This is a genomic window from Candidatus Brocadiia bacterium, assembly GCA_041658285.1.
GTDB lineage: Bacteria > Planctomycetota > MHYJ01 > JACQXL01 > JACQXL01 > JBBAAP01.
In genome coordinates, this window is sequence record JBBAAP010000001.1 from 288,357 (window position 1) to 346,027 (window position 57,671).

Genomic DNA, 57,671 nt, shown 5'->3' on the forward strand with positions numbered 1-57,671 from the left:
TTATTACCCGTCTTCGCCATATTAAACCACTAAGTGCACTAAGAACACTGATTGTTTCATTAATATACCACGAAAACTCGAAATAACCAAAACACAAAATTTAGTGTTTTCTTACTTTCGTGCCTTCGTGGTAAGATTGAAAATCAGTGATTTCAGTGTTCTCAGTGGTTGTATTTTAAGTATTAGGTTTTAACCGGCTGTTGAGCTGTTTTGCCTTGTCTTTGATAGCCTCTAAATCATCAAAACCAACGCCGGGCATACGGCAGGAGTAAACCGATTTGTTGTGCAGGAGCGGTTCGGCAGTTATCTGAGGAAGTTCTTTGGCCGCCTTGAGGAAATCTGGCGTGCCGGGAACCGGGGCGTATTGGGCCATCTTGATTATCCCGCCGCTTTTATGGACGAACTCGATGCTTTGGTCCACTTCCTCGAGCGCCTGGCCGGGCAGTCCCATCAGGACATAAACGCCGACATCAACCGGCTTGAATCCGGATTGGTAAAGATAGCCCAGCGTCCGGGGCAGGTCGGCCGAAGCGGTCTTGCGCGACGAATCTTCCTGCCGACTGACGCTCTCGAACCCGAGCCTGATGGTCTTGAATCCGGCCCGGCATAACTTGCCGGCCAGCTGTTTGTCTATCAAACTTATATGCAACCCGTTGGGCGTATGGAAACGCGCTTTTTGGTTAAGCCCCCGGCTGATGATGCCGTCAATAATCGGTTCGATATGCTTATGGCTGTCGAACAACAGGGCGTCATCGTAAAAGGCGATATCCTCAACGCCCAAATCCGAAATATAATAATTTATTTCATCGATTACCTGACTGGGTTCCCGGCAAGTATAGCCGTCGTTAAGCTCTGCGCTGGCGCAGTATGAACAGCGGAACGGGCATCCGCGCGAGGTAATCATCGCCGCGGATTTCAATCCCGGATAAAGATGATAGGCCGGATAGGATTCTGTATTTGGAGTATTGGATACGGGATTTATTCCGATTGTCTTAACTAATTCCAGGACCTGCTCCTCGCCCGGCCCGGTGATGACATAATCAGCCCCGGAGTTCCGGCGGGCGTGTTCGGCGCAGAGCGTGGCATATACCCCGCCCAAAGCTATGGGCGATTTCGGATAGGCTTTCCGGATAACAGCGATGATCTCAGCCACGCCGGTGTACCAGTAGGTCATCATCGAGGTGACCAGAACCAGGTCCGGTTCGGACGGCAATGCCTTGAGCCGGCCGGCTAATTCCGCGGGCGTGATGCCGTAACGTTTGTACTTGCGCGGTATCCCGGAAAAACAGTCCGGCTTGGCGATTACCTGGCTCCGGAAATGGCCGCAGTTATACGGGCCGGAAGACTCTACGCCCTCGGCCAGGCAATCAATCAGGCTGATTGGGTAACCGCGCTGCTCCAGGAATCCGCCCAGATACAAAAGGCCAAGCGGCTTCATCCACAGGTCATAGGCGGCGAAGTCGTGTATCCAGGGATTGACCAGAAGAATCATAGATTAATCCAAATACAACCACTAAGAACACTGAAATCACTGATTTCAATCTTACCACGAAGGCACGAAAGTAAGAAAGCACTAAATTTCGAGTTTTCGTGGTATATTAATAAAACTTTACCGTGAAATCAGATGAATCAGCGGTTTCTTTTTATGACAAACACCCATAAGGGAGGAACGAACATTATCAGCAGTAATACTGCAGCCAGCCCGATATTTATTGGCTGGCTGAGGATGGCGTATGATTTGTCGATATTAGGCCGGGTCAACTGCCAGACCTGGGGCAGGCTGTTCATTGTTACCAATCTAAGATAGAAGAATATTATCAGGCTCATCACCCTGAGAAACCGCCACTGTTCCAGGTGCTTGGTTATCTGGACCCAGCTGAACTGCCCGTTGGCCGGGATATTGCTCGGCCACAGGCGCGGGATGATGCGCGGCACTTTTTGGCAGTAGGCGTCATAATCCGCTCCGAAACGCTGGCGCAGGAATGTTTCCTCCTTGCGGATGCGCCAGTTGATGACGCCCAAATAGAAAATAACCATATAGGCAACGGTGATATAAATATTGAGCGAGATGATGCAAAGCCCGGCATCGAGCAGGATATTGGCGAAGTAAAACGGGTTGCGGACAAACCGGTACGGCCCGGCGGTGATGAGCTGTTCCTGCTTGACCAGGTAACCGGACGAGATGAAGTGTATGACCTGTCCGACGAATATGAGCGCCCCGCCGATTACCAGCGAGGTAACGCTGGGATAAGACCAGACCAGCAGGGACAGGATGAATAACTTGCGGACATTGGTCCGGAGCTTGAATTTCATATCTATTTAATATCGTCCGACGGCCGGTAGTTCTTGCGGCTGAATATCCAGAGCCGCCTGACCCGCCAGAACCATTTCATGAATTTCTTGTCTTCATTAGTCATCTTGGCCGGGAAATAGCGGTTCTTGAATTTGAGCAGGCTGGCCCGGTCAATCAGGCAAAGATAATTAAAAATCTGCTTGAAACCGAAGGCGCGCCGGCGGAAATACAGGGCGTTGGCAAAATCTATCAGGTAAGGCTTCATATCCGGCCCGACCAGGATATTGCGTTTCTGGGCCAAGTCAAGATGGACCACGCCTTTGGCGTGGATGGCCGAGATAAGCGCCTCGATTCTAGGTATTATTTCGTAAGGCAGTTTTTCTTTGAACCGGCCCAGCGGTTCGCCTTGGATATATTCTGTTATCAGGCCGGAGTCGGTGCGGTCAATCAGGACCGGGATGCCGCTGATGCCGCGGAGATGCTTCATGACCGCGACTTCGTTGCCGATAAGGGTATTGCCCCAGACGGTCCGGGTCAGGCCGGGGCATTCGGAATAATCCTTGAGCACGGCTTTCCGGCCCCGGTAGTCGATTATCTTCACCACCGGGGTAAATGGGGTTGATTTCTTTATGACTTCAATGACCTTGTATTCCATTATTTTATAATATCCAGGGCTTGCCGACAATCAAGGCCGTTCCGATAAGCACCGCGATACCCACCTGTATCTCCTGGTTCCCCCGGAACACGGACCACTGCCAGGACTTGAGGGTTCTTTTTTCATACGGCGTCAGGCGGCGGGGTATATAATCCGGCACGTTTTTATCATAGTCGGCGTAGTCCTGGCCGAACTTTTCCAGAAGGCGTGTCTTTTCTATACGGTTCTTGGCCGGCACATACTGGAACAGGAACGCGGCTAACTCAATAGCCAGTATGTAATAAATATAAGGATTGATGGCCAGGATATTACAGCCGAGCATAATGATGAAAGTGCCGGCATACATCGGGTTCTTGATGTAGGCATAAGGGCCGCTGGTGGTAAGCGACTTGTTCTTTTCCAGGTGGCCAGTGGCCCAGATGCGGATAATCTCGCCGATGGCCACCAAAGCCAGGCCGCTGGCCAAGAACGGCAGGTAATCTATGCCGCTTTTTGTCTTAGGCAATCCGGGCTCGGCGAACCAGACCAGCACACCGAAGATGGCCAGAACAGATAAGAACCTGAGATTAATCTTCTGAATCCGCTTCTTCAAACTTGACATAATATCCTTTCCATCTGACTGACGGAATTATCCCATCGGAACTTTTGGGACATCTGGTAACCGTTTTCCGAGATACTCTTGAGCAAATCCCGGTCTTTTAGAAGCCTTATTATACTTTCGGCTAATTCGGCCGGATTCTTTGGCGCAGAAACAAGAGCCGTCCGGTTATGGATTGCATAATCACGGCAACCTCCGTTGTCGGTAGTCGCCAGCGCCGTGCCGCAGGCCATGGCTTCGAGTCCGGGCAGACCGAACCCTTCATACCAGCTCGGGCAGATGAATACATCGCACGAAGAATAAATATTGCGCAATACCGCACCATCAGCGTTTTGGAAATAATCGTATTTGAATCCGGCCTGATTGAATGCCGGCCTTCGGTTCCGGGCGCCGAATAATACCACCTTAACATCAGGGAATGATTCAAACGCCTTGTTTATCGCTTCCACGCCATCAGCCAGCCCTTTCCAATCAGCCGTATGGTAAAGCATGCCCAACCGCAGGGTCCCATAAGTTTTACCGGACGGAAAGAATTCCTGCTCATCGATGGCATTAGGCACGTAATCTGACGGCTGGCCGTATTTATTCTTAAGCTCATCCCTAAGCCATCCGGAAACGGCTATTTTCCGGAAAGGCATGGCATAGGTGGCCTCGACCTGTTTCAGGTCTGCCGGCTCAACCAGGCCTTCCATATGCTGGATCAGGTAAAATTTGCGCCCTTTGGAGTCCGGGATGTTATTAAGCTCGGCCGCAGTTTTCCAGGAGCTGGCCATAATGATATCGGCATCAGGGATATAATCGGACTCGAAAGACGGCACGAATATAATCCGGACAGGTTTGAGGTCAATCCATCCAATCGTATCAATTAAAGAATGAGTCGCGTTGCGCAACCAGCTCAAGCGCGGCTGCTTGACAACCAGAGTCACTTTATGATTAAGTCTGGCCAACCGCCGGGCATATTCGCAGATAATCTTAACCCCACCGCTTATTTTAATATGTGGCGCCAGAAATGTTATGCGCATATCATTCTTTGACCAGGACGGTATAAACCTCCCAGTATTTATAAGGCAGGATTTTCAGGAACTTTTCGCCGCGCCGCTGTTTGATATTAAGCAGCCATTCCAGGAAGCTGTCAAACAGGCTGGGCTTATGCCAGTTGCGGTCTACCTGTATGCGGGATGACTTAAAATTGAAATGAAAATCACGGTAATAAGATTTAGTATGAGCCCGGTCGTAATTACGGAATGTCTCGAAGTTAAAATACCGGCAATGGGTCGGGTCGCCGAAGGCGCTCGGGCTGAAACAATGCGGTACTCGAATTATCAGCTGCCCGCCCGGGCTGAGCACCCGATGGAATTCTTTCATGACTGCTTCCAGGTCAGTAATGTGTTCCAGGACGTGAGCGCAGTAAATCTCTTCAACGCTGTTATCCTTAATTGATGGCAATCCCTGGCGGATATCGCAAACGATATCCACCCCGGGCAGTTTAGCCACGTCAACCCCGGTATAACCATCGCGCTTTTTATTACCGCATCCTATATCTAATTTCATTTCAAAACCTCTTTGATGATATCCAACAGTTTCGGCGCATTGGCATTTATGGAATATCCCTGCTCCACTGTGGCCCGGCCGGCCAGCCCTAGGTTCCGGCGCAATTCAATACTCTCTACTAAACGGCTGATTTGATCAAACCATTCCTGGTCTGTTTTGGCAAGAAAGCCGTTGATATTTTCCTTGATTATCTGGTTATGGACGCCAACCGGCGAAGCTACGGCCGGCAGACCGGCGGCCATACATTGAAGCAGCTTAGTGGCGCATTTGCCGCGCGACCATAAGTCGTCAGGCAACGGCGCCAGGCCGATATCAAAACTCAAGATGTCGTTAACCTCTTCCAACTCGCTCCACTGTTTTTTCATTACCGGCATTCCGGCGCAGTCGAAGAAATCATTACAGACTATTTTAAGCCTGGTCGTTTTATGTTTATCGTGTATCCGGTCAAGCACATCGCTGAGTTTCTTCAGGAATACCAGAGACTTCCTGCCGCCAATCCAGCCCAAAGTAACCGTATCATTCGGGTGATGCTCTTTAACAGAATACTTCTTCGTTTCTATGGAGGTAGGAATAACCCAAACTCTGGAATTATGAGGCAACGCCAGTGATTGGAGATAATCGTTTCCGGCAATGACTCCGTCCACATTGCTGACGGTATTGATAAAATGTTTCATCCGGGCAGGTGAATCGGGCGAATCGTGCCGGGAGCTGTTGAACATAACCGCATCGTCAAAATCATATATCAGGCGGCTATTTTTACGAAGGTGCTTGAGCCAGAACGGCGTGACCCGTTTTTTCTGGATAAAAACAACATCCCAGTTCCCGGCTTTACGCGTCAACTGCCACCATTTCCAGATTGATTTCGGCGCAGTCATTACATCTGTCTGAATGCCGTGCTCGTTCAAATAATCCAGGTACTGGGCAACCCGATAACGCGGCGCCGGGTGGTTCTTGTCTCTGACCAGAAAGAGTATCTTCATAATCTGCCAATTATTTAGGCGCGGGAGACCTACCCGGATGTCCCCGGCCGGTACGTGGCGGCGAGACTTCTATATCCTTGGGCTCGGGGAATTTGATGTCGGAACCGGCTATGGCCAAGGCTGCCTGATAGACCAGCGTGGCTATTTGCGACATCTTATCAGGCATCAATTTATCAGCCGTATCGCCGATGGTATGTTCTTCCTCAAACGGACCGGAGGTGAAATTCAGGGCCGGCACCTTGGCCTGGTGGAACGAGGCGTGATCCGAACCGTATTTAAACAGGAAATCAATATTAGTCTTGAGATTCAAGCTCAGTGATGCATTAGCTTTATTGACCACTTCAAACAATTCCGGGTTAAATGCCTTACCCATAATAAACAACTCACCCAGATTCCCGCGGCCAATCATATCCAAATTGAGCATGGCCGTTTTTTTATAATCCATCATAGCGCGCGAGGAATCTATTTTAGAAAAAGGATTCGCTGAAGAAATACCGGCCGCGAATTTAGAACCCCATAACCCTGATTCTTCGCCGCCGAATGCAATGAAAATAATCGTGCGTTTAGACGGTTTCTTTGCCAAGGCTTCGGCGATGGCCAACAGTCCGCCGACGCCGGAGGCATTATCATTTCCTCCTGCAAATGCTTTACCCTCATAATTCAAACCCAGATGGTCATAATGAGCGCCGATAATCAACGCTTCCCCTTTTAGCAAGGGGTCATTCCCTTCCAGTATGCCTATTACATTAGCAGTATTGACGACCTCTTCCCAAGCAGTGTGTATTTTAATAGTCACCCGACGGTTTTCTTTAGAATCATCGGGATTCAAATTAACCAACAGCGCAGGTATTGGAAAAGGCTGAAGCCGTGACTGGCTGGAAAGAGTCATCGAACGCAGGGAGACATTTCTTTGCTTCGGCTCATCGGAAGCGACTCTTTGCTGGATTGCCTGTGACGGGAATTCTTCCCAGGCAATGTCCGGGGAATCCAGCCCCTTAATACTGTAAATTAATACCGCTTTGGCCCCGTGCTTTCCCGCATTAGTCACTTTAGAGAGCACCGAAGCATATTTGGTGGTAGTAACCGGAAAAGCATCTGGTAATCCATCCTTTATCAGCACTACCTTATCTTTAACATCTTTATTGGCATAATCATCACGTTGATGTTCGGGGGCAGATATGCCGTACTCAACGAATACGGCCGGACAATTTTGGATATCAATATCCGCATTACCCGAGAAGTTATAAGGGAGAAAATCCTTGCCTAAAACCAATTGTTTGCCGTCAATCTCAAGCAGGGTATTTTTCCCTAATTTCCTGAAAGGTATGGGAAACGATTCAAGGTATGAATTACTTTTTAGGGGCGGCTTTAATCCATATTTCCGGAACTCGCCGGCAATATACTCGGCAGATAGTTTATCGCCTTTGCTGCCAGGCGCCCGGCCTCCCATATCAACGGATGCCAGATATTCCGCGTGTTTCTTTATGATATTACCGTCAATAGCTGATGAAGATTGTCCAGCGTCCTGGAACCGGTGTTCCAGCGCGTTATATGGCGGATTGAAATCGCCTTTCTGGGCCATCCGACCGGCGCTGAATAGCACATACTGATCCCAGCGGTAGAAAAATATTGTCCGCCCCGGCCGTTCAACCGCATCTTTGGACAACCCCATAAATACGGTTACGTATTTATCCTTATTGAACGGGTTACGCTCGGAAACCATCAGTGCATATTTCGATTCATTGTATGAAGCACCCATAATACTAAAACTATTCTCCTTAACTTGCAAAGCACCGGAAGACGATAATTTTAACGCAACACTATTAATCGCCGGACCGCCTAAAATCAATAGGGAATTCCCATCCAACTCATTTTCGGTTACGTCTTTATCCATCTTAACCGCTGCCGTCCTGGTTGAGGCTACCCGCTCGGCTATTTTCTGATAAATACTATTCTCATCAGCTACACCTTTGGTCGGACAAATTATTATTAAATTCTGGTCGGAAAGAGTCATCCCCAGGCAAGGCGAAAGCTCCTGCCGGCTGAATTTACGGAAGATATTGTATTCAGGGTCAAACACCAAAGATATGACTTTAGTTGATCCTTTCGGCGCCGGTAAAGTCGCCCTTTGGGTTGAGCCTATAATATCCAAAGTATTGGTAAGCTGCCCCTGGTCAGTGGTTAAAACGAACGGAATAGAAAACCTGTATGACTCTTTGGCTGATTGCTTTATGGCAAAAGATACTTGTTGCGAACCATCCGCCCCGTTGCTTAAAGCGACATCTTCGATAGAAATAACCGGGGCTCCGGTTCGTTCCAACCATTGGGCAAAAAACCATTTCAGGTCACCGGCTTTTTTACCGGATGACTTTTCGAATGCGGCCTGAAAATCACTCCAGGAAGCCTTGCCTGCACCATGTTCTTTTATAACCAGGCGTAACGCATCGAAGAATGCCTGGTCGCCTATGGTCTGGCGCATCATATGGAACACCATCGATGCCTTGCCATAACCGATTTCACTGTCCTGCTCGCCCATTTTTGATATGAATCTACGGGCCGGGTAATCGTTAGAATCATTCACATAAGCCGAAAACTTAACATACGTATTGCGGCGGTAATTTATGGCGTCCTGCTTGGTCTTTTTTAACTCAAGATAGTAATAATTGGAGCAATAAGAAGTCAACCCTTCGCACCAATTACCGTCTTTTTCATCCACATTTACGTAATTTCCCCACCAGCAGTGCATAATCTCGTGGCCAAGACCGCCCTCATTTGCATGCCGGCCGCTCATGATAACATCCTTGCCAAGCAAAGTATATGAAGGCATGCCATAACCGGTGGTGAAAAAGTTTTCCACAATGGAAAAAGACTTGAACGGATACGGTGTCAACGCCTGCGAATAAAGAGTGATAAATTCCTTGGCAGCGTCAATATGCATCTGGGCAAATTGTTGAGACTCCTTGGAAAAATAAGTGGCTATTCTTACGCCCTGATGATTCTCCTCGGTCACAATATACGGCCCGGCCACCAAGCTATAAGAATCAAAAGCAACCTGGCTGGTCCAAGTGGTTTTAATCCGATCTTTCTTCTCGCCGATTTCGATACGTTCTTTAAGTTCATTCTGCCCGACCACTTCCCATCCTTTTGGCGTTATGGCTGTTACTTCAAAAAGCATCATCGGCGATAATCCTGTCCGGGGATACCAGCCGGTACCGTGATGCAGATAGATGCCTTTTTCGCTGATGATACCCGATGTTAATCCCCCGCGGATAAATCCAAGAGATTGCTCGCCTTGGACTTCATCATATATCTTCCCCTCGTAAACACACTCGAGAAACTCAACCCCGGCTGTGATATTAAATGTATAAATCGTCAGCTGGTCCGGAGACGCAAAAGCATTGTATTTAATCTTCTCTGATTTACCCTGATTAATTACTGAAAGAGATTTCAAGGTTACCTGTGGATGCAAGGCAAAATAAATCGGCGTAACCGAATTTATATCTTTGGGTATTTCTATGCTCATTACATCCCGGCCCTTTATGGTATGCCCCGCCGGATCGAGCTCCACATTAAGAGTATGCTTTTTTATATCCAGAGCCAAAGCCATCGGCGGCGTTCCCGAAGATGAACTTGGACCAACATCTACTTTTCCGCCTTTGGCCGCACAGCTTGCCACCAGTATAAGAATCGTCAAAACCGCTATTACATTAAATCTGCTAAACATATCTTATCCTTTCATTCTTTGGTTTATTTATTACCGGCAGGATATAAATCATCTTTCTAAAGACGGCATCCACAAATACATAAATCTGCCGGTGCCGCCCTGAAGAAAAGCCTCACGTAACGGTAAAATAACGCTGGCCAGAGCAAACATCTCATTAGACGGTGATTCAATCCTGAAGGCCGTTTCCAAAACACCTTTTTTCTTCTTATAGCGAATTACTTTAGCTTCGGTTATTTTAGACATTTCTTTAGCTTTGACAAATGCATCAGTCAGGTAACCGGTAGCGTCAATCAATTTAGCCTGAACCGCCTGTTCTCCGGTCAGCACGCGTCCGTCAGCTATTTGCAGCAATTCAGCGCGGCTAAGAACCGATTTCCGGTTGGCATAGACAGTATCAATGAATCTATTATACATCTGGTCGATAATATTCTGCATGAACTCCTTCTCTGAAGAAGTCATTTTACGGAAAGGAGAACCGATGTCTTTAGCCTGGCCTGATTTGACAACTACTGTTTCCACGCCTATTTTACCCAATAAATCTTCGATGGTAACAAATACCGAAATAACGCCAATGCTGCCCGTTATCGATGTCGGGTGCGCAATCAGGTAATCCGCGGTCATGGCGATATAATAACCACCGGAAGCAGCCGTATCCTTCATCAAAGCGATTACCGGCCTGCCGGGAAAACGTATTTTATATTCACTGAGTGTTTTATGAATAATATCGCTGGCTGTCACCCCACCGCCGGGGCTGTCAATTTCCAGTATAATCGCTTTAATTGTATCATCCTTCTCTGATCTCATCAGGAGCTCTTTGATTTTCTCCGGAGTCACCGCATCCTGCCGCGCAAGCACTGAATAATCATCCGAGCTCATTATCAAACCGGATACGGGAATTATAAGGATTTTATTGGGGCTTTCTTCTTCGCCGCACACAAAGACTTCTTCAACCTCTTCTTTAGGCTTGAGGTCCATTGAAAAAACCGTGCATCCGGAAATTAACAGCCCCGCAAAGACGGCCAGAATAAATATTCTAGTATTCATGCTAATTAATCATTAAGCTTCTTTGATAATATTTTATATATTAAAAAAACACGGCGATAATGTCAATAAAATCTGTTGACAGGGAAATTCAATATGGTAAGCTGATGTTTTATTTAATTGTTCCCCGGGCATGTAATTTTACTTATCTATGTGCGGTGTTATAGGCATATGCGGACGCCCCAATGTCGTCAATTACCTCTACCAGGGGCTGGGAGCTCTCCAGCATAGAGGCCAGGATGCGGCCGGAATCATCACCTATGACAACCAATTTCACCTGAAAAAAGGTGATGGTTTAGTCCAGACTGTTTTTAACCCCAAAAATATATCCAGGCTGACCGGCGCCACGGGACTAGCTCATGTCCGCTATCCCACAGTCGGAGCCGGTTCGGCCGAAGATGCCCAGCCGATTTATGTCAACACCCCTTTTGGCATTGCCATGGCCCATAACGGCAATGTCACGAATTATTTCGAGCTCAAGGATGACTTATACACAAAAAACCTCAGGCATCTTAACTCCGGCTGCGACATTGAAGTCATCCTTAATGTATTCGCCGATGAATTGACAAAGCAAAATCTTCATAAATTCACCCCTGAAACAGTTTTCAAGGCTGTCCACGGAGTTTTCCGCCGGGTTCAGGGCAGCTATTCGGTCGTCGGCATTATTGCCGGAAAAGGCATGTTTGCTTTCCGTGACCCGCACGGTATAAAGCCCCTGATCTTCGGTCGCAAGGACGAAAGCTATATTTTCGCTTCCGAAAGCGTGCCTTTGGACATATTAGGATATAAAATAGAACGAGACGTCCAACCAGGTGAGGCTATTTTTATAAGCGAGCAGAATGCCTTTTTCAAGGCCAGCCGCCAGTTTCACAGCAAACGATTAGTAAAAGCCAAGCATACACCCTGCATCTTTGAATGGGTTTATTTTGCCCGTCCTGATTCTGTCATGGATGGCATCAGCATATACGAAGCCAGATTAAGATTGGGACAGGAGCTTTCCAAGGAAGTAAGAAAAGCCGGGTTAAAAGCGGATGTGGTCGTTCCCGTTCCGGATAGCTCCAAGCCGGCCGCTTCGTGCATGGCGACAGAGCTGGACCTGCCTTACCGGGAAGGATTAGTCAAAAACCGCTATATCGGCCGAACATTCATTATGCCTCTCCAGGAAGCGCGTGAAGTATCGGTTCGGCAAAAACTCAATCCGGTAAAAAGCGAAATCAGAGGCAAGAAGATATTACTGGTTGATGACAGCATCGTGCGCGGAACCACCTCGCGCGAAATAATAAACCTGGTCCGCGATGCCGGCGCCAAAGCGATTTACTTTGCGGTTACCTGCCCGCCCCTGAAATTCCCCTGTGTTTACGGGATTGACATGCAGACTAAACAAGAATTCATCGCCCGCAACAAAACCGTTAAAGCCATCTCCAAAGAAATTATGTCGGACGAATTGATTTATCAAACGTTACCCGGACTTGTCCGGGCCGTCAGCCCTAATCATAAGTTCTGCACGGCCTGCTTCTCGGGCATCTATCCGACCAAGATTTCCGACCGGATGTTCAAGCAGATAGAAGAAGACCGTATGTGCCTGGCTAAGTGCTGATACAATCTCACCACACATCGCACAGACGCGTAAAGATCCAATATAAAGTTATCTTTTATATGGATTTTCTTGATTTCCTTTGTTCAATTAGTTAAATCCTTTTGCTTTTGTTTTATCTTGCGCCGGGATGGTGGAATTGGCAGACACATACGTTTGAGGGGCGTATGCTGAAAAGCGTGCGAGTTCGAGTCTCGCTCCCGGCATATTTTCTTTTATCCCAAAGAATTGAAGCACACAAATAATCCTCAGCGTTTTTGCGGTGAATAATGCGCCGATACTACTCCTTTAACGCATACTTAAAAGACAAATTCCCCGGCCTGCGTGTTTATAAAATCGCGCTGGATGCCGGGTTTACCTGCCCCCATCGTTCCGGACCGGACAGAACCGGTGGCTGTATTTACTGCGAGAACCGCTCTTTCAGCCCGAATGCCCGCCTCGACCCGCGCCCGTCCATATCAGAACAACTCCGGATGGGCATGGATTTTTACCGCCGTAAATACCAAGCGGATAAATTCATCGCCTACTTCCAGGCATACAGCAATACGCTGGGGCCAATAGAACTGCTCAAGCAACGCTATGACGAAGCACTGTCCGGCACTGACGTGGTCGGCCTGGATATCGGCACCCGGCCGGATTGCATATCCGATGAAGCCATAAACCTGATTGCCTCATATACCGATAAATACACGGTCTGGGTGGAATACGGCCTGCAATCCGCTGACGACAAAACACTGGCATTAATCAATAGAGGGCATACTTATGCGGATTTCGAGTCGGCCGTTAAGCGAACCCGCAATAAAAATATCGCCATCGGCACCCACCTGATTATCGGGCTGCCCGGCGAGACAAATGACACCATAATTAATTCCGCCCGAAAGGTCGCGGGACTCGGCATAGACAGCGTAAAATTACATCATCTTTATATTGCCAAGAATACCGAGCTTGCTAATTTATATGGTTCGGGCAAGGTGCAAATTATGTCCCTGGCCCAGTACATCCCGCTGGTGTGCGATATACTGGAAATTCTGCCGCCACAAATGATAGTCCAGCGGCTAACCGGAGAATTAAGCGGAGAATACCTGATTGCGCCCAAATGGGAAGCCAGCAAAAATACTATCATCGGAATGATAGAAAAAGAATTGGAAAGAAGGAATTCGTATCAAGGCTGCAAATATAAACAACCTTAAAAACCGATAAATTCAACAAATGAGCAATAATAACATTATTTCCATACACGGCGCGCGCGAACACAACCTCAAAAATATCAGCCTGGACATCCCCCGCGATAAAATGGTTGTCATCACCGGTGTATCCGGTTCGGGCAAGTCATCCTTGGCCTTTGACACCATATACGCCGAAGGCCAGCGACGCTACATTGAAAGCCTTTCGGCTTACGCCCGGCAGTTCCTGGAACAAATGGAAAAACCAGATGTAGAGGAAATTAAAGGCCTGCCGCCGACCATATCTATCGGACAACGCTCCGGCGTAGGCACGCCCCGCTCCATCGTAGCCACGACCACTGAAATTTATGACTACCTCAGGGTCCTTTTCGCCCGTTGCGGGCAAGCGTACTGTTATAAATGCAACCGCCTGATTACACGACAATCAGCCCAACAGATTATCCAGCAAATCAGAAACCTGCCGGCCGGGTCGCGCATTGCCATTCTGGCGCCGATTATCCGGGGTAAAAAAGGCGAATCAAAAGACGTCTTTAGCCGAATCAGGCGAGAAGGATTTATCCGGCTCAGGGTTGATAATAAAATAATCGAACTGGGCACCCGTAAACTCTACCCCAAAATAGACAAGAACAAGAAACATAATATTGATATCGTCGTCGACCGACTGACGCTCGAAGGCGATCTTAAAACACGCCTGTCCGATTCCGTTGAACTGGCCCTGAGGCTGGGTGAAGGACTGATTATTGTCAATGTAGAAAAAGGCCGCTCTTCGAAAGACACCGTCTTCAGCGAACATTACGCCTGCGTCGAATGCGGGATTTCCATATCGGAGTTCAGCCCGCGGATGTTTTCATTTAACAGCCCTTACGGCGCCTGCCCGACCTGCAACGGACTGGGCACGCGCATGGAACTGGATGCCAACCTGATTGTGCAGGACGAATCATTGACGCTGACTAACGGCGCCATAGACGCCTGGCGCAAGTCCGGTAAACGGATGGCTATCTACTATCACCAGATTCTCCGTGATTTCGCCCGCACCTTTGATGTCAACATGGATATCCCTTTTTATAAACTGCCTGAGGAAAAGCGGAAAATACTGCTGTTCGGAACCTCACCGGCTGAAGAACAAAAATATCACAGCTATTTCACCGGCGTCATCCCCGACCTGGAAAAAAGGTTCCACAAAACCACCAGCGAATACGTCAAGAAACGGATTCACCAGTATATGAGCGAGCTTTCCTGCCCCACCTGCAAAGGCAGCCGCCTGAAAAAGGAAATCCTAGCCGTGAGTTTGGGCGGGAAAAATATCCACGAAATCATCCATATGAACGTGGAAGAGTCATTGAATTTCTTCAATAGCCTGGTCCTGACTAATGAACAGATAATAATCGCGGCTTCGCTTCTGAAGGAAATAAAAAGCCGCCTATCCTTCCTGTTGGACGTGGGCTTATCCTATCTGACCTTGGACCGGCGCAGTCTCACCCTGGCCGGCGGCGAATCACAGCGCATCAGGCTGGCCTCCCAGGTCGGTTCCGGGCTGGTCGGCGTATGCTACGTTCTGGACGAACCGACCATAGGTTTGCATCAGCGCGATAACCAGAAACTGCTCAATACTTTAAAGAAACTCCGTAATATCGGCAATTCCGTAATCATCGTCGAGCACGACGAAGAAACCATTCATGCAGCCGATTACCTGATTGATATCGGCCCGGGTGCCGGCCGTAAAGGAGGCCAAGTAGTCCTGGCCGCCAAGCTCGAAGACGCACTCAAAGACGAAAACTCTCTGACCGTCAAATACCTGACCGGCAAACTTAAAATAGAACTGCCCCAAAAAAGAAGGTCGCTGGAAGACCGGCTCTGGCTTGAAGTCAAAGGAGCATCGGAGCATAATCTCAAGAATATAGACGTTCGTTTCCCTCTCGGCTGTTTCTGCTGTGTCACCGGAGTTTCCGGCTCGGGCAAATCCACCATCGTCGAAGACGTCCTTTACCGCGGCCTGATGCGCCAGATTTACAAAAGCCGAATCAGCACCGGCGCATTCAAGGAAATCACCGGCAGCAATAACCTGGATAAAGTCATCATCATCGACCAGTCGCCTATCGGCAAAACGCCCCGGTCGAACCCGGCCACCTATACCGGGGTCTTCGACGAAATCCGCGACGTCTTCGCCGCCACTAAAGAAGCCCGGATGCGCGGCTACCAGTCATCACGCTTCAGCTTCAACCTCAAAGGCGGCCGATGCGAACCCTGCCAGGGCCAGGGCACTAAACTCATTGAAATGCATTTCCTGCCCGATGTCTACGTCACCTGCGACGAGTGCAAAGGAAAGCGTTATAACCGTGAAACCCTCGAAGTAACCTATCGCGGCAAAAATATCGCCGATGTGCTTGATATGGAATGCTCCACCGCGCTGGAGTTCTTCCAGAATTTCCCAAAAATAATCAGGATGCTCAAGATTCTTGATGATGTCGGCCTGGGCTATGTCACCCTGGGCCAATCCAGCATCACCCTTTCGGGCGGCGAAGCCCAGCGCATCAAGCTGGCAGCCGAATTGGGCAAGCTTTCCACCGGCAGCACCCTTTACATATTAGATGAACCGACTACCGGACTCCATTTCTCGGATATCAACAAACTCATTAATGTGCTCAACCGGCTGGTGGATATGGGCAACACCGTCATCATGATAGAGCACAATATGGACGTCATAAAGATGGCCGATTACATCCTCGACCTCGGACCGGAAGGCGGCAACGAAGGCGGCTCTGTCGTAGCCGAAGGTCCTCCGGAAAACATCATCAAAGTGGAGAAATCCCACACCGGCAGAATACTCAAAAAATACCTGTTGAATAACTCGGCCAAACCAAAATAGACTGCTGCCGGCGTCTCCGCTCTCTTTTAAGTTATGGGTGTTTTCTTGACATCAACGCCAATGCTTTATATAAATAAGCCCCTATGAAGAAAATACTTGCGGTTCTGTTCCTGATGCTGCTAGTCGGATTACCGGTCGCCTGGTCCGCCCCGGACAACGCGCCGGCCAGCCCGACCAATACATCAAGCGTCAAACAGCTGGTCTATGTCATCCCCATAAAAGGCGCCATCATGGATTGGGGGCTGAACTACTTCGTCAAACGCTCCATCGAAACAGCCAAATCAAATAACGCCGCGCTTATCATATTCGACATCGACACGCCCGGCGGACGGGTGGATATCAGCATTGAATTATGCAATATCATAGAGAACGCCGCGCCCATAACAACCGTGGCTTATGTGGACAAATGGGCCGTCTCGGCCGGCTCGCTCATCTCTATCGCGGCTGATAAAATAATAATGAAAGACGGCGCTATCATCGGCTCGGCCGAAGTGGTCGGCGCGCCGGTCGGCCACGAGGAAAAATACGCTTCGGTGATGAGAACCGAGTTCAAGGCCCGGGCCCAGAAAAAGGGCTACCCCCATAATCTGATGATGGCCATGGTCGACAAGGATATGGAGGTCTTCGAGGTTAAGGTCGACGGCAAACGCGACTTCCTTACCCGCGACGAGATAAAAAACCTGTCCATGCAGGGCAAAGAGGTGGCCGAAATCGGGCTGGTCATCGGCAAAGGTAAACTCCTCAACCTGACCGCCCGCGACGCCCTCAACTACGGCCTGGCCACGGCCATCAAGGATAACCGCGATGAAATCCCGGCGCTCTTTGATATTAAATCATTCAAAATAACAGAAGCATCCCAAACCTGGTCGGAATACCTGGTCGCCTTCTTAGCCGACCAGACGGTCACGCTTATCCTCGTCGCCGTCGGTTTGATAGCCGGCTATTCGGCGTTCCAGATGCCGGGCACAGGACTGCTGGAAGCTATCGCCGTCCTCTGCTTCGGCATAATATTCTTCAGTCAGTACCTAGTCGGCCTGGCGCAGGTAACAGAAATACTGCTTTTTATTCTCGGCATAGGATTAATCGGAGTGGAAATCTTCTTACTGCCCGGATTCGGGGTGGCCGGCATCAGCGGCGCAATCCTTATCTTCGTCAGCCTGATATTATCCATGCAAAACTTCACACTGCCGGACATAGAAAAAGCCCCCTGGCAATGGACCATACTCCAGCATAATTTTGTCACAGTCGGCGCGGCGCTTATCATCTCCATAGTTATATTAATCATCATCGCCCGGTTCCTGCCTTCGATGCCCATATTCAACCGGATGATACTGCCCACGGCGCTGGCCACCCCGGCCGGAATCACCGTTTCCGGGATAGACGCCGGCACGCTGGTCGGCAATAAAGGGATTGTCTTGACGGACCTCAGGCCTTCGGGTAAGATACGCCTCGATAACAGCGAAGAAACACTGGATGTGGTCACCGACGGCGACTTCATCAACAAAGGCGAATCCGTCGTCATCGACGCGGTCGAAGGCAGTCGGATTGTCGTTAGAAAGGCATAATAGCCACAGAGTCACAGAGGACACGGAGTAATACTAATGGTTTTGTCCCCTGTAGTTTTATAGAATGGACATTAACCAACTTACGGAAAAAATTATCGGATGTGCGATTGAAGTTCATCGATATCTTGGACCAGGGTTGCTTGAAAATATCTATGAATCCGCTCTCTGTATTGAGTTAGAAGCGGCTAAGTTAAAATATGGCCAACAGGTAGTTATACCGGTTATTTATAAAGGGAAACAAATTGGAGAAAACAGGATCGATTTAATAGTGGAAAATGAGGTCGTAGTTGAAATAAAGAGTGTGGAAAGATTTGATCCGGTTTTTGAAGCACAGGTTTTGACATATTTAAAAATAACTGGTAAAAAAGTTGGGTTATTGATTAATTTTAACAGTCGATTGCTTAAAGACGGAATAAAAAGATTCATATTATGATTCTCCGTGAACTCTATGTTTCTGTTAAAAGACGGGAATAGGAAAAATTATATTATGATTCTCTGTGAACTCTGCGCCTCAGTGGCAAAGACAAGGTATTTATGAGTCTGGAACTGATTATTTTAATCTACGCCCTGGCGCTGGCAATATTGGTGGTCGAAGCCTTTGTGCCCAGCGGCGGCATCCTGGCTTTGGTCGGCGGCATCGGGCTGGTCGTCAGCCTTTATTACTCATTCACCAAATACGGCGCCCTGCTCGGCTCGGCCCAGTCTATCATCGCGCTTATACTCATACCACTGGTCATTTACATCGGCTTCAGGAAAATGACCTTGAAGAAAAACCTGGATACCTCCGAAGGCTTCACTTCGGAAAAAGCCGGGCTGGACCAACTGCTCAATAAGGAAGGCATAGCTCATACAAACCTCAGGCCCTCCGGCACCGCCGTCATCGAAGGCAAAAAGATTGACGTCGTCACCGAAGGCGATATGATCGACAAGGACACCCAAATCAAAGTAATAAAGGTCGAAAGTAACAGAGTTATTGTAAGGATAAAATCTTAATAGGAGGTTTTTATGGAACTGACAACTATCGGAATCGGCATAGGCTTGCTTGTCTTGATTGTGGTGGGAATAATCGTGTCCAAGTTCTTCTTCCTGTGGCTCCAGGCCCTGCTTTCCGGCGCGCCGGTAAAACTGCTGGACCTGGTCGGTATGTGGTTCCGGAAAGTCGACTCATACACCATCGTCGTCAACCGGATTAACGCCGTCAAGGCCGGGCTGAACATCCCCACCGACAAGCTCGAAGCCCACTACCTGGCCGGCGGCAACGTCACCAACGTAGTCCGGGCGCTTATCGCCGCCAATAAGGCGGGCATTCCCCTGATTACCGAACGGGCCATGGCCATCGACCTGGCCGGACGGGACGTGCTCGGCGCCGTCCATACCAGCGTTCTGCCCAAGGTCATCGACTGCCCCAAACAATCCGAAGGCACCCGCGCCACCATTGACGCCGTAGCCAAGGACGGCATCCAGCTCCGGGCCCGGGCCAGGGTCACCGTCCGGACCAACCTGGACCGCCTGGTCGGCGGCGCTACCGAGGAAACCATCATCGCCCGCGTCGGCGAAGGCATCGTCACCACCATCGGCTCGGCTGATACATATAAAATGGTCCTGGCCAGCCCGGACAGCATCTCCAAGAAGGTACTGGAAAAAGGGCTCGATGCCGGCTCGGCTTTTGAAATCCTGTCCATAGACATTGCCGACGTCGATGTCGGCGATAACATCGGCGCCAAACTCCAGACCGACCAGGCCGCGGCCGACCTCAAGATCGCCCAGGCCAAGGCCGAAACCCGGCGCGCTATGGCTGTGGCGTCCGAGCAGGAAATGAAGGCCAAGACCCAGGAAATGAGAGCCAAAGTCGTGGAGGCCGAATCCGAGGTGCCCAAAGCCCTGGCCTACGCCTTCCGCGAAGGCAAACTCGGCGTGATGGATTATTACAACATAAAGAATATCCAGGCCGATACGGAGATGCGCCATTCCATCGCCGAACCCAAACAGCCCGAAAAGGGAAATCCCGAAAAACACAACCACTAATTAACGATATTTCATACCGGCCTTTCCCCGGACAGGGGAAAGGCCGGTTCTCTGATTAAAGAGTAAGCCGTGCTCATCAAACAAAGGACCAAAAACCTAATCCCCGCACTCCTGCTTATCCTCTGCCTTGCCCTGCCCAGCGCCGTAATATTAGCCGCCTCGCCGACGACGGACATCGCCGGCCGGATTGACTCGTTGGTGGTCAAGCACCACCTGACCAAGTCGCACCTGGGCGTCAAGATAATCTCCTGGCCCGAACGCCAGGTCGTCTACGAAAAGAACCCCGACTATCTTATGGCCGTGGCCTCCAATATGAAACTCATCACCACCGGCGTGGCACTGTGCAAACTCGGGCCGGACTTCCAGTTCGCCACCTCGCTTTATTACGACGGCGTTATACAGAACGAAACTCTCCAGGGCAACCTGGTGGTCAAGAGCAACGGCGACCCCAATATCTCCGGCCGGTTCTACAACGACAAACCGCTGGCCGTATTCGAGCAATGGCGTAATAAGCTGGCCGGGCTGGGCGTTACCAACGTCCAGGGCAATATCATCCTCGACGATACCGCATTCGACCGCGACTACGTCAACGACTACTGGCCCAGCAACCAGCTCAACTGCTGGTACTGCGCCCCGGTCTCGGGCATCGCCTTCAACGACAACTGCATCGACATCACTGTCCGCCCGGCCGAAAATACCAAAGCCGCGACATCGCCCCCGACCAAATACGTCAGCCTCATCAACAACAGCTATCCGGGCTCCAGAAATACCCTGACCTTCTGCCGCCTGCCCGGCACCAACGTCATCACCGTCAAAGGCGCCATCTCCGGCGATATACTCTGCCACAAGGAATCAGTTCCGGTGGACAACCCGGTTTTATTCTTCGGCACGGTCCTTTCGGAAACGATGACCAAGAACATAACCATCAGCGGCAAGGTCGTCCTGGCCGAACGCGCCTACGACCCCAAGGCCGACCGGCTGACCGAAATCTGCCGGAACAGCACCGACCTCAAGAAGACCATCACCGTCACCAACCAGCGCAGCCAGAACCTCTACGCCGAACAGATATTCAAACTGCTCGGATGCCAGTTCAAGGGCAAAGGCACATTCGAGACCGGCGCCGCCGCCGTCGGCGATTTCCTGGACCGGCAGGTCAATATCCCCAGCAATACTTACCTGATATCGGACGGCTCAGGCCTGGCCCGGAGCAACTGGGTCGCCCCCGGCCAGATGGTCCAGTTCCTGAGCTATATGGCCGGCCACAAGTATTTTAACGATTACCGCGACTCGCTCAACAACCGCGCCTGGCCCGAAGGCAACAACAAGAAGAAATCACGCATCTGGGCCAAGACCGGCACCATCAACAACGTTAAATGCCTGTCCGGATACGTCTGCGGCGACAACGGCAAGCCCAGGTATATATTTTCCATAATGAACAACGGGCTAGAATACGTGCCCGAAGGCCCCTACGGCGCGCTCGAATTCCAGAACGAGGTGGCGAAATTATTAGCCGAAGAAAAATAGCCACTGAGGCACAGAGAACACCGAGAATTAATTATATTTAATCTCTATGAACTCTGAGTCTCTGTGGCTTAACTTATGAGAAAAGAAGAATACACCACAGACAAGCTCGAATACAATCTGGTTTTATAAGGAATCCAAGAGAACAAGAATAATTATTTTTCCTGAATTCCTGGTCTCCTTATAAATAGAATTCTCAGTGCTCTCTGTGCCTCTGTGGCAAAGATTTATATGAGATATGAAGGCAACATCATCCGCCCGCCCAGCGAGGCAGACAGTTATCTGCTCCAGATAACCTACGGCTGTTCGCACAACAAATGCGCCTTCTGCGGCACCTACGACCAGAAATTCCGCGTCCGCCCGCTCGAAGACGTCCTGACCGACATCGCACTGGCCGGCAAATGCGTGCCCCACACCCGGCGTGTGTTCCTGTGCGACGGCGACGCTATGATTCTGCCCAACAGCCAGCTCCTGAAAATACTCAAAGCGCTGGCTATGGTTTTCCCCGAGCTCCAACGGGTTGGCATCTACGCCAACGCCCGCGATATAATCAAGAAGACCGACTCCGAGCTGGCCGAGCTGGCTGAACACAAGCTGACCATCGCCTATATCGGGCTGGAAAGCGGCAACGACGAAGTGCTCCGCCGTGTCAACAAAGGCGCCACCGCATCGGATATGATAACAGCCGTTAAGAAAGCACAGGCCAACGGCATAAAGATGTCCGTCATCGGGCTGATTGGGCTGGGCGGTAAAGAGCTCTCCCAACCGCACGCGCTGGACACGGCCAAAGCCGTCAACCTGATGAACCCGCGTTATTTCAGCCTGCTTACATTAATGATAGTAAACGGCACGCCGCTGGCCGATGATTATAAGTCAGGCAAGTTCGAACTGCCCGAAGCCGAGGATATGGTCAAAGAAATCCGGCTGGTAGTCGCCAACATAGACAGCAACCAGACCATCTTCCGAGCCAACCACGCATCCAATTACGCGCCGCTGGCCGGCACCTTCAACAAAGACAAAGCCCGACTACTGGCCGAGATAGACAGCTACCTTAAGGGCGACAACAACTTCCGCCCCGAGTTCATGCGCGGATTGTAGATTAGTGTTACTTTGAGCAAAGCGAATTAGTAACACTTATCCCCGAAACGAAGTGGAGTGGGAGTTACTGCCACGTTATCCAGTGCGAAGCACTGGAAAAACAAACAAGGGGCGACCATTACTGGTCGCCCCTTTAGTTTGTGCTTAGTGCCGGTTCGAGCCTGCGAGTTACCCGGCACATTATCCCTTCGCGCCAGCGAATGGGACACTTCCCGCTAGACGGTAATGCCTACCTGGATGTGCAGGTAGAGCAGGCCGGTCGGGTCGAGCACCCAAGCGCAGAAGCACTTATCCGGCGTTGGAGTTGCTACAAAGGCATCGGCCCTGGTGGCGTCCCTTAACTTGGTTAAGAGCGATGCATTGACCGCATTCTCCGACGCGATGAGGTCAGCGTGATACTCACTGTTGACTATCAGCTGTCCGCCCTGCATAAGCCTCTGCTGGAGAGCCGCCTTGAGCGCGTTCATCTCCCTGGGGCTGGTGATGTTGTAAGGCGCCCCGTCAGCCAGGTCAGCTTCCCTGATCCAGCCCTGGGCCCTTTCATCTCCGGCCAGGTAGAACGCCGCAATCGGCGCCACCGAGCGTCCCCGGATTCGGTCTCCGGTGAACCTCAAGGTCTTGTCCCCTATCTTGATGGCCCAACGGTCCTTGGCGTTGTCAACCGCATCCTTGAAGACCTTGGCAACCACCCCGTTAACCGTGGCAAACGCCTGGTTAATCTTGGTGTTCCAATCGTCAAAGGCCTTCTTGAGGTTCTCGGTATGAGAACCCCTGATACCTTCGGCAGACCGGCCTCGCTTGGAGACATAACCGCCCGGCACATAAAGGGCATAGCCCTTGGATGCCGGAGTGGCCATCCGGTTGATAAACGTCCCGTCATCCGGGATTTTGGCCTGTCGGCGGTCGTTGATGCGTTCGGCATTGTTCTTCAAACCCTCAGCCCACCGGTCAGGCATATCGCCGGCAACTTCCCAGGTGGCCGGGACAAACAGTTTCAGTTCAAACTTCTTTTGGAATGGCATAAATCACCTCTTACTCGCTGTTAGCCTTCAGACATCCCGAAAGCATTCGGGAGGGCTGAGGCGTTACAGCCGAGTTAGATCCCGTCTGTTCCGACGGGATAATCCTTGCAGAATTCTATCTCGTTATACGGATACAGTGTCCGAATTCCACCCAAGAAACCCATATTCGCAGGAGACAAGGGCAACCCTTTGGCCAAGGAAACCCGGGGCAACCCGGCATCCCTGCCCGACTGGTCAGCCACCCCTACCAACCCGGTCAGGCGGGCTTACGGATACCCCGGAGGGTGCGTTTCCTGTGCCCGAGGGCGCCCTTGCCCTCCACTATATACTCTGCCGGACCCCCACCCCTTTTGGGGAAAAATCCGGGAATTCCGGAAAGAAAGTTTAGCCAGAGCAAAACCTCCTGTAAGGACGGATTAACACGGATAAATATGGCTATAATTAAATCTGTGTAATCAGTGGCTAAAACTTGACAGCCCCACGGAAATGGTATATTAGAGGCTTATTAATTATTAATTGAAGTTGTGGCAAAGTCAAGCAGGTAAAATAATCGTATTAAAGGATGCGTTGTATGAATGAAGCCAGCAGGTTCCTTCGTTATGTATTGCCTAGTTTAATAATGTTACTAGAGTTTTTTATATACCTATGTATTTCTAACTTTGGGGATGCGAAAAAATTACTAGAATATATACGTGGTGACATAGGAATAGCTATTATTTCTTTCTTGGGCGTCGGCGCTATGGGATATTTTTTATCAATGTTTTATTATTCCCTTTGCCCTCTAGTAGATTATCGCCCCCTTATTAAGGCTTGTACGGAATGGAATTTGTTAAGATTACAAGATAGAAGTACACACAAACCTATAGATGTTGATAAGATTTCGCGTGATGGCGCGTGGCGAATAGCAGTTACGCTCTGGCAGGAAAATAAGATGAAAGACGAGGGGATAAAAGGAGCAGATGATAGGCAAGAAAGGTTTAGCGATATACTTAATAGTCACGGTGTAGCTTTAATTGGCGCAATTATAGGAATCCTTGGATGGTTTGCTTATATCACGTATACTGGGTTTATTAGGTCTCCAGTTTTTTGGGACAAGTGGCCTTTTATTATTTCGGTACCTATGCTAATAATACTTTTGCACATATCTAATTTTAAGAATGCTCGTGAAACTGCTCTAACAATAGGGGAAACTGTATTATTTAATGCATTATCGAATAACTTTAAAATACCTTCAGAATTATATGTCGAAAATAAAATACCAGAAGAGGAAAGAAGAAAAATAAATGCTAAGAAAATCTTTAGCATTAATTTTGGCAAGTATAACAAAGTAACATTTGAACGGTTTTATAATAATTAATCAAGGGTTATCAGATGACTATAAATTGTTTATTCTGTAATCAACCACTTACCCAAGATGCTCAAATTCTCACGACATGGATTTATTTAGATAGCTGTAAAGAATGTGGGCTTTATTATAAAGACCAACGAGCCGATGTTACCACTAAAATCAATGCCGATGATAAAGTTCGTATTGCATCGTACCTGCAAACAAAGAAGCTGAATAATTCACAAATAAGACCAGTTATTACTGACTTTAAAAACAAATCAGGAACAATTGAGGAATTAGAAGATAATGGAATAAATCCTAATAAAATAACGCTAATTACAATTGAAGAAATGATAGATCAGTTCCCTAAAAGAATTGATGAGAAACTAAATAAGGCATTACAGAACTTAGGAAAACTATCTCATTACTTAGGTGAACCAATTACTGTGGGTTTAAACTACCAACCAATTTTGTATGCGTTAAACTCAGGGGAATTTGAGGCAATATTATTCGCTTTGCGTGATGATGGCTATATAAAATGTACGTGGGATGGTATTGCTGGAACTAACCTCATTGTAATAACCCCTAAAGGTTATGAACGTATTTATGAATTAGGCAAGGTTAACCCGACCTCTCATCAGGCGTTTGTGGCGATGTGGTTTCCTGATCCTGTGAAAAATGAGACGGAGCATAACTTTTTGGATAATGTCTATAAAGAAGGGTTCGCAAAAGCAATTGATAATGCTGGCTATAAGCCTCAATTAATAAAGAATAAGGAATTCCTCGGCGAGATACACGATGAAATTATTGCAGAGATAAAAAGGAGCAGGTTTTTAGTGGCCGATTTTACAGGCCAAAGAGGCGGGGTTTATTATGAGGCCGGATTTGCCCATGGATTAAATATCCCAGTCATATATACCTGTCACTGTGATTATATGAAGGACTGTCACTTCGACACCAATCACTATAATCATATCGTCTGGAAAGATGAGGCAGATTTATATACCCAATTATTGAATAGGATAAGGGCAACCATTGGACAGGGACCAAAAACAAATTAAGCATTTTCCATCTTAATTCTTCCACCCTTCCTCCGTATTTTTTACCCATTCCTTCGTGCTTGCCCCCCGGAAAACCGCCTGAATCGCCATTTAATTGCCTTTCTGGCACATAGGGGGTGGCATCCCCCCTACCCCACACCATCCCTACCATACCCTCAAGCCCATCCATATCTACCCAGGGCTTGGGGGTGCTTATACCTCCAACCCACCCATATCTACCTAGGGCTGGACCGTCATCCACCCTGGGATTGACCGTAATCCACCCAGGGCTTGAGGGTCATTATACCTCCAGCCCACCTACATCTTACCTCCAACCCATCCACATCTACCCAGGGCTTGACCGTCATCCACCCTGGGCTTGACCGTAATCCACCCAGGGCTTGGGGGGCATTATACCTCCATACCACCCACATCTTACCTCCAACCCATCCACATCTACCCAGGGCTGGACCGACATCCACCTAGGGCTTGACCGTAATCCACCCAGGGCTTGAGGGTAATTATACCTGGTATGGAGGGTAAGGCACCTTCGGAGTACTCGCAAATATTTTGACTTATTTTATGTTTTAACCTATATTAAAACACGAAGCAGACGAATAATCTTTAATGCCACGAATAAGATTCGTGGGATTCGTTCTATTAGTGAGATTCGTGTTTATGGATAACAGACCAGATGAGCAATTGACCGCGGCATATGTGTCCGGTGAACAGCCGGCATTCGACCACCTGGTCCACCGCTGGCAACCGAGGCTGTTCGGGTTCGCCTGCCGTAAGCTTTCCTGCATCGAACTCTTCGTGCCCGATACCAAACGAGGCGAAAGTAAAATCAACTCCGACGCCGACGAGGTGTCTGAGTCAACCATCGTATCCACCTGGAAAAACATCCGGCGCTTTAACGACACCCGGAAATTCTCGTCCTGGATTTATAAAATCTGCAAGGACGAGTGTTATATGTTCACCCGGTCCGAAGCGCGCCGGAACAAACATTGCGTGCCCCTGCCTGAGGATATCGACAAACTCAGATACGGCAAGGTGCGTGAATACGCCGAGGCCAAAATCACGATGGACTGCATCCTGGCTATCCTGAACCACCGACAGCACCGCTTGTTCGACCTGATTGTCGAGGACGGACGGCATTACGAGGCCATCCTGCAGGAGGACGAACTGTTCCGGGCAAATAACGAGCCGGAGCTGAGGGACGAATTCGCCGTGCTGATGGAAATGCTCTGGCTCAAACGGCAGAAGGAGATTGACAACCTGCATAAGCACGACACCGAGTTCAGGGATATCAGCCTGCGGTACCACGCCGACGGCCCGCATATAAAGAAGGATAATTAGCTAAGAAGAATTAGCCACGAATGGACACGAATAAACACGAATATCACGGATTAAATTAATACTAGGAGAATTTACCACGAAGGCTCGAAACTATTAAAGCACGGAATATTTCGGGTTTTCGCTATTTCGTGGTTTCGTGGTAAAGGACTTATATGAACAAACGGCCTATTATTATAAAGATAATTCTAATCCTGCTTATCTGGGAAAACCTTGTATTCGTCTTAGGCCTGGCTGATACATTTATTGTGCACAAATCATGGAGTTCATTTCTCATTCCAAGTATAATTCTCCTCGCTTACGCATACATTGCGGGTTTACTGTCTTTGGTTTCGACCATAGGCGTTTGGCGCGCTAAGAAATGGGGCTGGTGGACCGGCGCTTTGTATTTCATATTTCTCGTAATAATAAATATAAGTTTATTTATTCCCTTGCCCGGGTTTATTGGAATGTTCAGTCAATCCCCTCTTGGAATATCTTTTTATATTGAGCGTGTGTGTTGGGGCCTATTTAGCGCCTTGATATTCCTGGCTTTCTTCAAGGATAACGTGCTGGAATATTTCGGCTTTCAACAACTGCCCAAAACAAAGGTAATTGCCATCTTATCTTTAACCGCCCTGTTAATTTTATTGATACTTGTCATACTGATGGCGAAATTTACTCCTTATCTAAACAGAATATAAATACAAAATGGGAGCGTATATGAACAAGCGGCCTCTTATTATAAAGATAATCCTCTTCCTGCTTATCTGGGGATGTGCCTTATCTATTTTCAAGCTAAGTTATTTATTTATTTTGTATGGTAAAAATATTATCTACGCGGATACGTTCAGCTTCGTTTATATATACATAGCTCTTATGGGATTACTGTCTTTAATTTCAGCAGTCGGTATCTGGCGCGCTAAGAAATGGGGCTGGTGGATAGGTGCTTTACGTTTTATGTGTAACGCATTATGGAATGCAAATAGATTTATTTGGATACCCCTCGGGTTTATTGGAACAGCCAGTAAATATTCTTCTGCGAAATATTGCCTTGAATATGGTGGTTTTGGGCTAGTTTCCGCCTTTTTATTCATGCTTTTCTTCAATAAGAATGCACTGGAATATTTCGGCCTGCAACAACAACCTAAAATAAAGGCAATAGTTATCTTGTTTGTAATAGCTCTGACAATTGTAGCTGTGTTAAATATGCCATCGTTGATATTTATTTACCGCCATATTTAAGATAATACTTATAATTTCTGATTTTTACTATTTCGTGTTTTCGTGGTAAGGCAAGGGAGCTTATATGAAAGATTGCGCTAAATTCAAGGCCGACATCACCGATTACGCCCGGGGCGCGCACGAGCATATCAAGGATTTCGACGCCTTGTTCGACCACCTGCGCCAATGCGAAGACTGCCGGAACAAGCTCTTCGGGCTGGAGGAAACATTCACGCATCTCAAATCCAAAGGCAAGAAGAAGCAATCCCTGGATGAATTAAAGCAGATATTCCGAAAAGGCCTGCCGCCGGAGCGCAAGCCGACCGAGGCCGAGGGTATGCTCAGGCAAGGCATCAGCGCCTTTAAGGAAGGTAAATTCCCGGCCGCCCGGATTCTGCTCAATATCGCCGTCAAGCTCCTACCGGAGGATGACAAGCTGTCGGACACGGACAGACAGACCAAGGCCGACGCCTATTACCACCTGGGGCTGGTGCACCAGGCGGACAACAACCTGGACGGCGCGCTCTACACATTTTCACGGGCCATCGAGCTGGACCCGGACGACGCCGACGCCCATTTCTACCGGGCCGGTATCTACCACAATTACAACCAGCTCAAGGCGGCGCTCAAGGATTACAGCGCGGCTATCGAGCTCAACCCCGATTACACCGAGGCCCTGCGTGAGCGGGCCAGCCTGCTCTTCGACATCCGGCAGTTCCAGCCGGCCGTGGCCGATGCCGACCGGCTTATCGAATTGGAGCCGGCCAACGGCTGGCATTATTTCCTGCGGGCTATGATTTACGAAACGATGGGCCGGCTTGAGGAGGCCATCTCGGACTGCACCAAGGCTTTGGAACTTCAGCCGCCGGAGCACGAGCCCTTACAGGGTAAAATCCCCCCGGCCTTGAACGCACTGGCCTACACCATACGGGGACGGAGCTACGGGCTGATGGGCGAGCTGGCCAAGGCCCGGGCAGATTTCGACCGGCTGATTAAGCTGGAGCCGGACAACCCGGACGCATATTTCTACCGGGGCGTGATGTTCGCCCAGGGGGCGCAGATGATGTCGGAATCGGACCAATACCAGGCGTTGCTGGCCAAGGCCGTGGCCGATTTCAGGCAGTCGCTCAAGCTCAAGCCGGGCGACCGGACCACCAACGATTACCTGGTCCAGGCCGAGCAGGAACTGGCCGGACGGCAGATGGAGGCCAAAATCCGGGACATCCAGAACGAGATAGCATCGCGTTACCAGAAAGACAGCGCCAAACTGCAGGACAAATACGAGGCCGAGATAACCCTGCTTAAGAAAGAGATAGAGCTGTTAAAGGAGCACGTCAAGGTGATAGCCGAAATCTCCAAGCAGAAGCCGGAGTACCATTACCATATCGAGACGCCTATGCCTGTAATAAAACCGATGCGGGATATTTTCCAACAACCGCCGGCCCATCCGATTAGCCCGACCGACATAAAGATTCCGCCGAAGAAGGATTAACAATCAACTATGCCGACCATTCCGACGCACGCGTTTATGGGTTATGTGGTGGCCAGCCTGGGCAGTGGTTATGTCCCGGCCGAGCGGCGGCACAGTTACGGCGTTACAGTTATGGCGCTTTCGGTCCTGCCGGATGCCGATGCCCTGTTTATGAAATGGATTCCTTACGGGAATATGCTCGGCCACCGGGGATTGAGCCATTCACTGGTCTTTGCCGGACTGCTGGCATTGGCCGCCGTTTTCATCCTGCGCGATGTCCGCCGGAACTTCCCCGGCGGGGTCTGGGGACTGTTCGGTCTTTTCTGGATAGCCTTTGCCATGCACGGCGTGCTGGACGCATTGACGAACGGCGGGCTGGGCGTGGGATTCTTCATACCGTTTGATAACAGCCGCTTCTTCTTCCCGATTCATCCGATACCGGTATCGCCGATTGGCATAGGAACCCTTTTACATCTGTGGTGGAGCATAGAATGCTTTGCCGCGGAATTCCTGATGCTCTGGACTATCGGCTTGGGCGTGATTATTTTAGCACGCGGCAGGTTCAGATATCGCTCGGCGGTTTCAGCAATACTTATCTTAATCGGTATCGTTTCCTGGATTAGCCGGATATTTTAGGCACTACTGGCAGTCAACAGACAGACTCCTACTAACTTCAATAATATATATAAAATTATTTGACATTTTCTGCTGTCCGGGTATAGTCACCCTCGTAGAAGTAACTGCAATTATATGTATCCTGCTAAACTACGTTTAGCTGGATTTGAGTCGCTAGAGCGACTAAAGCCCAACAGCGATGGGAAATGTAGTTATCCTGCTAAACTACGTTTAGCTGGATCTAAGTCGCTGTAACGACTAAAGTCTAACAGCGACTAAGAGGAGGAGTTATATGAAACACAGCAATAATAGCAAGGGCGGGTTTACGTTGATTGAACTGCTGGTGGTTATCGCCATTATCGGCATCCTGGCCAGCCTGGTCCTGCCGGGCGTGGCTAACGCCAAGTTCAGGGCTAATATGCTCAAGTGCAGCCGCAACCTGACCAGCCTTTACGCCGGTCTGCTCCAGTATGAAATGTCAATGGGCGGCTACCCCAGAGGCGATACTTATAAGGGCGCCGGGTTCTGGAACGTCCTGCGCCAGATGCCCACCCCGGAAACATCGGCCCTGGGCACCAAGAACCACGATAAGTTCGTCTGCCCGTTGGTCGGAGATGCCCCGGGCGACGGCGTCTGCAATTACCGCGGTCCTAATTTCACCATCACCGCGGCTACGGATGAAAGCCGCCCCATCGGCGCCGATAGAACAACCAACCACGACCCGGAAAACAGCCAGAAGGATATCAACGTCCTTTATTTCGGCGGACAGGTCATCGCGGTCAAGGCCAGCTCGGCCGATTGGACCGACGCGGATTCCAGATTGCAGGATTAACCGATAAGAAAGATTACCGCCTCCGATTTCGGAGCCGGCAAGGATAGTGCTTATGAGTTATCGCCAGGCCGTCAGGTTCGTACTCATCGTCGTCATCGGGTTAATCATATCGATGCCGGTATCGGCCGAGGACACCTCGCCCCTGCCCAAGTTGAAACAGCGCTGGGAACTGGACATCACTTACCAGCCGCTAAAGATTTTCACCTTTACCGACCCGGCCGGCGCCAATTCTTATTACTGGTTCTTCAAGTATACGCTGACCAACAACACCAAGGAATCAATCAAGCTCAATCTCGATGTCTGCCTAAAGGCCGATATCCGCCTTAAAACGGATGAGAAGCTGTCCGGATATTTCCCGCAACTGGCCAGCCGGTTCTACCAGGATTCCATCTACCCGGTTGTCGAGCGGGAACTGATTTCGGCCGAGGAAAAGCTGGCCGGTTTCCCGGCCGCCATGCGCGAGGACACCATCATCAAGTATAAAAAGGGCCTGCGCTATATGAACTGCAAGGACCTGAGGGAGAAACGTGAAATCCTGGCCGGCGAGAAAATCGAGGCCATGGCCATCTTCACCGACGTCGACGCCCGGGCCGACCAGGTGGAGTTATTCATCGGCGGGCTGTTCGATGTGGTCAAGTCGTCCTACCGCAAGGAGGACAAGCAGTTCACCCAGGAATACGAATCCAAAATACTCCGGCTGGTTTTCTCCTGCCAGGGCGACGAGTTCTCCAAGCAGTTCGCCTCGCCCCAGCTGGAATCGAAGGAATGGATTGTCAACACCTACGGCCCGATCGGCGACAAGAATACGGTCGACAACCTGATTAAAGGGCTGGCTGACGAGAACCCGGCCGCGCGCTGGATTGCCTGGTGGCTACTGCGCCGGATGACCGACAAGACGCTGGAATACAACCCGGACCTGGACGCCGAAGCCAACAAGGATTCCATCGAGAACTGGAAGGAATGGTGGTATTGCACCAAGGAGAAACTGGAATACAACCAGAACCTGAACAAGTTCGAACCCAAACCGGCGCCGACGGCTGAGCCAGAAACCAAGTAATCCAACCAAGCTGAGATAAAACATTCCACGCTGATTTTTTGCTTGACTGATTCTATTTCTTCCCTATAATACCGTGGTTATGGAACAGATTAACCAACTGACCGGCCGGCTGGCCGGGGTGCGGGCCAGGATCAGGATGCTTTTCCTGGCGGACGGCCTGTCCCGGATAGTCATCTACGCGGCCGCGTTCGCGGCGCTGACCTTCGCCATCGACTGGTCAATGCCGGAACTGCCGCCGGCTGTAAGGCTGGTCTTCCTGGGCGCCGGCGCCGTTGGCCTGTTCTGGCTGGCCTACCGCTACGTCATCTACCCGCTCCGAACGACCATATCCGACGACTCGCTGGTGATATACCTGGAACGCAAATATCCGCAGCTTAAGGAACGACTGCTCAGCGCGCTGCAGTTATCCATTTCGGCGCCGCCGACCCAATCGCCTGAGCTGATACAGGCGCTGGTCAACGAGGCTTTTGACAGCTCCAGGGAGATGAACTTCAACGCCATAATCAATTCCAAACACCAAAAACGGCTGGCATTGTCAGGCATTGCGCTGGCGGCTTTGTGCGGGCTTTACATTATATCATACCCCGGGATGGCCGGCATCTGGCTGAACCGTCTGTTCGGCGGCGAGGCCCGCTGGCCCAAGCGGACTAACATCGCAATCGAGGTCAGGAACGCGCCCGACAATATCGCGGCCCGTGACCGGGACGTGGCCGTACTGGCCAAAGTGGTCAAGGGCTCCATATCAAAGGCTTACATCAATTACCGCGTCATAACCGCGGATAAACCAACAACGGACATACAGACGGAACGGATGTCGATGTCGGAGAAGGACGTCTTCCGGTTCGACTTCCTGCGGGTCAAGGAATCATTCGAGTTTTATGTCACCGGCGGCGACGACCGGACTAATCCTATTGTCATCAAGGTGCTGTCCCCGCCCGGGCTGGAGCGCATTTACTGCCAATACGAATACCCCGAATACATCAGGTCATCGACCGGTCTGAAGAACACCGGGCGCATCGAAGGCGGCAACGTCAAGGCGCCGGTCGGGACCGCGGTAACGATTATCGCACTGGCCAACATCGACATCGGCAAGGCCGATATGTCAATCAGCTCCGATACCGGCAACAAGCAGGCCGGCATACCGGCCCAGTTGATAACGATGGCGCTGGCCAAAGACGCCGAGGGCAGGCCGCGCCAGGTCGAGGGCCGGTTTACGGCAATGAATGACGGCGCTTACGCCATCAAGCTGACCGGACTGAACAGCCTGTCCAACCACCAGCCGATAGAGTATCCCATAAGCGTCACGCGCGATACGGCTCCGGTAATCAAGGTGCAGGAGCCAACGGTTGAATACAAATACGTCACGCCCGACGCGTCGGTGCCGATGGCGCTATTGGTCACGGACGATTACGCCGTGGCCAGGATATGGATGGGCTACAGCCTGGCGGGCGAATCCGGAAGCGACGCCACGGCCGAGCGCCAGCTGCCCATGTTCGAATCAGCCACGCCGGCCCAACAGTCCAAGGTGGAAACCTCGCACGTCTTCGAGCTGGCTGAAATCAAGCCCAAGGACGGCGACGTCATCAGGTATTATTTCGGCGCGGAGGACAACTGCGCCATTCCCCGGCCCAACCAGTCGCGCACCGGCGATTACCGGCTGATTGTCATCAGCCCGGTCCAGATGGAAAAGAAGATGGACGAAATGATGCTCCGCATCAAGGACGACCTGCGCCGGGTCAAGGACCTGCAGGAGCGCGAGCTGGCCGAATCAACCAAGATAGACCCGTCGGCCGACGACAAGAGATGGAGCGAGCAGACCGCCCCGACCATCAACCAGCGCATCTCGAACCAGCGGCGCGTCGGCCAGGAATCGGAGCGCATGTCCAAGGATTTATCGCAGGCGTTTAAGGACGCATCGGCCAATAAGATTTGGGACGAGGCGGCCAAGAAGAAACTGCAGGAGATGAGCCAGCTGATGAAGGATATATCGGCCGAGAAATCGCCTGAGGCGGTAAAGTCGCTGAACCAGGCCAAGGACGGCAAGGACGCGGAATCGCGCAAGGACAACCTGGAAAACAGCCGGGCCGCCCAGCAGGACATCGCCGATGACCTTAAGGACGCCCTGTCCCGGATGGAGCAGTGGGAGGATTTCCAAGAAATCGTGCGCCTGACCAAGGACATTCTCCAGCGCCACAAGAAAGCGCTGGAAGACATAAAGCAGACCACGGCCGACACGCCATCGGCCAAGGAAGCGGTCAAGGAATCCGAGAAATCGGTGCAGAAGGACATCGAGACGCTCGAGTCCAAGATGCAGCGGGTCAGCCAGAAGCTCCAGGAATCACAGCCCTATTACGCCCAGAAGCTGGACCAGGCGCAGGCGATGATGAGCCAGAACCTGCTCAAGGAAAATATGCGCGAGGCGGTCGAGGCCTTAAACCAGAATATGGGCGGCAAAGCCATCGACAAGGCCAACCAGGTCGAGTCCGGGCTGTCACAGCTGTTATCATTCCTGGAAGACAAGGTCTCGCGCGACGAGCTGTCCCAGAAGCTGGAGCGTCTGGAATCGCGGATGAACGAGTTGAACCAGCTCAAGGACGAGGAGTCGAAGATAGACGAGAAGGCCGGCCAGCTCAGCCAGGACGAGCAGAAATCGCCTGATAAATCGCTGACTCCAGAGCAGAAGAAAGAACTGGAGCGGCTGAAACAGCGCCAGAAGGAACTGGAGAAAAAGGCCAACGCACTGGCCGATGAACTAGAAAAGGAGAAGGAGAAGAAAGCGGCCAAGGGTATGAAAGCCGCTTCCGGCAAGATGGGCTCGGCTTCGGAGAATATGTCACAGGGCAAGCCCAAATCGGCCAAGGAGGACACCGAAGAAGCATTAAAGGAACTGGAACGCGTCTACGAACTTATGCGCGAGAAAGCCGACCAGCTCCAAGACCAGGAAAGACAGCAAAAACTGGATGAACTGGAGCAGATGCTGCGCGATATCCGCGAGAAAGAGGACATCATCCACCAGGATACGGCCGAGCTGGACCAAAAGCGCCCGGCCGACAACCAGTGGCCGCGCGAGAACATCATCACCCTGAAGAAACTCGGCAAGGACCAGACCGAATTGGCCCGGCTGACGGCCGAGGTGGAACAGAAGCTTAAGGCCGAAAACTCCATCGTCTTCACCCAGGCGCTGGCGCTTATCGGCGACGATATGAACAAGGTCGGCAAATTCCTGGCCGACGAATACCGGACCGACCGCTACACCCTGGCCATAGAGGAAGACATCATCCGCCGCCTGGACGAACTGATTAAAGCCTTTAAGAACGAGAAACTAAGGCGCAAAGCCCCCCTGCAAAAGGGAGGAAGCGGCGGAGGCGGAGGCGGGCAGGACTCATTGCTCCCGCTCATCGTCGAGCTCCGAATGCTCAAAACGCTGCAGGAAGGACTCAAGTCCGACACGGATAAGTTCAAGAAGAACAACGCCGGCGGGCAGACCGCCGGGTTCAACTCGGCCCAGCAGATGATACTGCGCCGGCTGAGCGAACAGCAGGGAATCCTGGCCGATATGGCGGCCAAGTTCGCCGAGAAGATGCGGGCGCTGGATAATATGAAACCGCCCGAGAAACCCAAAGAGGAATAATATTATGCGTTACGGAATGATACTGGCGCTGACGGCGTTCTTTGCGGGCTGGCTCTACGCGGCCGCCGAGAATGCCGATTCCGACCGCGATACCGAGAAGATAGAGCGGCTTATCGAAGAGCTGGACCGCGAGCTCAAGCCGGCGCCGGTGCAGGAACAGGTCAAGCCGACCGAGATACTCCAGAAGGTGGCTGAGAAGATGGCCCGGGCCGAGGATTACCTGTCGCGCTCGTCCGTTTACGGGCCGAAAAACCCTTTGCCCGGCAACGACCAGTCCCAGTCGGAGGCCATCAAGGAAATAAACCGGCTCCTGAATAAGACCGAGAGCTCCCAGAAGGAAGCGATTGAGGATATCGACCGCCTGATAAAGTCGGCGCCGGAGACTATGATGCCGCCGCCGCCTTCAGGCAAAGGAGGCAAGCCCAAACCGAACCAGTCCCAAAAGAAAGACCAGTCCCAACCCAAAGAACGCGATAAGGGAAAACCCAAACCGGGTGAACAGATGCAACAGCCGCAACCGCTCCGGGAAACACCCAAGGAGCAACCCCAGCCCAAGGGCCCGGCCGAGAGAGCTTACGAAGCCAAGGGCGGACTGCCTGAAGGAATGCTCGAACGGCGCGGCACGACCTACAAATGGGGCAACCTGCCGCCTAAGATGCGCGATGAAATCATCCAGAACGAACAGGAAGGTTTCCTGCCCGATTACGAAGATTGGCTGAAGCAATACTTCAAAACACTGGCTGAGGACTAACGGCTACGTCCGGACGTTACATAATGAAAACATATATCAGCCTGTTTCTGGCACTGGCCGCGGCAGCCGGAGTCCTGTTAGCCGAACCGGATAAAACCCCGCCGGAACCGCCGGTCCATCCGGACCATACCGTCCAATCTGTCAAAGCCATAACCAAAGGGCTGGACTTCCTGAACAAGCGCCTTTCCAACAACGGCGGCTACGGGGAGAATTATCCCGTGGCCACGACCAGCCTGGTCGGATTGGCATTCCTGGCCGGAGGCAATATTCCGGGCGAAGGCAAATACGGCGACGCCTTAAAGGCCGTCACCAAATACCTGCTCCGCTCGCAGGACGAGACCGGCTACATCATCGAGCCGGACAAGAACTCCAGCTCACGCATGCACGGGCACGGCTTTGCCACCTGGTTCCTGGCCGAGATATACGGAATGACCAAGTCGACCAGCGTCGATAAAGAGCAGATAAAATCAGCGCTGAGACAAGCCGTCAAGGTGATAGAAACCAGCCAGAGCCGGGACGGCGGCTGGTATTACGAGCCAAGACCGTCGGGCGACGAAGGCAGCGTCACCGTATGCATAGTCCAGGCCTTGCGGGCCGCACGGAACGTCGGCATCGCCGTCGATAAGAACGTCATCAACAGCGGTATCGAGTATCTGCGCCAGACCGGCAATGAAGACGGCAGTTTCAGGTATTCGCTGCATAGCTCGCGCAGTGAAAGCTCTTTCGCGCTGGCCGCGGGCGGGGTGTCATCGTTATGCCTTTACGGCAAGTTCGACGCGGCTGAGACACAACGCGGGCTGAAGTTCCTGATGGGATTCAAACCGGGCACGCCGAACAATTGGAAAGATTACCCTTATTACTCCAACTTCTACGGTACCCTGGCCATGCACCTGGCCGGGGAACAATATTGGCCGCAATGGTTTCCGCCGCTCCGTGATTACTTTGTCGGGAAACAGGACTTGAATGGTTCCTGGTCCGGCGGCGAAGGCGGCACCAACATAGATTACGCTACGGCGTTCGCCTGCCTAACCCTGCAGATACCTTACCAATACCTGCCGTTGTTCCAGAAATAGGCTCAAGTCTTGCCAGATAATTATTGACACCCTGTCTATTTTAGCTAAATTTACCGGATATGAATATCAAACAGGAAGCTGCCCGGCAACTGGAAATCATCAAGCGCGGGACGATGGCGATTTATACCGAGGATGAACTGGCCAAACGGCTGGAGCAATCGCTCACCGCCCAGAAACCGCTGGTGGTTAAACTGGGGCTCGACCCGACCGCGCCGGATATCCATCTGGGCCATACGGTCGTCCTGCGGAAAGTAAAACAGTTCCAGGACCTGGGGCACCAGCCGGTCGTCATCATCGGCGATTTCACCACGTTTATCGGCGACCCGTCCGGCCGTGACAAGACCAGGCCGCAATTGTCAACCAGCGAGATTGAAAGCAACGCCAAGACCTATTTTGACCAGGTCAGCAATATCCTGGACGTCAAGAACCTCAAGATAGTTCTTAACGGGTCGTGGCTGGGTAAACTGACCTTTTCGGACATCATCAAGCTGGCCGCGCAAGTGACCGTGGCCAGATTCATCGAACGCGATGACTTCGCCAATCGTCTGGCCAAGAAAACGCCCATCGGCCTGCATGAACTGCTCTATCCCCTGATGCAAGGCTACGATTCCGTGGCTATCAAAGCGGATATCGAGTTGGGCGGAAATGACCAAACCTTCAACCTGCTGGTCGGGCGCGATTTGCAGAAGGGCGTCAATCAGCCTCAGCAGATTGCCATTACCATGCCCTTGCTTGTCGGGTTGGATGGCACCGACAAGATGAGCAAGTCCCTGGGCAATTATATCGGCATCACCGAAAAGCCGGATGACATGTTCGGCAAGGTCATGTCCATTCCGGACAAGCTGATGAAGGATTATTTCACATTATTGACCGAGGTAGCGCCGGCCGAAATAGACCAGTTGTGCTCCGATAAAACCCATCCGCGCGACGCCAAGATAAGACTGGCTAGGGAAATCGTGGCCGTTTACCACAATAAAGCCGATGCCGATTCGGCGGTGGAAAGATTCATGTCAGTATTCAGCCGCAAAGAAGTGCCTGAAAACATCCAGGAAGTGGCCATCCCAAAAGAGCTGATTACCGACAAAGGCGTTTACCTGCCAAAACTGCTGGTCAATATCGGCGCGGTCAAGTCCGGCAGCGATGCCCGGCGCATAATCGAGCAGGGCGGCGTAACCATCGATAACCAGAAAATAACTCAGGCCAGCGGCGAGATACCGGTCAAGTCGGGCCAAATACTCAAGGTCGGGAAAAAGAACAAGTTCTACCGCTTGCGTTTAGAGTAAAATGATCAGTGTCAGCGAAGCCATCAGTAAAATAAGGGATTCCATCCCCAAACCGCGCATCCAAACAGTATCCATCAACGATTCACCGGGATACGTCACGGCCGAGGATATTTTTTCCGATATCGACCTGCCGCCGTTCGACCGGTCCGCCATGGACGGGTATGCGGTGCGTTCGGAAGACCTGCTCCGCCCGCCGGTAGAATTGGAAGTAATCGAAACCGTGGCGGCCGGTTACTCTCCAAATCTAAAGCTCAAACCCGGCAAGGCGATAAAGATAATGACCGGCGCGCCGGTGCCGGAAAACGCCGATGCGGTAATAATGGTGGAGAATACCAAGGCATCAGGCGGCAATATGGTCAACTGTCTGAAGAGCGTGCGCAAAGGCGAGAACATAGCGATGCGAGGAGAAGACCTAAAAATGAACGCCAGGGTCATACCGGCCGGCACGGCCATAAGGCCTCAGGAAGTGGCCCTTCTGGCGGCCGTGGGGAAAGCCGATGTTTCGGTGTACTCAAAACCGGAAATATCGGTCCTGGCCACCGGCGATGAACTGGTCGACATAAATGTCCGGCCGAATGACGCCCAGATAAGAAACAGCAATACTTATTCCCTGATTTCCCAGATTCACAAAATGGGCTTTAAGGCGCATTCACTGGGCATAGCCAGGGATGACCGGTCGAAACTGGAATCCAAAATAGCCCAAGGATTAAAATCGAGTATTTTTATCCTAAGCGGAGGCGTATCGGTCGGCGACCACGATTTTGTCGAGGAGATTCTTAAGAAATCAGGCTGTGAGATTATTTTCAACAAGGTGGCCATAAAGCCGGGGAAACCGTTCACCTTCGGCAAAACCGCCGAATGCCTTGTCTTCGGCCTGCCCGGTAATCCGGTCTCTACTTTTGTGATAACCGAAATATTCGTGCGCGAGGCGCTGGCCGGCATCACCGCTAATTCAGGGCTCAGGAATCCGGTCGTAAAAGCACGGCTAAATGCCGATTGGCCCAAGCAATCCGAACGCCAGCAATATATTAACGCTTTCTTCAGGATGACCGAAACCGGCGGAATAGTGAACCCGGTAAAGAGCCACGGTTCGGCCGACCTGGTATCGCTTAGCAAGGCGAATGCGCTCCTGATAATTCCGCCCGACAGCCCCAAACTTACCGCCGGCGCAACTGTTGATGTGATGATTCTAAGCTGATAATATGCCCTATTTGACATCTATCTTGACCTGGTTATCATATCATCCGGCCGATTTCTCTTTCCTGGCCTGGATTTCTTACGTGCCAATGATCCTGTATATTTTCAAGTCGGGAATCAGCCCGGGAGGAACAGATGTCGGCCAAAGCGGTAAAATCGCGCTATTCAAGAACATCCCGCTCCTGAACCGAATGGGATTCAAACTTCATGTTTACTTAAGCGCATATCTATTCTTTTTCCTCGGCGCGTCCTGGATGCGTCATGTAACCTGGGCCGGACTTTTCATCGCCCCGGGAATACTGTCTTTCTACTGGCTGGGATTCGCCTGGCTGGCCAGATTGCTCATCCGGCGCGGGATCATTATGTTTAATATCCTGCTCATACCCAGTTTATGGGCCGGGATTGAGTTTGTCCGCTCATTTTTCCTGACCGGGTTTCCGTGGTTTTTCGCCGGGCACACGCAATACAGCTGGCTGGGGTTGATACAAATCTCCGATATCACCGGCGTTTACGGCGTGTCGTTTCTGGTGATGATGGTCAACACAAGCATCGCCCTGATAATATACAGGAAAATAACCAAGACGCTTGACCAGTCCGGAGTAATTACCGCCCTGCTTTGCCCGGCAGTAATTATTCTGGCGGCTTTGATATACGGTTATATCCGGATTGACCGAATAAATATTACACCCGGCCCGCGAATCGGCATAGTCCAGGGCAATATCGAGCAATCACTCAAGAATAATCCGCCCAACCCTTTAATCATTTACGAGAAACACCTGAAACTTTCCATGCAGCTGATTTCGGGCGAAACCAAGCCGGACCTGATTGTCTGGGCCGAGACAATGTTTCCTTACGCCTGCAGTAATACGATTAAGAAATCAGAGGTCACGGAAAATATGGACATACTTAAAGAGCCGTCAATAATGTCCGGAGTGCCGCATCTTATCGGCGCGGTAACGTTTGAGCCGGACGAAACCGGGGCTGATTTCAAGATGTACAACAGCGCTTACTATCTGGACAAAGAAGGCAAAACCATCGGGCAATACTCCAAGATACACCTGGTGCCCATATCGGAATATGTGCCCCTGAGGAAAACTTTTCCCTGGCTTGACAACCTAATCCTGACCTTTTCAGAATTATCCGAAATCAGGGATATGCAGGCCGGAACAAACGCCGAACCGTTCAGCCTGGGTAATCTTAAATTCGGGGTATTAATCTGTTACGAATCGATATTCCCGGAATTGGCCAGGGCCAGCGTCAGGCGCGGCAGCAATTTTATCATCAACATTTCCAATGACGGCTGGTTCAAGAACAGCGCCGAACTAAATCAAATACTGGCTATTTCCGCCTTCCGGGCGGTTGAATCAAGACGCTCTTTTATCAGAGCCACCAATACCGGGATCTCCGCGGTCATTCATCCGAACGGAAAAATAAACATCCTTAAAAATAATACAGACGCCTATAAAGAAGTTGAAGGCGCATGGGCCGAACAAATCCCCGTGGCTACAACCAGCTCATTTTACGCGAATAACGGCGACTATTTCGCCTTTTTATGCCTCATCATATCCTTGACCGCCGTCTTTGCCAGCCTGCGAAAAATAAGTAAAAATTCTTGACTAAAGTATTTATATATATAGACTCTTTAAATTAATAAATTAACAAGGACTTATCAAGGAGGTTCTGATTATGAGCATTCTGACACGCGTGATGATCGTATCGCTTCTGGTATTAAGCTTGGTGTATCTTGGAATGACCGCGGCCTTATTCAGCTACAGAGTCGATTATAAAGAACGGCTTAAGGAAGAGATTTCGGCACACCAAAAAACCATAAAGGACAAAGACTTAAAAATAGAAGACCTGCTGGGCAAGAAAGGCGCCCTGGAAAAAGACATCTCACAACTGGAAAAAGAGATTTCCACCCTCAAAACCGACCTTAATGCCGCCCAGAATGACCTCACCTCATGGAAAGAAGAAAACACCCGGGTTACTAATGAATTCACCAAGCTTTCGGAGACATACAAAAAGCTTGAGGCCGAATTAAACGAACAGATAAGGAAAAACGAAGAATTCCTTAAAACCGTTGAGGATTTCCGCAAAAGAAAAGACGATGCCGAGAAAGACCGGGCTACATTCGAAAGCAAATTCATGCAGACACAGGACGACCTGTCAAAGATAGAAAAGAACCTGGCGGCTCTGGAACAGCAGTATCTGGTTCAGGCCAAAGAGCTCAATTCCGCAAAAACGCTCCTGGAGCAGTATAAGAAAGCCGTTCCGGCCTTAGCCGGCGAGCAAAACCAGGCCAAATGGATTGAAGGCAAGATTCTGGCGGTCAGCGACAAACCCGATTTAAACCTGGTTGTCATGAGCGTCGGCAAGAATGACGGCGTCGAAGCCGGAATGAAGTTCACCGTTTATCGTGTTGATAAATACGTCGGTAAAATACAGGTGGAAAAAGTTGAGCCTCAGATTTCAAGCGCTTTCAGCATAAAAGAATTCCAATCTGACGGCATTAAAGTCGGTGACAGCATTACCACCAGCCCTTATTAACGATAAAATTATGGCTAACGAAGACGTCACTGTACAAGCTGAAGCAGTAGCCCCCGCAGCACCGGGATGGACGCCGGAACAAGCGCCGCTCGGCCCTACAAAACCTAAAAATAATGTCTACACCTTCCTGATGATCGTAGCTGCCATATTCATCTGTGTTTCTATTTACCTGGTGGCATACGAATTAAACAAATTCTATGGGGTAACATTCGCCGGAATCGTATCTCCTCCTTCTGCGACAGCAACCAAGTAAATATTTAAGCCCCACAGGAAGAATGCCGATAGGTTATTTATAGGTATTGAAGGAGGATAATCAAATGTCAAATTTCATTAGTGATATGTTAGGGATGCTGTCCACCGATATCGGCATCGACCTGGGCACCTGCAACACTCTGGTCTGCGTAAAGGGCGAAGGCGTCATAATCTCCGAACCATCTGTTGTGGCGGTGCGTAAAGGCACCAACAAAGTCCTTCTCAACGGTCAGGCCGTCGGCAACGTCGCCAAGGAAATGCTCGGGAAAACACCGGGCGGTATTATGGCGGTAAGGCCGCTCAAAAACGGCGTCATTTCCGACTTCGATTTGGCCGAAGCCCTTATCAGATACTTCATCCAGAAAGTCAGGGTTTATAAAGGCTGGAAGCTGATTAACCCCCGGGTAGCCATCTCCATCCCATCGGGGATTTCCACCGTGGAAAAAAGGGCCGTGATTAACTCGGCTGAAAGAGCCGGCGCCCGCAAAATATATCTGATTCTCGAACCGATTGCCGCAGCCATCGGAATCGGAATGCCTATTCAGGAACCCATCGCCAACATGATAGTTGACGTCGGCGGCGGCACAACCGAAGTTGCCGTTATTTCTCTGGGCGGAATAGTCACCTGCAAAAGCATCCGCATTGCCGGAGACGAAATGGATGAAGCCATCATCCAGCATATGAAAACGACCTATAACCTGCTGATTGGCGAGCAGATGGCCGAAAGAATAAAACTAACCATCGGTTCAGCATCCCCGCTGGATAAAGAGCTGACCATGGAAGTCGGCGGCCGCGACCTGATTGCCGCCCGCCCGCGCAAGGTAATCGTTAACTCAGAAGAAATCAGGGAAGCGCTGAAAAGGCCGGTTGACGCCATTATCCAGGCACTGAAAGAAACACTTGAAAAGACCCCTCCAGAGCTTTCCGCTGATTTAATCAGCCACGGCATGGCTATGGTCGGCGGCGGTTCTCTTTTAAGAGGGCTTGATAAAGCCATAAACAAAGAGGTTCAAATACCTGTCAGGGTTGACGAAGATCCCCTCACCGCAGTTGCCAGAGGCACAGGCATTGTCCTTGAAAACCTGGACCAGATACAGGAAAGCCTGGAAAGCGGCGAAGATCTTCTATAAAAACTATGCTTTGGGATGAAAAGTACTCCTTTTATCTTCTTATGCCTTAGCGCCATTCTGCTTTTACTCCCTTCAAGCTGTTTTGAATCCACAGAAACTTTCGTACTGGCGGTTGCCAAACCCTTAACCCCTTCCTCATCCGGTGAAAATAAAGGTAAAACCGGTAAAGTCAGCGAAGCTGATAAACCCGCCCTGATGGAAAAAGAAGTAGCTGACCTTAAGGCCGAAATAACCCAGCTAATAAATGAGAATAAATCACTGACCAGGAAACTCCGGACCGTAAGCGATTTCGTCGAGTCCCCGTCAGCCGCCCAGATGAAGGAACGTTATGAGCTTATTGTCGCTGATGTGATGATAAATTATGATGCCTCAATCTGGCGCCGCAGTTTTACGCTTAACCGCGGCAGCTCGGACGGCATCGAAAACGGCCTACCGGTTGTTTCCGGGCGTTATCTGGTCGGGAAAATCACCAGCGTTGCCTCATTTACCAGTCGGGTCCAGCTGATTACCGACCCGGCATTCAGGTGCAAAACCCTGGTTGTGCCGCCACCCATTCCCAAACAACAGGACAAGGATGAAAAAGACAAAAAAGAATCGAAGAAATCGGAAGAAAAGGCCGGATTGAGCAACGGCATCGGCGTATTATTCGGCATATCTTTCAACCAATACAGCATCAAGTGGATTTCCCGCGACGTAAAAATCACGGCCGGTTGGGATATTCTTACAGCACGCGATATGGAAAATACCATTCCCCAAAGCCTGATTATCGGTAAAGTGTCCGGTATTTCGGAAGACGGCAATTATAATACACTTTACGGCAGTCCGGCCATTGATTTCAGCAACCTGGAAAACGTTATTATTCTGAAACGCCGCTCAAAATAGGAACCCATGAAGATAAAAATATCGCTCATTGTCATTATTGCTTTAATCACGCTTTTCTTGCAAATATTCGTGTTTGACGGCCCGGAGATAATGGGCACCAGCCCCGATTTACTTATTTTTCTGGTGTTTATGGCGTCATTCTATTCATACCATCCCTCTTACAGCAACCGCATGTATAATATCACCACCCCGGGCGTTATGATGGGCAATTGGTTCATCGGAATAGCCAAGGATATGGTTTCGCACACCGGATTCGGAACCATGGGTTTCCTGTATCTGGTAAGCGGGCTGCTGGTCGCCGTGGCCCGCCAGCTGATATTCAAAGACGACATCATCGTCCAGATAGCAATTCTCTTTGCGGTTACCTGGATATGCCACTCTCTGCACGGCATAGGCCTGAGCATACTATACGGTAACCTGGAAATATGGTATGTCATCGGTAAATCATTTATGGTGGCATTATATACGTCAATCATCGGTGGAATTGTTTTAACCGTATTATATAAACTCTATTGGTGGCGCCAATCCAGACTAACCGCGCCTTAATTATGTCCCAGCGAAGACTCATTTTTATCATAATAATATTCTGCATCCCTTTCATACTGCTGGAATTGCAGCTCTTCAGGCTTCAGGTGCTCAACGGTTCCTACTATCAAAACCAGGCGCAGAAACAAAGCACCCGAATAGAGCATCTGCAGTCCAGCCGGGGCAAGATATTCGACCGCAACGGTTACCTTCTGGCTTACAACGAAGCGTTTTTCGATCTCTATGTTACTCCAGCCAAACTAAACCGGCAGCCATCATCCAAACCAACCATTACCTATGAGCCGCCGGAGCGGGTAATCAGCCGGCTGGCCAGGATAACCGGACAAAAAACACAGCCTATCAAATCGAAGATAGACAACATCGAACAGAAAATAGAGAAAATGACCGAAGGAAAAACTCCCCGGGAAAAACGCAATATCCTCAGGCAATACCGCAATAACAAACAACGCTTTATTAACGGCATCAATCTCGATGTCGCCCTTGAGGTCGAAGCAAACCCCGATCTTTTCCCCGGTATAAGCGTGACCGAAGGCATTAGGCGGGTATACCCGGCCAAAACCAGCGCGGCCCACATCATAGGCTACCTGAGTAATATCTATGAAAAGGAATACACCGATTACATAAGCAAAAACTACTTCCGCCAGATTGTCAATCCCCAGGTTGACGACGGTATCTGCGAAATACTGGTCAACCGCGGTGATTTCAAGGATGACGTCGTCGGCCGGTCCGGCATAGAAAAATACTACAACCTCAGCCTAACCGGACAGGCCGGCATAAAAATAATAGAAACGGACTATCTTTACAAACAGCGCCGTGAACTCAGCCGGATTCCGCCCCGGCACGGCGAAGACGCCACCCTGACCATAGAAAACAAACTTCAGCATTCCATCGAACAGGCGCTCCATAACCACATCGGTGCGGCCATCGTCATGAATGTGCACAGCGGCGAAATCCTGGCCCTGGTCAGCTCCCCTTATTACGACCCCAACAAGCTTCTCTCGCCGGTTTCCGAAGAAACCGTCCAATACGTCTTCAACAGCCCTTTCCGCCCTCTTTATAACCGGGCGGTCAGCGGCGAATACGCGCTCGGCTCCGTATTCAAGATCATCACCGGCCTGTCCGCGCTCGAGGAAAAGAAAATCACCCCGAACACCACCTTCTTCTGCGACGGTTATTTCTCAAGAAGCTCCAAGCATTTCAAGTGTTGGATAGCCGATTCCGGCCGCGAGCACGGCCGGCTGAACATCGTAGAAGGACTGACCTTCTCCTGCAACGTATTCTTCTTCAACACCGGCAAAGTAACCGGCGCCGACGCCGTTTTAAAATGGGCCAGACTTTTCGGGTTCGGCCAGCTTACGGGCATCGACCTGCCCGGCGAGAACAAAGGCGCAGTGCCCGACCCGGCTGTGGGCGCCGAGCGCGGCAGCCGCAAATGGGGCACGGCCGACACCCTCAATATATCCATCGGACAGGGCGACCTGATGGTCACGCCCATCCAGGTGGTCCGGATGATGGCCGCCGTCGCTAACGGCGGCACGCTGGTCACACCGCATATCACCCGCAATTTATCGACTAATTTTAATACCACAAAAATAAACGTGTCCGAGAAAAACCTGGACATCATCCGGGAAGGCTTGTACGGCGTGGTCAATGCCGAGCACGGCACGGCCAGCGGCCGCGGCCTGAACGGTTTCTCGGTCTGCGGCAAGACCTCCACCGCCCAAGCCGGCAAAGGCAAAAGCCACGGCTGGTTCGCCGGTTTCGGACCCTATCCCAAGCCGCAACTGGCCTTCGTGGTCGTGGTCGAGCACGGCGGCAAAGGCAGTGAGGCGGCCGCTCCGATTGCCGGAGAATTTATGCCTTACGCGCTGGCCTGCATATCGCGCGAGAAAGATAAGAAATGAAATCCCGGCTGGTTATTGAAAACTGGGTCAATATCATAACGATGCTGCTCCTGACCGTCATCGGCATCATCTGTATGTGGAGCATCATTCCTTCTTCGGCCGAGATGTTCGAAAGCCACCAACCCATAACCTCAAGCGTCATAATACGCCTGCTGGCATTTCAACCCGCCAAACAAACCCTCTTTGCCATCCTCAGTCTGCTGGTGTTCATGCTGGTCCTGAAAATAAACTACTACAAGCTCAAGGATTATTCCTGGTTTATGTATCTGAGCGTGCTGATTTTACTGGTAGCCCTGCTGGGTCTGGGCCGGTTTGTCCAGGGCTCCCGGCGCTGGTTCTCACTCGGCCCGGTGGCCTTCCAACCGTCCGAGTTCATGAAAATAGCCACGGTTTTCGTCGTCGCACAGATTATCATGCACAAGCAAAACCTTAACCGGCTGAGCGGTTTGATAATACCTTTCATCCTGACCGTAATACCCATGGGTTTGATACTGCTCCAACCCGACCTGGGCACATCGCTGCTTTTCATGCCGGCTTTATTTGTCATGCTCTTTGTCGGCGGCGCCAGATTGAAATATCTGGTCATTGCTATAGTGCTGATTGTGCTTTCATTCCCGGTCGCTTATATGTGGGGGCTTAAGGATTACCAGAAATCACGGATTAAGGTATTCATCGACCCGTCCAAATCGCCGTCATCAGACGGCTATCAGCTGTTAAGTTCCCGCACCGCGGTCGGCGCCGGCGGCTTTATGGGCCGCGCCTGGGGCGGCAACGAAAATACCACCTCGGTCTTCGTGCCCGAGCGCCACAACGATTTCGTATTCACCATCATTGCCGAGGAATGGGGCTTCGTCGGCGCCTCACTGGTGGTCGTCTTATACCTGATACTGCTCCTGTCAGCCCTGCTTATCGCCGCCACCACCCGGGAACCGTTCGGACGGCTGACCATTGCCGGACTGACCACCATCTTAGCCATACAGATATTCATCAATATCGGCATGACCATCGGCCTGGCCCCGGTCACCGGAATGACACTGCCCTTCATCTCTTACGGCGGCTCGTCGCTGATGTCGTCTTTCATCATTATGGCCATAATAAATAATATCCGGATGCACCAACTGCCCAGCTTTGCCTACAGGGATTTCGAATAATATACTCCGAAAATTATTAACAACCGACAACGTTTTTGTTACTCTGATAATATGTTGTTATTAAAACTATTGAGTGCCGTATTGCAAAGACTACCCCTGAGTCTGGCTATGCTCCTGGGCGAATGGCTGGGCATCCTGGCCTATTTTGTGGTACCCTCGCGCCGGAGAACCACTTTCAACAACCTAAAGCTGTCCCTGGGCCGGGACAAACCGGAATCCGAATTGCGCCGGATTGCCTGGGAAATGGCCAAAAATATGGGTAAAAACACCGTCGAGTTCTTCCGCCTGCCCATCATAACACCAAAAAATATCGATAACTACGTCCAATGCCGGGGGCTGGAACACCTTGAAGAAGCGCTCAAGCTCAACCGCGGCGCCTTTATGCTCACCGCTCATTTCGGCAACTGGGAACTGGCCCTGGCCACCATGGTCGCCAAGGGCTACTCGATGAACCTGGTCACCAAATACCTCAAAAACGAATTGTTAAACCGGTTCTGGCTGGAATCTCGACGCAAACTGGGCATCAACGCCTTTTACCGCGAAGGCTCACTCAAGGAGATTATCCGGGCATTAAAATCAAACGGACTGATGGGCTTTGTCCTCGACCAAAACACCCGGCGCGATGAAGGAGTCTTCGTCAACTTCTTCGGCCGGCCGGCCTGCACCATTCCCAGCCTGGCCGTCCTATCCCAACGGCTGGAAACGCCGGTGGTGCCCACCTTCATCATCCAAAAACCCAACGGCCGACATTGCCTGACCTTCGAAAAGCACCTGATGTTCCGGCAACCGCCCGATTCACAGGACCCCATCGTCTATAACACCCAGATTTATACCGACGTGATAGAGCGCTATATCAGGCAGTATCCCGAACAATGGATATGGATGCACAAACGCTGGAAAACCCAGCCGGCGAGTAAGTAACTAAATAGAACGAAGATTCATATTATAAGGAATCCAGGAAAACAGGAATTAAAATCTTGGCTTCTTGGCCTCCTTATAAAAATTATCCGCGGTAATCTGAGTTAATCAGCGTACTACTTTATCGATTCCTCTTTACCTACAATCTTCTTCAGCACTTCCAGAATCCGCTTATCTATGGCATTCTTCTTGGCGTCTTCTTCCAGAATCTGGATAGCCTTTTCCGTAGGCATCTTTTTATGGTAGGCCCGGTCCTCGGTCATAGCCGTAAACTTATCGGCCACGGCGATAATCCGGGCGCCCTGCGAGATATTATCCATATCCACGCCGAAGGGATACCCTTTGCCGTTGAGCTGTTCGTGATGATACAAGGTCCACTCGGCAATCTCATCAAAGCCGGGTATGGCGTTCAATAACACATAACCGAAATAAGGATGCCGCTTGATGATGGCATATTCCTGGGGCGTCAACGCTTCGGCCTTATCCAACAACTCATTGGGGATGGCCAGCTTGCCCAGGTCGTGCAACAGGGCCGCCGCCCACAGGCGCTTCAGGTTATCCTTGGCCCAATGCATGGCAATGCCTATCTTAAGCGCCATAGCCGTCACCTGGACGCTGTGACCTTTGGTATGATGGCTCTTATAATCGACTATCTGGGCAAATATGGACGCCACCGCCACCATATTATCCAGGGTCACCTTGCGGTCATCCTCCGGCGCGAACTCATCCAGGAAGTTAGCCGTAAATTCAGGCGTGATGGCCAGCCAAAACACCTTATCGCCGGCTATTTCCTTAAAACATTCCACCAGCTGCGGATTAAACCATGTCCCGCTGTAACCGCTGATTTTATCTATGATTTCTTGTGACTGTTCGGACGGGTCCTTATCGGCATTTATCAGCACCTCCGTCCGGTCGGCGATATGGATTATCTGGCTTAAGAACGGGATTTTATCGCCGGCCAGGCCCGACTGGTTCGGCCCGGCCCAGTTGTCGTGATGATAGCGGATAGGTATGGCCGCGTCGCGGAGCAATTCCATCCGGTTAAGCATCGAATAAGCCTCCTCGCAATGGATTACATATTCCGAGGTATCGAAATTAATGACGTCTGTTTTGTGGGTAGTCAGGAAAAGTCCGATATCGTGCATCATACCGGCATAGAACAAGGTGGTCTTCTCCGCCTGGCTCAACTTCAGGCGTGCGGCCAAATTCAGGCTGATAATCGTTACCCGCTGTTGATGCAAGTGTATGCGCCGGCTAAGCAACTGGAACGCCTGGCATACGGCCAGGATGAACTTCTTCAGGAAGACTCTGTTATCTGTCATAGTATAATGCCCTACGGCCCCCTTAGTATATCAAATTTCCCGGGAAAAATCAAGAATTAGTGCCGGTTCGAGTGTAACGAGTTATTAGAGCCAGTAGGAACAAAGTGACGTACTGGGTCTTATCCCGACTACCCGCCTGACCAGCCCAGTCGGGCAGGTTCCGTCGGGGCCGGCACTTATCCAGCGACCATAGGGAGCAGGATTAGTGACACTTCGACCAAAAGGAGTTAGTGACACTTATCCAGTGCAAAGCACTGGGCTAGTGACACTTCGCCCCCAGCCTAAGCGGGATAAACTTCGCGGAGTGGGATTAGTGCGAGTTATCCGGCACTTATTAGAAACCTCTTTCCCGACTTTGTCGGGATTAGAGTTTCTTATCCCGCTTTAGCGGGGACCCCGATACGAAGTATCGGGGCTAGTGCCAGTCAAACCCCGCTTTCTTGTCTATAGTCTCATTATTTGGAGCCGGCGTGTTTTTTGAATAATCCGGTGAGCAATCAACCTAATTCTTCCCTAAGCACTTTATAAAAACTGTCCTTGGCCCGGCGCTCGACCCAGGGCGTATGACCGCAATCCTTTAGCAGGACAAACCGGAAATCTTTAAGCGCCTGCTCCAGCGGTTTCCTTATTCCCTCGGCCGGATGCGGGTCGTAATCGCCGTGCACGGCCACGGTCGGACAATGGATTTGACCGGACAAGGTTAACAACTCCCCTTTTTGCCTCAATTCAGCCGCCTCTTTCCATATCTTACGGAAAATCTCACCCTGTAACTCCGGAGCTTCTCCGTCCGGACTGACGGGCAGCGGGTCGAAAGCATCTGATTTGGACATCAATTTGCCGAACCGGGACAGTAACTGGTCGCGGTTCTTGATTCGGGTATTATTCAAGGACGCTACCAGTTCAAGCGCCTCCTGCCTTTCCGGCTGGCTCAACCGGCTCAGCCGCGTGTCCATTATCCGGTGGGCGTAACGTTCCTCCAGCGGGCCGGACGACACCAGTATCAGCTTTTTAACCAAGGCCTGGTGGCGTGCTGTAAAAATAAGGCTCAACCAGGCACCCCAGGAATAACCTATCAATATTATCGGCATCTGGCCGTGCCGGCAGAGCAGGTCGTGCAACTCCCGGACCTGTCCGGAAACGGAATCCGCCGTCTGCAACGGCTCCAGCACGCCACCCAGCACGGACAACTCCCGGCCGACCGGAGCCATCTCGCCCGGCGCGCCTGGACCACCGTGCACCACGGCCACATTAAACGGCGCATGACCGTATTTCCTGAGATTATTCATACAGCTTTAACCTCTCGGCATCGTAATTCGGGTCACTCGCAATAAAGGTTTTATGCCATATCCCTCTAAATCCGCAAGAATTAGTGTCACTTCGACCCCCGCCTAAGCGGGGTAAACTCCAGGAGTTATTAGTGCTGGTTAGAGCGTAGCGCATTAGTGCCAGTCGGAACAAGGTGACATACTGGCACTTATCCCTGAACGAAGTGAACGGGACTTACCAGCACTTATCCTAGCTACCCGCCTGAACGAATCTCATTCAGGCAGGTTCCGTCGGGGCTGCCACTTTCAGCCAAAGGCTGATCCCTGCCCGCCAATTGGCAGGCGCGGCGCCTCTGGCGGAAGATCCCGTTTAAGCATAGCTTAACTATAACGTTGTAACTTTGCGCTTACGTTCCTTCTTAAATAATATCACCAAAAAAACCATATTTAAATTTGACATTATTCATACATAAACTATATTATAGATACTCCTAATGGTGGTAAAACGTCTCAGATTTAACTGCTTATCCGGAAAAATGGATGACCCGTAAAAAAGACTATGAAAATAAAACAGCCCTCTAACTCCCGCCAGCAACCAAAAAAGACTGAAGCGTCATTGGCCATACATTCCCTTCTGCTGGACAACACCACCGACTCCATCTTCCTGCACGACGACCAGGGCCGATTTATTTACGTCAACAATGCGGCTTGTGAAACCCGCGGTTATACCAGGAACGAATTAATGAAACTGACCCTGCGTGACCTAGATACGCCGGAATACGCCCGGATGATTAAGCCGCGGATAGAAGAGATAACCGAAAAAGGCTCTATGATATTTGAAGCCGTCCACCGCCGTAAGGACGGTTCCGTCATGCCCGTCGAAGCCCATGTTTCACTAATTAAGCTGGATGGCAAAAAGCTTTTCTTATCAACAATCAGGGATATCACCAAACGCAAACGGTCTAAAAATGCACTGATTTCTTCTGAAGTGCGCTATCGCCGGCTCTTTGAGGCGGCCGAAGACGGGATTCTCATCTTAGATGCCGAGACCGGCCAGATTGTGGATGCGAATAAATTCGTGATTAACCTGCTGGGATTCTCACACCAACAATTCCTGGGTAAAAAAATATGGGATGTGGGTTTTTTTAAGGATATCATTGCCAACAAGGATAACTTCGAAGAATTAAAACGCAAAAGATACATCCGCTATGACGACATGCCGCTGAAAGCCGCCGATGGGCGCCAGATAGACGTCGAGTTCATCAGTAATGTCTATATTGAGGATGACTTAAAGGTTATCCAATGTAACATCAGAAACATCACCGAACGCAAGAAACTGGAACATCAGCTTTTACAGTCACAAAAGATGGAATCTATCGGCGCGCTGGCCAGCGGAGTGGCGCACGACTTCAACAACATCCTCACGGCCATTAACGGCTATGCCGAAATAACCATAGAGGATATCGGCAAAAACCACCCCAGCCGCGAGTCGCTGGAACACATCAAGGACGGCGTCGTCCGGGCCGCCAACCTCACCCGTCAGCTCCTGATTTTCAGCCGCCACGATGAGTTTAACGCCAAACCCATCAACTTTAACGCTCTATTTGACAACCTCCAGAATATGCTCATTCGCCTGATAGGCGAGAATATCACCATTGAAACCAAGCTCAGCCCTGACCTGGCTATGATTAAGGCGGATGCCGGAAATATCGAACAGGTCATAACCAATCTGGTGATCAACGCCCGTGATGCCATGCCCCAAGGCGGCCGAATCACCGTCAAAATCGAAAATGTCACCGTCGACGAGGAATACTGCCGACTAAATATGGAATCGAGTTGCGGTGATTTTGTCCGCCTGTCCGTCACCGATACCGGCACCGGGATGACCAAGGACGTCCTAAAACATATATTTGAACCGTTCTTCACCACCAAACCCCATGGCAAAGGCACCGGCCTGGGGCTGTCCGTAGTTTACGGCATCGTCAAAAAACATAACGGCTGGATTAACACCTATTCGGAGCCCGGCCATGGCACTCTTTTTAATATATACCTGCCGGTCTATACCGGTAAAGAGCATCCTGAACTCACGCCAAAAAAACCGGCTTTAGAAGAACTCAAAGGCGCGGGGCAACGCATCCTGCTGGTTGAAGACGACGTGGCCATACTCAAGATGACCGAAATGGTGCTGAGCAAAGCCGGATACACGGTTCTGGGTGCGCCAAACGGGTTGGAGGCGCGCCGTATTTTCGCCCAAAACAATATTGACCTGGTTTTAAGCGACGTCATCCTGCCGGATATCAACGGCCTGGAACTGGTTGCCGAGTTCCTGCAACTAAAGCCCGGCCTGCCCATAATCTTAAGTAGCGGCTACAGCCGGTCCGGCGACGAAATCCGCAACAGTAAAATACCATTCCTGCCCAAGCCCTATAACATCAAAGACCTGCTCAAGATCATAAAGGATACTCTGGCAAAGATATGAACATCTTTTTAAGACTCAGCATCGGCCTGGCAGAACTAGTCCTGCTTGGGGCCGGGCGGTCATAACAGCCCGGAAATCAGTATTTCCCCTTGTGCTTATAAAGCTCGTTCAAGGACTTTTTTAAATAGACGCCGAACTTCTTATCCTTCTTCCGCTTTTCGGCATAGGATTGGGAATAATAATCCGCTTCCTTCCGCAATTTATAGTAATTATCCAGATGCTTTTGGCCGATGGCACCGTCTTCGAAAGATTTTATCACCGCGCATCCCGGCTCGCTGGTATGGGTGCAATCCCTGAACTTGCATTTATCGGAAATCCGGGTTATATCATGGAAAGCATTTTGCATGCCCTGGCCCGTTTCAATTATGCCTATTTCCCTAAGGCCGGGGTTATCAATGAAAATACTGCCGTTTTTCATCACAAACAGCTGCCGCTCCGTGGTGGTATGCTTGCCCCGGCCGTCCTTGCGCACCTCGTTCACCGCCAGGTTCAGTTTGTCGCCCGACAGCCTGTTGAGCAAGGACGACTTGCCCACCCCCGAAGAGCCCATCAGGCAATAAGTTTTACCCGGTTCCAAAGCGCCGCTGAATTCATTTACCCCGTCCCCGGCCAGCGAGCTTAAAGGCCAGACCGGATAAGGCCATAGATTACTGATTGCGGTTATTTTTTCTGCCAGTTGACCCTGATTAACCAGGTCTATTTTATTCAGGATAACGGCCGGTTCGATGCCCTCGTTTAAAAACATAATAAGATATCTTTCCAGGCGATTCAGGTTAAAATCGTTATCCACGCCCTGGACGATAAAAGCCGTATCGATATTAGCGGCCAATGTCTGGTATTCCAGCTTCTTCCCCGGCTTGCGCCTCCGCAGCACATTCTTGCGCGGCAGTAATTTATTAATAACGGCAAAAGTATTCTTATCATAATAAGTCACGGCCACCCAATCCCCGACCGCCGGGTAATCCCCCGGCACCTCCACCGATTTCGAAAACCTGCCCGAAATCTCCGCCCGTATTTCCTGATTGCCGGTATGCACGAAATACCGCTCCTTGAATTCAGCAGATACGCGAGCCAAAGACCCGGCATCAATGGATTGCTTTCCTGCCTGCTCCCTGAACCAATCGTTAAAACCTATTTTCTCAATCGACATAACCGCGACTATACCACTCCGGCCCGAGGAATCAATAAAAACGGCATCCCTGCTCGCCTACCAAAAACCGTCAATATCTGCTCCATCCCGACCGGCACGGATATGGCATTTAACTGGATTTCCAGCACCACCGCCTGCGCCGTGGCCGGTATCACCGCCGACAGGTCCACCAATTGGTCTATGTCGGCCATCGAGTTCTCGGAAAAGACCAAAGGCGACAAATACATCTGCCTGACCGAGGCCGAACGCAAACAATACCAGTACGAGGCGTAAAGCATCAAAAATAGGTGATTTTGACCTCCCTGCCCGTCCAGTCAGGCGGGCCTCCTGCTACCGAAAACGCCCGGAATTTGACATAACCCATTATTTTATAACCCCTTAGAGCAAAAACCTGTCAGGGGGGTGGGGGGTAGGGTGGGGTATGCCATAGGGTGAGGTATCGGATGGCATAGGACGGCTCACCCCATAGTATAGGAGTATCTCCCGGATAGCATAGGAGTATCCCTCGGATGGTATGGGATTATCTCCCGGATGGTATGGGATTATCCCCCGGATAGCATAGGATTATCACCCGGATAGCATAGGATTACCCCCCGAATAGTATAGGATTACCCCCCGGATAGTATAGGATTATCCCCCGGATAGTATAGGATTATCTCTCGGATGGTATGGGAGTATCCTTCGAATAGTATGGGACTACCCCCCGAATGGTATAGGAGTATTCCCCGGATAGTATGGGGTGGGGAGTAGTGCGGAAATCAGCATCCTAAAGCATGATTTAAGAAAAACCGCGCCCGGAAATGAGCCTGGCAGGCGGATTTAAAAATCAGGTGTGTGTCACCAGACCTACCAAGGTGTGTGTCACCAGACCTACCAGACCTCTGTCACCAGACCTGTCAATTCCCACATGCGCCACCATAGCCAAAGAATACAATGAACGCCAGGACTATAATAATTCCGAGACAGCAATATTTTTTACTCATAAATTCTACTAAAAGTTGAACGCTACCCTTTTATTTCCCCTCCGCCGTAATTCCGATAGCACCTCACTTAATTATATATTGCGTCTCCCGAATTCCCTCAAAAGTCATTAGCCACGGTAAAAATGGCTGATATCGCTCCTAAAGCAGTTGACTTAGATATCGCATGCTTGCTTTGTTCTTCATTGTTTATATGCACGAGATTTCTAAATCCCCTGACCGAATCACCTAGGCCAGCACAAGCTCTTTTTAAGAAGCCACGAGTTTCGCATGTTTTTATATAGGTCACAAAGTTATTATTTTCCGGTTTAACTCCCTTTGATTCCAGATAGCACCGTAATACTTCTTCAAGAACGCCTCCCGCTAAAACCACAGCCGGTTTATAGAAACCGTTTTGATAACAGCCAAACGCATGATCAATATCCCTAAAGATAACCGTTCTCTTATAGTTTGGCTTTACAAAGTTAATCTTTTTGCCGAACTCCTTTTTACTTTTCCCAAAGTGGCTTTCAATTTCAGGCCATTTTGTTGTTTGTGGCATATACTTTCCTTTCTTTATGTATATACTGATTCATTTAATTTCTTATCCTCG

Annotated in this window: 48 protein-coding genes and 1 tRNA gene; 35 read left to right on the top strand and 14 right to left on the bottom strand. The window is 50.5% G+C overall.

Going from position 1 to position 57,671, the window contains the following annotated elements; translation table 11 throughout:
* Nucleotides 1-175 precede the first annotated feature (175 nt).
* From WC980_01225 to sppA, 9 genes are all read right to left on the bottom strand, one after another.
* The gene (locus WC980_01225) at nt 176-1,492 is read right to left on the bottom strand and encodes a radical SAM protein (protein MFA5793681.1); all 1,317 of its coding nucleotides are present in this window, start codon (nt 1,490-1,492) and stop codon (nt 176-178) included.
* A gap of 137 nt (nt 1,493-1,629) precedes the next feature.
* Nucleotides 1,630-2,313: an isoprenylcysteine carboxylmethyltransferase family protein gene (locus WC980_01230; GenBank protein MFA5793682.1), complete on the bottom strand. Its 684-nt coding sequence runs from the start codon at nt 2,311-2,313 to the stop codon at nt 1,630-1,632.
* 2 nt (nt 2,314-2,315) lie between these two features.
* The gene (locus WC980_01235) at nt 2,316-2,948 is read right to left on the bottom strand and encodes an RIO1 family regulatory kinase/ATPase (protein MFA5793683.1); all 633 of its coding nucleotides are present in this window, start codon (nt 2,946-2,948) and stop codon (nt 2,316-2,318) included.
* 4 nt (nt 2,949-2,952) lie between these two features.
* Nucleotides 2,953-3,549, bottom strand: coding sequence for an isoprenylcysteine carboxylmethyltransferase family protein (locus WC980_01240; protein ID MFA5793684.1), 597 nt, complete (start codon nt 3,547-3,549; stop codon nt 2,953-2,955).
* Nucleotides 3,537-4,568, bottom strand: a complete 1,032-nt coding sequence (locus WC980_01245; GenBank protein ID MFA5793685.1) for a glycosyltransferase family 4 protein — start codon at nt 4,566-4,568, stop codon at nt 3,537-3,539. Before WC980_01245 ends, WC980_01240 begins: the two co-directional genes overlap by 13 nt.
* 1 nt (nt 4,569) lies before the next feature.
* On the bottom strand, nt 4,570-5,097 hold the full coding sequence (locus WC980_01250) for a methyltransferase domain-containing protein (GenBank protein MFA5793686.1): 528 nt from the start codon (nt 5,095-5,097) through the stop codon (nt 4,570-4,572).
* Nucleotides 5,094-6,077, bottom strand: a complete 984-nt coding sequence (locus WC980_01255) for a glycosyltransferase family 4 protein (protein ID MFA5793687.1) — start codon at nt 6,075-6,077, stop codon at nt 5,094-5,096. Before WC980_01255 ends, WC980_01250 begins: the two co-directional genes overlap by 4 nt.
* A 10-nt stretch (nt 6,078-6,087) precedes the next feature.
* Nucleotides 6,088-9,801 (bottom strand): M28 family peptidase, encoded by a 3,714-nt coding sequence (locus tag WC980_01260; protein ID MFA5793688.1) that lies wholly within the window; start codon nt 9,799-9,801, stop codon nt 6,088-6,090.
* 48 nt (nt 9,802-9,849) lie between these two features.
* Nucleotides 9,850-10,845 (bottom strand): signal peptide peptidase SppA, encoded by a 996-nt coding sequence (gene sppA / locus WC980_01265; protein ID MFA5793689.1) that lies wholly within the window; start codon nt 10,843-10,845, stop codon nt 9,850-9,852.
* A 148-nt stretch (nt 10,846-10,993) separates the two neighbouring features.
* On the opposite strand from sppA, the gene purF reads away from it, so the two are divergent.
* The 10 genes from purF (at nt 10,994) to WC980_01315 (ending at nt 22,695) form a co-directional block, all read left to right on the top strand.
* Nucleotides 10,994-12,439, top strand: coding sequence for an amidophosphoribosyltransferase (gene purF, locus WC980_01270; protein MFA5793690.1), 1,446 nt, complete (start codon nt 10,994-10,996; stop codon nt 12,437-12,439).
* Between the two features lie 121 nt (nt 12,440-12,560).
* A tRNA-Leu gene (locus WC980_01275) sits at nt 12,561-12,642 on the top strand.
* 63 nt (nt 12,643-12,705) lie between these two features.
* The gene (locus WC980_01280) at nt 12,706-13,626 is read left to right on the top strand and encodes a TIGR01212 family radical SAM protein (protein MFA5793691.1); all 921 of its coding nucleotides are present in this window, start codon (nt 12,706-12,708) and stop codon (nt 13,624-13,626) included.
* 19 nt (nt 13,627-13,645) lie between these two features.
* Nucleotides 13,646-16,486, top strand: coding sequence for an excinuclease ABC subunit UvrA (gene uvrA / locus WC980_01285; GenBank protein MFA5793692.1), 2,841 nt, complete (start codon nt 13,646-13,648; stop codon nt 16,484-16,486).
* Between the two features lie 83 nt (nt 16,487-16,569).
* Entirely contained in the window at nt 16,570-18,051 is a 1,482-nt protein-coding gene (locus WC980_01290; GenBank protein MFA5793693.1) for an NfeD family protein, read from the top strand.
* 64 nt (nt 18,052-18,115) lie between these two features.
* Nucleotides 18,116-18,484, top strand: a complete 369-nt coding sequence (locus WC980_01295) for a GxxExxY protein (GenBank protein MFA5793694.1) — start codon at nt 18,116-18,118, stop codon at nt 18,482-18,484.
* Between the two features lie 101 nt (nt 18,485-18,585).
* Nucleotides 18,586-19,044, top strand: coding sequence for an NfeD family protein (locus WC980_01300; GenBank protein MFA5793695.1), 459 nt, complete (start codon nt 18,586-18,588; stop codon nt 19,042-19,044).
* Nucleotides 19,045-19,056: 12 nt separating this feature from the next.
* On the top strand, nt 19,057-20,076 hold the full coding sequence (gene floA, locus WC980_01305; protein MFA5793696.1) for a flotillin-like protein FloA: 1,020 nt from the start codon (nt 19,057-19,059) through the stop codon (nt 20,074-20,076).
* Between the two features lie 69 nt (nt 20,077-20,145).
* Complete coding sequence (gene dacB / locus WC980_01310; protein ID MFA5793697.1) at nt 20,146-21,600, top strand: D-alanyl-D-alanine carboxypeptidase/D-alanyl-D-alanine-endopeptidase; 1,455 nt, start codon at nt 20,146-20,148, stop codon at nt 21,598-21,600.
* A gap of 228 nt (nt 21,601-21,828) precedes the next feature.
* On the top strand, nt 21,829-22,695 hold the full coding sequence (locus tag WC980_01315; protein MFA5793698.1) for a radical SAM protein: 867 nt from the start codon (nt 21,829-21,831) through the stop codon (nt 22,693-22,695).
* Nucleotides 22,696-22,910: 215 nt separating this feature from the next.
* On the opposite strand, the gene WC980_01320 is transcribed toward WC980_01315, so the two are convergent.
* On the bottom strand, nt 22,911-23,717 hold the full coding sequence (locus WC980_01320) for a hypothetical protein (protein MFA5793699.1): 807 nt from the start codon (nt 23,715-23,717) through the stop codon (nt 22,911-22,913).
* Between the two features lie 571 nt (nt 23,718-24,288).
* Here WC980_01320 and WC980_01325 point away from each other — a divergent pair.
* From WC980_01325 to WC980_01435, 23 genes are all read left to right on the top strand, one after another.
* Entirely contained in the window at nt 24,289-25,074 is a 786-nt protein-coding gene (locus tag WC980_01325; protein ID MFA5793700.1) for a hypothetical protein, read from the top strand.
* A 14-nt stretch (nt 25,075-25,088) separates the two neighbouring features.
* Complete coding sequence (locus WC980_01330; GenBank protein MFA5793701.1) at nt 25,089-26,105, top strand: hypothetical protein; 1,017 nt, start codon at nt 25,089-25,091, stop codon at nt 26,103-26,105.
* A gap of 657 nt (nt 26,106-26,762) precedes the next feature.
* On the top strand, nt 26,763-27,443 hold the full coding sequence (locus tag WC980_01335) for a sigma-70 family RNA polymerase sigma factor (protein ID MFA5793702.1): 681 nt from the start codon (nt 26,763-26,765) through the stop codon (nt 27,441-27,443).
* 152 nt (nt 27,444-27,595) lie between these two features.
* Complete coding sequence (locus WC980_01340) at nt 27,596-28,123, top strand: hypothetical protein (GenBank protein MFA5793703.1); 528 nt, start codon at nt 27,596-27,598, stop codon at nt 28,121-28,123.
* A gap of 19 nt (nt 28,124-28,142) precedes the next feature.
* Nucleotides 28,143-28,664 carry a hypothetical protein gene (locus WC980_01345; protein ID MFA5793704.1) on the top strand — a complete coding sequence of 174 codons (522 nt, stop codon included), beginning with the start codon at nt 28,143-28,145 and terminating at the stop codon, nt 28,662-28,664.
* A 64-nt stretch (nt 28,665-28,728) separates the two neighbouring features.
* Nucleotides 28,729-30,135 carry a tetratricopeptide repeat protein gene (locus WC980_01350; protein ID MFA5793705.1) on the top strand — a complete coding sequence of 469 codons (1,407 nt, stop codon included), beginning with the start codon at nt 28,729-28,731 and terminating at the stop codon, nt 30,133-30,135.
* Between the two features lie 9 nt (nt 30,136-30,144).
* Complete coding sequence (locus tag WC980_01355; GenBank protein MFA5793706.1) at nt 30,145-30,750, top strand: metal-dependent hydrolase; 606 nt, start codon at nt 30,145-30,147, stop codon at nt 30,748-30,750.
* Between the two features lie 271 nt (nt 30,751-31,021).
* A complete protein-coding gene (locus WC980_01360; GenBank protein MFA5793707.1) occupies nt 31,022-31,561 on the top strand; it encodes a type II secretion system protein in 540 nt (179 codons plus the stop codon).
* A 52-nt stretch (nt 31,562-31,613) separates the two neighbouring features.
* Nucleotides 31,614-32,618 carry a hypothetical protein gene (locus WC980_01365; GenBank protein ID MFA5793708.1) on the top strand — a complete coding sequence of 335 codons (1,005 nt, stop codon included), beginning with the start codon at nt 31,614-31,616 and terminating at the stop codon, nt 32,616-32,618.
* A 79-nt stretch (nt 32,619-32,697) separates the two neighbouring features.
* Entirely contained in the window at nt 32,698-36,249 is a 3,552-nt protein-coding gene (locus WC980_01370) for a DUF4175 family protein (protein ID MFA5793709.1), read from the top strand.
* A 4-nt stretch (nt 36,250-36,253) separates the two neighbouring features.
* Entirely contained in the window at nt 36,254-37,000 is a 747-nt protein-coding gene (locus tag WC980_01375; GenBank protein MFA5793710.1) for a hypothetical protein, read from the top strand.
* Nucleotides 37,001-37,023: 23 nt separating this feature from the next.
* Nucleotides 37,024-38,073 (top strand): prenyltransferase/squalene oxidase repeat-containing protein, encoded by a 1,050-nt coding sequence (locus tag WC980_01380; GenBank protein MFA5793711.1) that lies wholly within the window; start codon nt 37,024-37,026, stop codon nt 38,071-38,073.
* Nucleotides 38,074-38,132: 59 nt separating this feature from the next.
* The gene (gene tyrS, locus WC980_01385; GenBank protein MFA5793712.1) at nt 38,133-39,356 is read left to right on the top strand and encodes a tyrosine--tRNA ligase; all 1,224 of its coding nucleotides are present in this window, start codon (nt 38,133-38,135) and stop codon (nt 39,354-39,356) included.
* A gap of 1 nt (nt 39,357) precedes the next feature.
* Nucleotides 39,358-40,554, top strand: a complete 1,197-nt coding sequence (gene glp, locus WC980_01390) for a gephyrin-like molybdotransferase Glp (GenBank protein MFA5793713.1) — start codon at nt 39,358-39,360, stop codon at nt 40,552-40,554.
* Between the two features lie 4 nt (nt 40,555-40,558).
* The gene (gene lnt, locus WC980_01395; GenBank protein ID MFA5793714.1) at nt 40,559-42,169 is read left to right on the top strand and encodes an apolipoprotein N-acyltransferase; all 1,611 of its coding nucleotides are present in this window, start codon (nt 40,559-40,561) and stop codon (nt 42,167-42,169) included.
* A gap of 70 nt (nt 42,170-42,239) precedes the next feature.
* Nucleotides 42,240-43,100 carry a hypothetical protein gene (locus WC980_01400; GenBank protein MFA5793715.1) on the top strand — a complete coding sequence of 287 codons (861 nt, stop codon included), beginning with the start codon at nt 42,240-42,242 and terminating at the stop codon, nt 43,098-43,100.
* Nucleotides 43,101-43,110: 10 nt separating this feature from the next.
* On the top strand, nt 43,111-43,353 hold the full coding sequence (locus tag WC980_01405; GenBank protein MFA5793716.1) for a hypothetical protein: 243 nt from the start codon (nt 43,111-43,113) through the stop codon (nt 43,351-43,353).
* A gap of 64 nt (nt 43,354-43,417) precedes the next feature.
* Nucleotides 43,418-44,482: a rod shape-determining protein gene (locus WC980_01410; GenBank protein MFA5793717.1), complete on the top strand. Its 1,065-nt coding sequence runs from the start codon at nt 43,418-43,420 to the stop codon at nt 44,480-44,482.
* A 195-nt stretch (nt 44,483-44,677) separates the two neighbouring features.
* Nucleotides 44,678-45,364, top strand: coding sequence for a rod shape-determining protein MreC (mreC, locus tag WC980_01415; protein MFA5793718.1), 687 nt, complete (start codon nt 44,678-44,680; stop codon nt 45,362-45,364).
* Nucleotides 45,365-45,370: 6 nt separating this feature from the next.
* Entirely contained in the window at nt 45,371-45,910 is a 540-nt protein-coding gene (locus WC980_01420; GenBank protein ID MFA5793719.1) for a hypothetical protein, read from the top strand.
* Between the two features lie 2 nt (nt 45,911-45,912).
* Nucleotides 45,913-47,814: a penicillin-binding protein 2 gene (gene mrdA / locus WC980_01425; GenBank protein ID MFA5793720.1), complete on the top strand. Its 1,902-nt coding sequence runs from the start codon at nt 45,913-45,915 to the stop codon at nt 47,812-47,814.
* Nucleotides 47,811-48,965, top strand: coding sequence for a rod shape-determining protein RodA (gene rodA, locus WC980_01430; protein MFA5793721.1), 1,155 nt, complete (start codon nt 47,811-47,813; stop codon nt 48,963-48,965). Before mrdA ends, rodA begins: the two co-directional genes overlap by 4 nt.
* 51 nt (nt 48,966-49,016) lie before the next feature.
* On the top strand, nt 49,017-49,886 hold the full coding sequence (locus WC980_01435; GenBank protein ID MFA5793722.1) for a lysophospholipid acyltransferase family protein: 870 nt from the start codon (nt 49,017-49,019) through the stop codon (nt 49,884-49,886).
* A 113-nt stretch (nt 49,887-49,999) separates the two neighbouring features.
* Here WC980_01435 and WC980_01440 read toward each other — a convergent pair whose 3' ends face one another.
* Together WC980_01440 and WC980_01445 are read right to left on the bottom strand one after the other, a co-directional pair.
* The gene (locus tag WC980_01440; GenBank protein MFA5793723.1) at nt 50,000-51,205 is read right to left on the bottom strand and encodes an HD domain-containing phosphohydrolase; all 1,206 of its coding nucleotides are present in this window, start codon (nt 51,203-51,205) and stop codon (nt 50,000-50,002) included.
* A 497-nt stretch (nt 51,206-51,702) separates the two neighbouring features.
* Entirely contained in the window at nt 51,703-52,491 is a 789-nt protein-coding gene (locus WC980_01445) for an alpha/beta hydrolase (GenBank protein MFA5793724.1), read from the bottom strand.
* A 538-nt stretch (nt 52,492-53,029) separates the two neighbouring features.
* Here WC980_01445 and WC980_01450 point away from each other — a divergent pair.
* Nucleotides 53,030-54,949 (top strand): PAS domain S-box protein, encoded by a 1,920-nt coding sequence (locus tag WC980_01450; protein MFA5793725.1) that lies wholly within the window; start codon nt 53,030-53,032, stop codon nt 54,947-54,949.
* Nucleotides 54,950-55,025: 76 nt separating this feature from the next.
* Here the strand turns inward: WC980_01450 and rsgA are convergent, their stop codons facing one another.
* A complete protein-coding gene (rsgA, locus tag WC980_01455; GenBank protein ID MFA5793726.1) occupies nt 55,026-56,099 on the bottom strand; it encodes a ribosome small subunit-dependent GTPase A in 1,074 nt (357 codons plus the stop codon).
* 102 nt (nt 56,100-56,201) lie between these two features.
* Between rsgA and WC980_01460 the strand changes: the two genes are divergently transcribed.
* Nucleotides 56,202-56,372 carry a hypothetical protein gene (locus WC980_01460; GenBank protein MFA5793727.1) on the top strand — a complete coding sequence of 57 codons (171 nt, stop codon included), beginning with the start codon at nt 56,202-56,204 and terminating at the stop codon, nt 56,370-56,372.
* A gap of 807 nt (nt 56,373-57,179) precedes the next feature.
* Here WC980_01460 and WC980_01465 read toward each other — a convergent pair.
* Nucleotides 57,180-57,620, bottom strand: coding sequence for a hypothetical protein (locus WC980_01465; protein MFA5793728.1), 441 nt, complete (start codon nt 57,618-57,620; stop codon nt 57,180-57,182).
* Nucleotides 57,621-57,671: the final 51 nt, after the last annotated feature.

Bases quoted from the DNA above. Each gene is read 5' to 3' on its own strand.
- WC980_01225 (MFA5793681.1), bottom strand. From the start codon at position 1,492: ATGATTCTTCTGGTCAATCCCTGGATACACGACTTCGCCGCCTATGAC.
- WC980_01230 (MFA5793682.1), bottom strand. From the start codon at position 2,313: ATGAAATTCAAGCTCCGGACCAATGTCCGCAAGTTATTCATCCTGTCC.
- WC980_01235 (MFA5793683.1), bottom strand. From the start codon at position 2,948: ATGGAATACAAGGTCATTGAAGTCATAAAGAAATCAACCCCATTTACC.
- WC980_01240 (MFA5793684.1), bottom strand. From the start codon at position 3,549: ATGTCAAGTTTGAAGAAGCGGATTCAGAAGATTAATCTCAGGTTCTTA.
- WC980_01245 (MFA5793685.1), bottom strand. From the start codon at position 4,568: ATGCGCATAACATTTCTGGCGCCACATATTAAAATAAGCGGTGGGGTT.
- WC980_01250 (MFA5793686.1), bottom strand. From the start codon at position 5,097: ATGAAATTAGATATAGGATGCGGTAATAAAAAGCGCGATGGTTATACC.
- WC980_01255 (MFA5793687.1), bottom strand. From the start codon at position 6,077: ATGAAGATACTCTTTCTGGTCAGAGACAAGAACCACCCGGCGCCGCGT.
- WC980_01260 (MFA5793688.1), bottom strand. From the start codon at position 9,801: ATGTTTAGCAGATTTAATGTAATAGCGGTTTTGACGATTCTTATACTG.
- sppA (MFA5793689.1), bottom strand. From the start codon at position 10,845: ATGAATACTAGAATATTTATTCTGGCCGTCTTTGCGGGGCTGTTAATT.
- purF (MFA5793690.1), top strand. From the start codon at position 10,994: ATGTGCGGTGTTATAGGCATATGCGGACGCCCCAATGTCGTCAATTAC.
- WC980_01280 (MFA5793691.1), top strand. From the start codon at position 12,706: ATGCGCCGATACTACTCCTTTAACGCATACTTAAAAGACAAATTCCCC.
- uvrA (MFA5793692.1), top strand. From the start codon at position 13,646: ATGAGCAATAATAACATTATTTCCATACACGGCGCGCGCGAACACAAC.
- WC980_01290 (MFA5793693.1), top strand. From the start codon at position 16,570: ATGAAGAAAATACTTGCGGTTCTGTTCCTGATGCTGCTAGTCGGATTA.
- WC980_01295 (MFA5793694.1), top strand. From the start codon at position 18,116: ATGGACATTAACCAACTTACGGAAAAAATTATCGGATGTGCGATTGAA.
- WC980_01300 (MFA5793695.1), top strand. From the start codon at position 18,586: ATGAGTCTGGAACTGATTATTTTAATCTACGCCCTGGCGCTGGCAATA.
- floA (MFA5793696.1), top strand. From the start codon at position 19,057: ATGGAACTGACAACTATCGGAATCGGCATAGGCTTGCTTGTCTTGATT.
- WC980_01315 (MFA5793698.1), top strand. From the start codon at position 21,829: ATGAGATATGAAGGCAACATCATCCGCCCGCCCAGCGAGGCAGACAGT.
- WC980_01320 (MFA5793699.1), bottom strand. From the start codon at position 23,717: ATGCCATTCCAAAAGAAGTTTGAACTGAAACTGTTTGTCCCGGCCACC.
- WC980_01325 (MFA5793700.1), top strand. From the start codon at position 24,289: ATGAATGAAGCCAGCAGGTTCCTTCGTTATGTATTGCCTAGTTTAATA.
- WC980_01330 (MFA5793701.1), top strand. From the start codon at position 25,089: ATGACTATAAATTGTTTATTCTGTAATCAACCACTTACCCAAGATGCT.
- WC980_01335 (MFA5793702.1), top strand. From the start codon at position 26,763: ATGGATAACAGACCAGATGAGCAATTGACCGCGGCATATGTGTCCGGT.
- WC980_01340 (MFA5793703.1), top strand. From the start codon at position 27,596: ATGAACAAACGGCCTATTATTATAAAGATAATTCTAATCCTGCTTATC.
- WC980_01345 (MFA5793704.1), top strand. From the start codon at position 28,143: ATGAACAAGCGGCCTCTTATTATAAAGATAATCCTCTTCCTGCTTATC.
- WC980_01350 (MFA5793705.1), top strand. From the start codon at position 28,729: ATGAAAGATTGCGCTAAATTCAAGGCCGACATCACCGATTACGCCCGG.
- WC980_01355 (MFA5793706.1), top strand. From the start codon at position 30,145: ATGCCGACCATTCCGACGCACGCGTTTATGGGTTATGTGGTGGCCAGC.
- WC980_01360 (MFA5793707.1), top strand. From the start codon at position 31,022: ATGAAACACAGCAATAATAGCAAGGGCGGGTTTACGTTGATTGAACTG.
- WC980_01365 (MFA5793708.1), top strand. From the start codon at position 31,614: ATGAGTTATCGCCAGGCCGTCAGGTTCGTACTCATCGTCGTCATCGGG.
- WC980_01370 (MFA5793709.1), top strand. From the start codon at position 32,698: ATGGAACAGATTAACCAACTGACCGGCCGGCTGGCCGGGGTGCGGGCC.
- WC980_01375 (MFA5793710.1), top strand. From the start codon at position 36,254: ATGCGTTACGGAATGATACTGGCGCTGACGGCGTTCTTTGCGGGCTGG.
- WC980_01380 (MFA5793711.1), top strand. From the start codon at position 37,024: ATGAAAACATATATCAGCCTGTTTCTGGCACTGGCCGCGGCAGCCGGA.
- tyrS (MFA5793712.1), top strand. From the start codon at position 38,133: ATGAATATCAAACAGGAAGCTGCCCGGCAACTGGAAATCATCAAGCGC.
- glp (MFA5793713.1), top strand. From the start codon at position 39,358: ATGATCAGTGTCAGCGAAGCCATCAGTAAAATAAGGGATTCCATCCCC.
- lnt (MFA5793714.1), top strand. From the start codon at position 40,559: ATGCCCTATTTGACATCTATCTTGACCTGGTTATCATATCATCCGGCC.
- WC980_01400 (MFA5793715.1), top strand. From the start codon at position 42,240: ATGAGCATTCTGACACGCGTGATGATCGTATCGCTTCTGGTATTAAGC.
- WC980_01405 (MFA5793716.1), top strand. From the start codon at position 43,111: ATGGCTAACGAAGACGTCACTGTACAAGCTGAAGCAGTAGCCCCCGCA.
- WC980_01410 (MFA5793717.1), top strand. From the start codon at position 43,418: ATGTCAAATTTCATTAGTGATATGTTAGGGATGCTGTCCACCGATATC.
- mreC (MFA5793718.1), top strand. From the start codon at position 44,678: ATGGAAAAAGAAGTAGCTGACCTTAAGGCCGAAATAACCCAGCTAATA.
- WC980_01420 (MFA5793719.1), top strand. From the start codon at position 45,371: ATGAAGATAAAAATATCGCTCATTGTCATTATTGCTTTAATCACGCTT.
- mrdA (MFA5793720.1), top strand. From the start codon at position 45,913: ATGTCCCAGCGAAGACTCATTTTTATCATAATAATATTCTGCATCCCT.
- rodA (MFA5793721.1), top strand. From the start codon at position 47,811: ATGAAATCCCGGCTGGTTATTGAAAACTGGGTCAATATCATAACGATG.
- WC980_01435 (MFA5793722.1), top strand. From the start codon at position 49,017: ATGTTGTTATTAAAACTATTGAGTGCCGTATTGCAAAGACTACCCCTG.
- WC980_01440 (MFA5793723.1), bottom strand. From the start codon at position 51,205: ATGACAGATAACAGAGTCTTCCTGAAGAAGTTCATCCTGGCCGTATGC.
- WC980_01445 (MFA5793724.1), bottom strand. From the start codon at position 52,491: ATGAATAATCTCAGGAAATACGGTCATGCGCCGTTTAATGTGGCCGTG.
- WC980_01450 (MFA5793725.1), top strand. From the start codon at position 53,030: ATGAAAATAAAACAGCCCTCTAACTCCCGCCAGCAACCAAAAAAGACT.
- rsgA (MFA5793726.1), bottom strand. From the start codon at position 56,099: ATGTCGATTGAGAAAATAGGTTTTAACGATTGGTTCAGGGAGCAGGCA.
- WC980_01460 (MFA5793727.1), top strand. From the start codon at position 56,202: ATGGCATTTAACTGGATTTCCAGCACCACCGCCTGCGCCGTGGCCGGT.
- WC980_01465 (MFA5793728.1), bottom strand. From the start codon at position 57,620: ATGCCACAAACAACAAAATGGCCTGAAATTGAAAGCCACTTTGGGAAA.